The 56,410-nt window shown below is 69.8% G+C and carries 50 protein-coding genes, 1 tRNA gene and 1 pseudogene; 15 read left to right on the top strand and 37 right to left on the bottom strand.

Going from position 1 to position 56,410, the window contains the following annotated elements; translation table 11 throughout:
• Positions 1-80: 80 nt before the first annotated feature.
• The 4 genes from KBC94_RS17805 to KBC94_RS17790 form a co-directional block, all read right to left on the bottom strand.
• The gene (locus KBC94_RS17805) at positions 81-488 is read right to left on the bottom strand and encodes a GFA family protein (RefSeq protein WP_294373026.1); all 408 of its coding nucleotides are present in this window, start codon (positions 486-488) and stop codon (positions 81-83) included.
• Between the two features lie 146 nt (positions 489-634).
• Positions 635-1,438, bottom strand: coding sequence for an SDR family oxidoreductase (locus KBC94_RS17800; RefSeq protein WP_294373024.1), 804 nt, complete (start codon positions 1,436-1,438; stop codon positions 635-637).
• A 30-nt stretch (positions 1,439-1,468) separates the two neighbouring features.
• Positions 1,469-2,326, bottom strand: a complete 858-nt coding sequence (locus tag KBC94_RS17795) for an AraC family transcriptional regulator (RefSeq protein WP_294373021.1) — start codon at positions 2,324-2,326, stop codon at positions 1,469-1,471.
• 40 nt (positions 2,327-2,366) lie between these two features.
• Positions 2,367-3,569 (bottom strand): acyl-CoA dehydrogenase family protein, encoded by a 1,203-nt coding sequence (locus tag KBC94_RS17790; RefSeq protein WP_294373018.1) that lies wholly within the window; start codon positions 3,567-3,569, stop codon positions 2,367-2,369.
• Between the two features lie 292 nt (positions 3,570-3,861).
• Here KBC94_RS17790 and KBC94_RS17785 point away from each other — a divergent pair, with 292 nt between their 5' ends.
• Positions 3,862-4,587 carry a GntR family transcriptional regulator gene (locus KBC94_RS17785; protein ID WP_294373016.1) on the top strand — a complete coding sequence of 242 codons (726 nt, stop codon included), beginning with the start codon at positions 3,862-3,864 and terminating at the stop codon, positions 4,585-4,587.
• An 18-nt stretch (positions 4,588-4,605) separates the two neighbouring features.
• Here the strand turns inward: KBC94_RS17785 and KBC94_RS17780 are convergent, their stop codons facing one another.
• From KBC94_RS17780 to KBC94_RS17720, 13 genes are all read right to left on the bottom strand, one after another.
• Complete coding sequence (locus tag KBC94_RS17780) at positions 4,606-5,673, bottom strand: branched-chain amino acid ABC transporter permease (protein WP_294373014.1); 1,068 nt, start codon at positions 5,671-5,673, stop codon at positions 4,606-4,608.
• A gap of 13 nt (positions 5,674-5,686) precedes the next feature.
• A complete protein-coding gene (locus KBC94_RS17775; RefSeq protein WP_294373256.1) occupies positions 5,687-6,700 on the bottom strand; it encodes a branched-chain amino acid ABC transporter permease in 1,014 nt (337 codons plus the stop codon).
• 61 nt (positions 6,701-6,761) lie between these two features.
• Positions 6,762-7,505 (bottom strand): ABC transporter ATP-binding protein, encoded by a 744-nt coding sequence (locus tag KBC94_RS17770; protein ID WP_294373254.1) that lies wholly within the window; start codon positions 7,503-7,505, stop codon positions 6,762-6,764.
• Position 7,506: 1 nt separating this feature from the next.
• On the bottom strand, positions 7,507-8,331 hold the full coding sequence (locus KBC94_RS17765) for an ABC transporter ATP-binding protein (RefSeq protein ID WP_294373012.1): 825 nt from the start codon (positions 8,329-8,331) through the stop codon (positions 7,507-7,509).
• A gap of 4 nt (positions 8,332-8,335) precedes the next feature.
• Complete coding sequence (locus KBC94_RS17760; RefSeq protein ID WP_017761940.1) at positions 8,336-9,529, bottom strand: substrate-binding domain-containing protein; 1,194 nt, start codon at positions 9,527-9,529, stop codon at positions 8,336-8,338.
• Positions 9,530-9,585: 56 nt separating this feature from the next.
• Positions 9,586-11,148 carry a long-chain-fatty-acid--CoA ligase gene (locus KBC94_RS17755; protein WP_294373009.1) on the bottom strand — a complete coding sequence of 521 codons (1,563 nt, stop codon included), beginning with the start codon at positions 11,146-11,148 and terminating at the stop codon, positions 9,586-9,588.
• A gap of 45 nt (positions 11,149-11,193) precedes the next feature.
• Complete coding sequence (locus KBC94_RS17750; RefSeq protein WP_294373008.1) at positions 11,194-13,311, bottom strand: 3-hydroxyacyl-CoA dehydrogenase NAD-binding domain-containing protein; 2,118 nt, start codon at positions 13,309-13,311, stop codon at positions 11,194-11,196.
• Between the two features lie 130 nt (positions 13,312-13,441).
• Positions 13,442-14,239 (bottom strand): enoyl-CoA hydratase/isomerase family protein, encoded by a 798-nt coding sequence (locus tag KBC94_RS17745; protein ID WP_294373007.1) that lies wholly within the window; start codon positions 14,237-14,239, stop codon positions 13,442-13,444.
• 50 nt (positions 14,240-14,289) lie between these two features.
• On the bottom strand, positions 14,290-16,284 hold the full coding sequence (locus tag KBC94_RS17740) for an acetyl-CoA carboxylase biotin carboxylase subunit (protein ID WP_294373006.1): 1,995 nt from the start codon (positions 16,282-16,284) through the stop codon (positions 14,290-14,292).
• 28 nt (positions 16,285-16,312) lie between these two features.
• Positions 16,313-17,935, bottom strand: a complete 1,623-nt coding sequence (locus KBC94_RS17735) for a carboxyl transferase domain-containing protein (protein WP_294373004.1) — start codon at positions 17,933-17,935, stop codon at positions 16,313-16,315.
• Positions 17,936-18,742: 807 nt separating this feature from the next.
• Positions 18,743-19,612, bottom strand: a complete 870-nt coding sequence (locus KBC94_RS17730) for a phosphatidylglycerol lysyltransferase domain-containing protein (protein ID WP_294373002.1) — start codon at positions 19,610-19,612, stop codon at positions 18,743-18,745.
• On the bottom strand, positions 19,609-20,439 hold the full coding sequence (locus KBC94_RS17725; RefSeq protein WP_294372999.1) for a TIGR03084 family metal-binding protein: 831 nt from the start codon (positions 20,437-20,439) through the stop codon (positions 19,609-19,611). The genes KBC94_RS17730 and KBC94_RS17725 overlap by 4 nt, the downstream gene beginning before the upstream one ends.
• A 30-nt stretch (positions 20,440-20,469) precedes the next feature.
• The gene (locus KBC94_RS17720) at positions 20,470-21,645 is read right to left on the bottom strand and encodes an acyl-CoA dehydrogenase family protein (protein ID WP_294372997.1); all 1,176 of its coding nucleotides are present in this window, start codon (positions 21,643-21,645) and stop codon (positions 20,470-20,472) included.
• Positions 21,646-21,818: 173 nt separating this feature from the next.
• Between KBC94_RS17720 and KBC94_RS17715 the strand changes: the two genes are divergently transcribed.
• Positions 21,819-23,642, top strand: coding sequence for an acyclic terpene utilization AtuA family protein (locus KBC94_RS17715; protein ID WP_294372996.1), 1,824 nt, complete (start codon positions 21,819-21,821; stop codon positions 23,640-23,642).
• Here the strand turns inward: KBC94_RS17715 and KBC94_RS17710 are convergent.
• The 3 genes from KBC94_RS17710 to KBC94_RS17700 are packed head-to-tail and all read right to left on the bottom strand — an operon-like array spanning position 23,620 to position 26,156.
• Positions 23,620-23,958 carry a YnfA family protein gene (locus KBC94_RS17710; protein ID WP_294372994.1) on the bottom strand — a complete coding sequence of 113 codons (339 nt, stop codon included), beginning with the start codon at positions 23,956-23,958 and terminating at the stop codon, positions 23,620-23,622. The two genes, KBC94_RS17715 and KBC94_RS17710, sit on opposite strands and share 23 nt — an antisense overlap.
• A gap of 38 nt (positions 23,959-23,996) precedes the next feature.
• On the bottom strand, positions 23,997-25,187 hold the full coding sequence (locus KBC94_RS17705) for an FAD-dependent monooxygenase (RefSeq protein WP_294372992.1): 1,191 nt from the start codon (positions 25,185-25,187) through the stop codon (positions 23,997-23,999).
• A gap of 3 nt (positions 25,188-25,190) precedes the next feature.
• The gene (locus tag KBC94_RS17700; protein WP_294372990.1) at positions 25,191-26,156 is read right to left on the bottom strand and encodes a tripartite tricarboxylate transporter substrate binding protein; all 966 of its coding nucleotides are present in this window, start codon (positions 26,154-26,156) and stop codon (positions 25,191-25,193) included.
• A gap of 133 nt (positions 26,157-26,289) precedes the next feature.
• Between KBC94_RS17700 and KBC94_RS17695 the strand changes: the two genes are divergently transcribed.
• On the top strand, positions 26,290-27,237 hold the full coding sequence (locus tag KBC94_RS17695; protein WP_294372989.1) for a LysR family transcriptional regulator: 948 nt from the start codon (positions 26,290-26,292) through the stop codon (positions 27,235-27,237).
• Positions 27,238-27,291: 54 nt separating this feature from the next.
• Here the strand turns inward: KBC94_RS17695 and KBC94_RS17690 are convergent, their stop codons facing one another.
• Both KBC94_RS17690 and KBC94_RS17685 read right to left on the bottom strand, forming a co-directional pair.
• Complete coding sequence (locus KBC94_RS17690) at positions 27,292-28,299, bottom strand: metal-dependent hydrolase (RefSeq protein ID WP_294372987.1); 1,008 nt, start codon at positions 28,297-28,299, stop codon at positions 27,292-27,294.
• Positions 28,300-28,346: 47 nt separating this feature from the next.
• Positions 28,347-29,324, bottom strand: a complete 978-nt coding sequence (locus KBC94_RS17685) for a LysR substrate-binding domain-containing protein (RefSeq protein ID WP_294372984.1) — start codon at positions 29,322-29,324, stop codon at positions 28,347-28,349.
• A 92-nt stretch (positions 29,325-29,416) separates the two neighbouring features.
• Between KBC94_RS17685 and KBC94_RS17680 the strand changes: the two genes are divergently transcribed.
• Positions 29,417-30,415, top strand: coding sequence for a tripartite tricarboxylate transporter substrate-binding protein (locus tag KBC94_RS17680; RefSeq protein ID WP_294372982.1), 999 nt, complete (start codon positions 29,417-29,419; stop codon positions 30,413-30,415).
• Positions 30,412-31,551: a CoA transferase gene (locus KBC94_RS17675; RefSeq protein ID WP_294372980.1), complete on the top strand. Its 1,140-nt coding sequence runs from the start codon at positions 30,412-30,414 to the stop codon at positions 31,549-31,551. The genes KBC94_RS17680 and KBC94_RS17675 overlap by 4 nt, the downstream gene beginning before the upstream one ends.
• 39 nt (positions 31,552-31,590) lie before the next feature.
• Here the strand turns inward: KBC94_RS17675 and KBC94_RS17670 are convergent, their stop codons facing one another.
• Genes KBC94_RS17670 through KBC94_RS17655 form a run of 4 tightly spaced genes read right to left on the bottom strand, consistent with a single transcriptional unit; the run spans position 31,591 to position 36,898 of the window.
• Entirely contained in the window at positions 31,591-33,366 is a 1,776-nt protein-coding gene (locus KBC94_RS17670) for a carboxylesterase family protein (RefSeq protein ID WP_294372978.1), read from the bottom strand.
• Entirely contained in the window at positions 33,363-34,352 is a 990-nt protein-coding gene (locus KBC94_RS17665) for a tripartite tricarboxylate transporter substrate binding protein (protein WP_294372976.1), read from the bottom strand. The genes KBC94_RS17670 and KBC94_RS17665 overlap by 4 nt, the downstream gene beginning before the upstream one ends.
• Before the next feature lie 36 nt (positions 34,353-34,388).
• Positions 34,389-35,657 (bottom strand): DUF1254 domain-containing protein, encoded by a 1,269-nt coding sequence (locus KBC94_RS17660; RefSeq protein ID WP_294372974.1) that lies wholly within the window; start codon positions 35,655-35,657, stop codon positions 34,389-34,391.
• Positions 35,654-36,898 carry a CoA transferase gene (locus KBC94_RS17655; protein WP_294372972.1) on the bottom strand — a complete coding sequence of 415 codons (1,245 nt, stop codon included), beginning with the start codon at positions 36,896-36,898 and terminating at the stop codon, positions 35,654-35,656. The genes KBC94_RS17660 and KBC94_RS17655 overlap by 4 nt, the downstream gene beginning before the upstream one ends.
• An 87-nt stretch (positions 36,899-36,985) precedes the next feature.
• Between KBC94_RS17655 and KBC94_RS17650 the strand changes: the two genes are divergently transcribed.
• Entirely contained in the window at positions 36,986-37,978 is a 993-nt protein-coding gene (locus KBC94_RS17650; RefSeq protein ID WP_294372970.1) for a LysR substrate-binding domain-containing protein, read from the top strand.
• Between the two features lie 484 nt (positions 37,979-38,462).
• Positions 38,463-38,539: transfer RNA gene (locus KBC94_RS17645), tRNA-Arg, on the top strand.
• Between the two features lie 50 nt (positions 38,540-38,589).
• On the opposite strand, the gene KBC94_RS17640 is transcribed toward KBC94_RS17645, so the two are convergent.
• The gene (locus tag KBC94_RS17640; RefSeq protein ID WP_294372968.1) at positions 38,590-38,724 is read right to left on the bottom strand and encodes a hypothetical protein; all 135 of its coding nucleotides are present in this window, start codon (positions 38,722-38,724) and stop codon (positions 38,590-38,592) included.
• Between the two features lie 431 nt (positions 38,725-39,155).
• Here KBC94_RS17640 and KBC94_RS17635 point away from each other — a divergent pair, with 431 nt between their 5' ends.
• Positions 39,156-39,377, top strand: a complete 222-nt coding sequence (locus tag KBC94_RS17635) for a hypothetical protein (protein WP_294372966.1) — start codon at positions 39,156-39,158, stop codon at positions 39,375-39,377.
• Here the strand turns inward: KBC94_RS17635 and KBC94_RS17630 are convergent.
• The 8 genes from KBC94_RS17630 to KBC94_RS17595 all read right to left on the bottom strand — a co-directional run bounded on the left by KBC94_RS17630 (position 39,361) and on the right by KBC94_RS17595 (position 46,145).
• On the bottom strand, positions 39,361-40,338 hold the full coding sequence (locus tag KBC94_RS17630) for a tripartite tricarboxylate transporter substrate binding protein (RefSeq protein WP_294372965.1): 978 nt from the start codon (positions 40,336-40,338) through the stop codon (positions 39,361-39,363). The two genes, KBC94_RS17635 and KBC94_RS17630, sit on opposite strands and share 17 nt — an antisense overlap.
• A 150-nt stretch (positions 40,339-40,488) precedes the next feature.
• A complete protein-coding gene (locus KBC94_RS17625; protein WP_294372963.1) occupies positions 40,489-40,920 on the bottom strand; it encodes a MarR family transcriptional regulator in 432 nt (143 codons plus the stop codon).
• A gap of 226 nt (positions 40,921-41,146) precedes the next feature.
• Positions 41,147-42,139, bottom strand: coding sequence for a zinc-dependent alcohol dehydrogenase family protein (locus KBC94_RS17620; RefSeq protein ID WP_294372961.1), 993 nt, complete (start codon positions 42,137-42,139; stop codon positions 41,147-41,149).
• Between the two features lie 44 nt (positions 42,140-42,183).
• A complete protein-coding gene (locus KBC94_RS17615) occupies positions 42,184-42,762 on the bottom strand; it encodes an amino acid synthesis family protein (RefSeq protein WP_294372959.1) in 579 nt (192 codons plus the stop codon).
• A gap of 17 nt (positions 42,763-42,779) precedes the next feature.
• On the bottom strand, positions 42,780-43,748 hold the full coding sequence (locus tag KBC94_RS17610) for a tripartite tricarboxylate transporter substrate binding protein (RefSeq protein ID WP_294372958.1): 969 nt from the start codon (positions 43,746-43,748) through the stop codon (positions 42,780-42,782).
• A gap of 135 nt (positions 43,749-43,883) precedes the next feature.
• Positions 43,884-44,747, bottom strand: coding sequence for a fumarylacetoacetate hydrolase family protein (locus tag KBC94_RS17605; RefSeq protein ID WP_294372956.1), 864 nt, complete (start codon positions 44,745-44,747; stop codon positions 43,884-43,886).
• 66 nt (positions 44,748-44,813) lie between these two features.
• Positions 44,814-45,383 (bottom strand): VOC family protein, encoded by a 570-nt coding sequence (locus KBC94_RS17600; protein WP_294372954.1) that lies wholly within the window; start codon positions 45,381-45,383, stop codon positions 44,814-44,816.
• A gap of 51 nt (positions 45,384-45,434) precedes the next feature.
• Entirely contained in the window at positions 45,435-46,145 is a 711-nt protein-coding gene (locus KBC94_RS17595) for an FCD domain-containing protein (RefSeq protein ID WP_294372952.1), read from the bottom strand.
• A gap of 37 nt (positions 46,146-46,182) precedes the next feature.
• Here KBC94_RS17595 and KBC94_RS17590 point away from each other — a divergent pair, with 37 nt between their 5' ends.
• Entirely contained in the window at positions 46,183-46,773 is a 591-nt protein-coding gene (locus tag KBC94_RS17590; RefSeq protein ID WP_294372950.1) for an NAD(P)H-dependent oxidoreductase, read from the top strand.
• 4 nt (positions 46,774-46,777) lie between these two features.
• Here KBC94_RS17590 and KBC94_RS17585 read toward each other — a convergent pair whose 3' ends face one another.
• Positions 46,778-47,695 (bottom strand): LysR family transcriptional regulator, encoded by a 918-nt coding sequence (locus KBC94_RS17585; RefSeq protein ID WP_294372948.1) that lies wholly within the window; start codon positions 47,693-47,695, stop codon positions 46,778-46,780.
• Positions 47,696-47,826: 131 nt separating this feature from the next.
• Between KBC94_RS17585 and hpaH the strand changes: the two genes are divergently transcribed.
• The 6 genes from hpaH to KBC94_RS17555 are packed head-to-tail and all read left to right on the top strand — an operon-like array spanning position 47,827 to position 54,202.
• Positions 47,827-48,633, top strand: a complete 807-nt coding sequence (hpaH, locus tag KBC94_RS17580; protein WP_294372946.1) for a 2-oxo-hept-4-ene-1,7-dioate hydratase — start codon at positions 47,827-47,829, stop codon at positions 48,631-48,633.
• Positions 48,633-49,436 (top strand): 4-hydroxy-2-oxoheptanedioate aldolase, encoded by an 804-nt coding sequence (gene hpaI, locus KBC94_RS17575; RefSeq protein ID WP_294372944.1) that lies wholly within the window; start codon positions 48,633-48,635, stop codon positions 49,434-49,436. The genes hpaH and hpaI overlap by 1 nt, the downstream gene beginning before the upstream one ends.
• A gap of 2 nt (positions 49,437-49,438) precedes the next feature.
• Positions 49,439-50,878 carry an FAD-binding oxidoreductase gene (locus KBC94_RS17570; RefSeq protein ID WP_294372941.1) on the top strand — a complete coding sequence of 480 codons (1,440 nt, stop codon included), beginning with the start codon at positions 49,439-49,441 and terminating at the stop codon, positions 50,876-50,878.
• Positions 50,875-52,350 (top strand): aldehyde dehydrogenase family protein, encoded by a 1,476-nt coding sequence (locus KBC94_RS17565; protein ID WP_294372938.1) that lies wholly within the window; start codon positions 50,875-50,877, stop codon positions 52,348-52,350. The genes KBC94_RS17570 and KBC94_RS17565 overlap by 4 nt, the downstream gene beginning before the upstream one ends.
• Before the next feature lie 21 nt (positions 52,351-52,371).
• Positions 52,372-53,238: an extradiol ring-cleavage dioxygenase gene (locus KBC94_RS17560; RefSeq protein WP_294372937.1), complete on the top strand. Its 867-nt coding sequence runs from the start codon at positions 52,372-52,374 to the stop codon at positions 53,236-53,238.
• Positions 53,239-53,257: 19 nt separating this feature from the next.
• Positions 53,258-54,202, top strand: coding sequence for a fumarylacetoacetate hydrolase family protein (locus tag KBC94_RS17555; RefSeq protein WP_294372936.1), 945 nt, complete (start codon positions 53,258-53,260; stop codon positions 54,200-54,202).
• Between the two features lie 16 nt (positions 54,203-54,218).
• Here KBC94_RS17555 and KBC94_RS17550 read toward each other — a convergent pair.
• Positions 54,219-56,410: pseudogene (locus tag KBC94_RS17550) on the bottom strand (hypothetical protein); the annotation flags it as partial.

The following is a 56,410-nucleotide window of genomic DNA, read 5'->3' as shown; positions in this document are numbered from 1 at the left end:
CGCCTGAGCGTTTTTTGGCCGAGCCCGAGCGGCGGCGTTTTGGCGTGACGAGCGAGCCTGGACCCAAGACGCTCAGGCGCTCAGGGCTGCCCTTCGAAGGAGGCCACGCCGTCCGGCAGGCCGACCCAGTCCAGCCGCCGCTGCGTCCAGATCTCGCGCTGCGGGACACCCAGCGCGTGGCGCTGCTTGATCGTGCCGACGCGCAATGAATAGACCTGGGGATCCTCGGTGGCACAGGCATACAGCGAGCTGCCACAGACCTCGCAGAAAGCGAGCAGGCGCCGGTTGCCGCTGGCCGCGGTCTTGACGTAGGTGCGGGGCGTCCCGCGCAGCAGCCGGAAGCCGGCCGCGGGCGCCGGCATGTTGGCGCGGAAGGCAGATCCGGATTGCATCTGGCAATCCGCGCAGTGGCAGACCGTGATCGTGCCGGGCTCCACCTCGGCCTCGTAGGCGATGGCCCCGCAATAGCACTCACCTTGAATCTTCATCGACGACTCCTTGGCATGGGGCGCGCTCGCCCCGACCCCGTCGACTTTAGCCAACGCGGCGCCGCCATGCGGGCACTGCTGGCGGGTGCCCTGCCGCGGCGCCCCGCCTGCGAACCGCCGGGCACCGGGCCCAAGGCCGCCCAAGCTCAGAGCGCCGCCCCCGCCGCCTCGAGTGCCGGCTTGACGCTCTCCAGCGCCCCACCGCCATCGCAGGGAATCACGGCGCCCGAGATGTAGCCCGCATAGGGCGAGCCCAGGAACAAGGCCAGGTTGGCGATGTCGTCCAGCCCGCCGAAGCGTTGCAGCGGCACCTGCCGGCGCGCGAACTCGCGGTCCTCCGGCGTCGGCGCCATCAGCTTGCGGAAGCCTTCGGTGCCATCGATGGGCCCGGGCGAGATGCCGTTGAGCCGGATGCCCTCCCCGCCCCATTCGAGCGCCAGCGCCCGCGTGAGCTGGTCCACACCTGCCTTGGCGGCGCTCGCATGGGCCTGGTAGCGCATGGGCACGAAGGATTGCGGCGCGGTGATGTTGATGACCGAGGCACCCGGCCGGCGCAGATGCGCGTGCGCCTGCCGCAGCACATGGAAGGTGCCGAGCAGGTCGATGTCCACCACGACCTTGAAGCCGTTGGCCGACATGTCCTTGGCCGCGCACAGGAAGTTGCCGGCCGCGCCGGAGACCAGCACATCGATGGGACCGAAGGCCTCGGCCGACCGCGCGAAGGCCGCACCCACGGCATCGAAGTCGCGCACGTCGGCGCTGACACCCTGGACCTCGCCGCCGTGCTGGCGCAGCGCGACGACCGCCGCATCGACGTTCTCCGGCTTGCGGCTCGCCACGGTGAGGCGGGCGCCCTGGCGCGCGAAGGCATCGGCGATGCCCAGGTTGATGCCGCTGGTGCCGCCGAACACCACGACATGGCGGCCGGTGAAGTCGAGATCGATCTGCATGGAAGGAAGGCTGCAAGCGAAGAAGCGGCGTCAATGGAAGGCGAAACGCGGCAGGGCGGCGGCACCGCTGCCATAGAGCGCCAGCCGTCTACAGCCGGCAAAGATCGACTTGGGCGTGAGCCCGTAGATCTGCCGGATCGAGTGGCTGAAATGGGTCGAATCCGGATAGCCCACATCCAGCGCGATGGCGGCCAGGTTCGAGTTCCGGGTGACGAAATAGAGCAGGCTGCGTGCGCGCTCCCAGGTGCGAAAGCTGCGGAACGGCGCCTCCACCTCGGCGCGGAACAGATGCAGGAAGCGCGACACCGACAGATGGCAGCTGGCCGCGCAGTCCTCGGCCGGAAAATGGCGGTTGGGGTCGTCCTTGATGCGTGCAAGCACCTGGGCGATGCGGCGGTCCAGGGGCCGCGCAGGCAGGGCCGCACCGAAGAAGGCGCGGTCGAAGTCGGCGGTGCGGGCGTACTGCCGCGTACTGCCGAGCCTGAATCGCAGCAGTGCCTCACGCAGGGACTGCACGGCCTGGGGATCGTGAATGGCGCCGCGCCCTGCGCGCAGCGCACCGCACAGATCGGCCGCCCGCACCGTGTCGGCTTCGACGAGCACATTGCAGATCATCCGGTCGACCGAGACGATGCGGTGCGGCACGTAGGGCGGCACCACCGACAACGACGCCTCCTCCCAGCGACCGCCCTCCACGCAGATGCGATGCGGCCGCGCCAGCGACAGGTACAGCGAATACGCGCCGAAGGTACGCATCGAAGGCGCACCCAGCAGGCCCACATACAGCACGCGGTCGGTGTTGAGCCACATCAGCGGCTCGGACGGCTCGGCCGCCGTGGCTGCACCGAAGGCGCGGTCGCATGCGGGATCGATCGAACTGTCCTTCATGGTCTCCTCGGCGGTCTGTCGGCGAAAGCGTTTCGCATGCTCATCGGTACTTGGCCAGCTCGAGCTTGCCGATCTGGGCGCAATGCACCTCGTCGGGGCCATCGGCCAGGCGCAGCAGCCGCGCGGTGGCATAGGCGGACGCGATACCCAGGTCGTTGTTGGTACCGCCGCCACCATGGGCCTGGATCACCCAGTCGATCACCTGGCAGGCCATCTGCGGTGCCGCCACCTTGATCATGGCGATGTCCGCCTTGGCGCCCTTGTTGCCCAGCGTGTCCATGCGGTGCGCCGCATTGAGCGTGAGCAAGCGTGCCTGCTCGATCAGGATGCGGGCCTGGGCGATGCGCTCCAGCGTCACGCCCTGCTGCGCAATGGGCTTGCCGAAGGCCACGCGCGAGAGGCTGCGTCGGCACATGCGCTCCAGCATCCGCTCGGCCAGACCCACCAGCCGCATGCAGTGGTGGATGCGGCCCGGCCCCAACCGGCCCTGCGCGATCTCGAAGCCACGGCCCTCGCCCAGCAGCATGTTGGCCGCCGGCACCCGCACGTTCTCGAAGATCACCTCCGACGCACGGTCGGGCACGCCGTAGAAGCCGAACACCGCGATGGGCCGCACCACCTTCACGCCGGGCGTGTCCATGGGCACGAGGATCATGGACTGCTGCCGGTGGCGGTCGGCGTTGTCCGGATCGGACTTGCCCATGAAGATGCAGATGCGGCAGCGCGGATCGGTGGCGTTGGTCGTGTACCACTTGTGGCCGTTGATGACGTAGTGGTCGCCGTCGCGCACGATGCTCGACGCGATGTTCGTGGCATCGCTGGAGGCGACGGCCGGCTCCGTCATGGCGAAGCAGGAGCGGATCTCCCCCGCCAGCAGCGGCGTGAGCCAGCGCGCCTGCTGCTCGGGCGTGCCGTAACGGGCCAGCACCTCCATGTTGCCGGTGTCGGGTGCCGAGCAGTTGAACACCTCGGGCGCCAGGTGCGAGCGGCCCATGATCTCGCACAGCGGCGCGTAGTCGAAGTTGCTCAGGCCGGCACCATGCCCGGAGTCCGGCAGGAACAGGTTCCACAGCCCCGCCGCGCGCGCCTTCGGCTTGAGTTCGTCCAGGATCGGCGCGACCTTCCATGGGCCCAGCGCCTCGGCCTCCTTGTAGTAGCGGTCCTCGTTGGGATGGATGTGCTCGTCCATGAAGGCAAGCAGGCGCTGCTGCAGATCCTGGACTTTGGGAGAGAACGCGAACACGAAAGGCCTTTCGAGAGATGGGGCAGGCAGCGGGCAACCGTGGCCCGCATGGTGATTCGGCCAGATAGTAGGATGATTTCGTCAGACGATCTTAGGTACTTGCCCCGACCGCCGTCGCGCGGGCGACGCGCATCGAAGTGCGCCGCCACGCCGATCAGCGCGGGTCCGCAGCGTAGGACGAGGGGGCCTTGCCGTCTTGCGTCCACCTGCTGGAGGCATCTCGCCGCGTGCCGGTGCGGAGCCCCGATCGGGCCTCATCGCCCGACAATGGCACAGGCCAACATCCGCATCCATGAACGACAACAAGCCCGCCGCCACACGCCGCCCCGCCGTGCGCAAGACACCCGCCGCCGTGTCGCCCGCCCATCCGCGCAGCACGCCCGACCGCGTGGCCGACGCCATCGGCAAGGGCATCCTCAATCGCCGCTTCGTGGTGGGCCAGCGTCTGGTCGAGACCGACCTGATGCGTGACCTGGGCGTGGGCCGCAGCACGGTGCGCGAAGCGCTGCGCATCCTGGCCGCCAGCGGTGTGGTCGAACTCACACCGCACCGGGGCGCCGTCATCCGCTCGCTCACCCGCGAAGACGCGACCAGCCTGTTGGGCGTGCTGGAGGTGCTTTCGGGCCTGGCCGCGCGCCTGGCCGCCCAACGCATCCACCTGGGCGACAACGCCAGGCGCTTCGAGGCGGCCGCGCACAAGCTCGTGCGCGCCGAGACGCCCGAGGCGCTGGACCACGTGCTCGACGCACGCGCCCACTACTACAAGGTCATGTTCGACATCGCGGCCAGCCCGGAGCTCGACCGCGTGCTGCCGCAGGCCCGGGCCCATCTCTTCCGCGCCCAGTTCCACCACCTGCTCACGCCCGCCGATGTACGCGCCATGGTGGCCGAATACCGCGGCATCACGGAGGCGATCCTGATGGGCGACGCCGACAAGGCAGAAAAGCGCATGCGGCGCCATCTGCAGAAGTCCGGCGAGCGCACCCTTCCTCGCATGCGCGGACTCGCCCTGGACTGAGCGCGGTCGGGCAGGCTCTCAGCGCCGGACCAAAGCCGTGCGCAGCCGGCCCACGACGCCACTCGGGAAGAAGTACACCGACAGCACGAACACCAGCCCGAACCAGAGCATCCAGCGGTCGGGGTGAAACAGCTTGGCCAGCAGCGGCGCCGCGCCCAGGGCGCTGCTGAGCCCCGCCATCAGGCTCTGCAGATAGTTCTCGGCCACGATGTACAGCGCCACGCCGATGACCGCACCATAGATGGTGCCCAGCCCACCGATCACTGCCATCAGCAGGATGTTGAGCATCACGTTGAAGCCCACCGTGGTCTGCGGCCCCACGTAGCGCAGCCACAGTGCCATCAGGATGCCGGCACAGGTGGCCAGTGCCGCGGCCAGGCAGTTGACGGCGATGCGGTAGTGGAGCGTGCGATAGCCGATGGCCTCGGCGCGGAATTCGTTCTCGCGGATGGCTTCCAGCACCCGGCCGAAGCGCGAGTTGACAACGCGCAGCATCAGCAGGAAGAGCAGCAGCGACACGCCAAAGACCAGGTAGTAGGTCAGCAGGCGGCCGTTGATGGCCGTGCCCAGCACCTCGTCCTCGACCAGGCGGAAGGCCGGCGTCAGGGCCTGCGGCAAGCGGAAGGTGCGGCCATCGTCGCCGCCGGTGATCCCGCTCAGGCGCATCACCAGGGCCCCGAAGGCAGCCCCGAAGGCCAGCGTCATCATGGTGTAGAAGATGGCCTTCACCCGCAGCGAGATCAGCGCGATCAGGAAGGACAGCAGCACCGACAGCCCGATCGCCGCCAGCGCCCCGACGCCCATGGCCGTCCAGGTGGGCCCCAGCGTGTGCATCGCGATGGCCACGCCGTAGGCGCCGATGCCATAGAACATGGCATGCGCGAAGGACACCACGCCGCAGTAGCCGAGCAGCAGGTCGAAGGACGCCACCAGCACGATGAACACGCAGATGGTGGCCGCCACGTTCAACGGCCGGGCTCCGGAGAAAAGAAAGGGCGCCGTGGCCAGATAGAACAGCACCAGGAGCAGCAGCACGGTGAGCGCCCGGCTGCGCGGCAGGTCGCCGGAAAGGATTCGCATGAGCATGGCGGACGTCCTCCTACGGCTTGTGCACCGGGTACAGCCCCTGCGGCCGCCACAGCAGCACGGCCATCATCACCAGGATGTTGGAGACCAGCGCCAGGTCGGGGAGCAGGAAGCTCACGTAATTGGTGGTCAGCGCCACCAGCATGGCACCGGCGAAGCAGCCGGCCACCGAGCCCAGCCCACCGATGATGACGATGATGAGCATCTGCACCAGCACCTCGGCGCCGATGGCCACGGTGAACTGCTCGCGGTAGAAGCCCCACATCACGCCGCCCAGGCCCGCCAGCGCCGAGCCGGCCACGAACACGCCCACGAACACCGTGCGCACGCGGTAGCCGAGGGCCTCGACCATGGAACGGTTCTCCACGCCCGCACGGATCAGCAGGCCGATGCGCGTGCGCCCGAGCACCAGCGTCAGCCCGATGAAGACGGCCAGCCCCACGCCCACGGCCACCAGCCGGTAGCGCTCGATGGCCACGTCGCCCAGCAGGATCGAGCCACGCAGCGCCTCGGGCAGCGGCAGCAGCATCTGGTTGGCACCGAACACCACCAGCACGAGCTGCTCCATGACGATCATGGCGCCGATGGTGATGAGGATCTGCTTGAGATGGTCGCCATAGACCGGCTTCACGAACAGTCGCTCGTACACCCAGCCCAGCAGTGCCGTTACGGCCATGGCCACGGCGATCACGGCCAGGATGGCCGCCATGCCGGCCCATATCGACGCGGACTGCAGCAGGGCCTGCAAGGGCCCCACCATCAGCGTCGCCGTGTAGGCGCCGACGGCCACGAAGGCCGCATGGCCCAGGTTCATCACGTCCATGAGGCCGAAGACCAGCGTGAGGCCACTGGCCATGATGAACAGCATCATGCCCATGGCCAGGGCCGCCACGGTCAGCGTGACCCAGGTGGGAAGGCTGCCCGTGACCGGCAGCGCGACGGCGATGAAGGCCAGGATGGTCAGGACGGGCACCAGATCGCGGCGCCGGCCCGGCAGGGCCTCCAGCGCTGCAGGTGCGGCGGGCATGACCGCCGCCTGCGGCGGCGCGGCCAGGGTGGAGTCGGTGGCGGACATTCGTCGGTCTCCCTCAATGGACGGCGCCGGCATGCAGGCCGAGCAGCCGGGCCTGCAGCGCCTCGTCCGCGTCCAGCGCGGCCATGGTGCCGGTGTGCACGATGCGGCCGTCGTCCATCACCGCGACATGGTCGCCCAGCGCGCGCACGAAGTGGAAGTTCTGCTCCACCAGCAGGATGGTGGTGCCCCGGGCCTTCAGCGCCTCGAAGGCATCGGCCAGGTTGTCGACGATGGCCGGTGCCAGGCCCTTGGTGGGCTCGTCGATCAGCAGCAGCTTGCGCGGCTCGACGATGGCACGGGCGATGGCCACCATCTGCTTCTGCCCACCCGACAGCGTGCCGCCCGGCCGCAGCCAGAAGCGCTTGAGCGCCGGGAACAGATCGAAGATCCACGCCAGCCGCGCCTCGTCGAAGCGCCCGCCGATGGCCGCCAGGCGCAGGTTCTCCTGCACCGTGAGCCCTGCGAACACGCCCATGTCCTCGGGAACGAAGGCGATGCCGCGGCGTGCGATGTCCGGCGTGCGCGCGGCAGTGATGTCCTCGCCATCGAAGCGCAGCGTGCCGCGGCTGGCGTGCCACAGTCCCATGATCGTGCGCAGCGTGGTGCTCTTGCCGGCGCCGTTGCGCCCCAGCAGCACCGTCAGGCCGGCGCGCGGAACCTGCAGGTCCACGCCCTGCAGGATGTGGTACTCGCCGATGTGGGTGTGCACGCCGGTGAGCGACAGCAGCGCGTTGTCGCCCGTCTTTGGCTCCAGCATCTCATGCATGGGCCGCCTCCCTGCGCGCCGCGCGCTGGCGGCGCACGCCGAGGTAGGCCTCCTGCACGACGGCCGAGGCCATCACCTCGGCCGGCAAGCCGTCGGCCACCAGGCGGCCGTTGTGCAGCACGACGATGCGGTCGGCCAGCGAACGGATCACGTCCATCTTGTGCTCCACCAGGAGGATGGTGCGATCGCCGCGCGCCTTCAGGCGGGCGATCAGGTCGAGGATCACCGGCACCTCGTCCACGCTCATGCCGGCCGTGGGCTCGTCGAGCATGACGACCTGCGGCGCCAGCGCCATCAGGATGGCGACCTCCAGCTTGCGCTTGTCGCCGTGCGACAGCCGCGCCGCCTGCTCGTCCAGGCGCGCGGCCAGGCCGACCTGCTGCACATGCTCGCGCGCCTGCTCCACCAGATCGCCCCGGCTGCGCCACACGGCCAGCATGTTGAAGCCGGCGCGGTGGCGGCTCTGCACCGCCAGCCGCACGTTCTCCAGCACGCTCAGCCGCGGAAACAGGTGGGTGAGCTGGAAGGCGCGGCCGATGCCGCGGGCCGTGCGCCGCGCGGCGTCGAGCCGGGTCACGTCTTCGCCATGCAGCAGCACCCGGCCGGCCGTGGCCGGCAGCTGGCCGGACAGCAGGTTGAAGTAGGTCGTCTTGCCGGCCCCGTTGGGCCCGACGATGGCCGTCAGCGTTCCCGCATGGAAGGCCGCGCTCACGTCGTCCACGGCGGCATGGCCGCCGAAGCGGATACCCAGTCCCCGGCTCTCCAGGACCGGTGCACGCGCTTCAGGCGGGCGGACTTGCGCTGTCGCGTCGTGCATGCGCTCAGCGCTTGACGGTGATCGGCAGCGGCATCTCGGACGCCGGGATCTCGCGCACCAGCTCGAACAGGTCCCACTCGTTCGCCGGCGCCTTCTTCATTCGGAACTGGTACTGCGACTGCAGCGCCTGATGGTCTTCCTTGCGGAAGGTCATCTTGCCCTTGGGCGTGTCGAACTCCATGCCTTCCATGGCGGCGATGAGCTTGGGCGTGTCGACCGAGTTGGCCTTCTTCACCCCGGCCACGATGGCCGCCGCCGTGACGAAGCCGCCCGCGGTGAACAGGTCCGGCGGCGTCTGGTAACGCTTGCGGTGCTCGGCCACCAGCCAGTCGTTCATCGGGTTCTTGGGGAAGTCGTAGTAGTAGAAGGTGCCGCCGGTGATGTCCAGGCCGCGCCAGGGCTTGGCGTTCTCGAGGTTGGCCCCGCCGATGGAAAGGAACTCGATGCCGTAGCGGCCCGGGTTGAGCTCCGAGATCTTGCGGATGGGATTGGGTGCGCCCCAGATCACCACCAGGTACTTCTTGCCCTGCACGTCCTTCATGCGGTCGAAGATGCGTTGCATGGGCGCGGTGAAGTCGGTGGTGGACAGCGGGATGTACTCCTCGTGCACCACGGTCGCCTTCTTTTTGGTGGCGGCCAGCGCTTCCTTGGCCGCCTTCACGCCGTCCTTGCCGTAGACATAGTCGGGCGCCAGGAAGGCGACATTGTCGCCGTCCTTGAGCGCCGCGGCACTGGCCAGGGCGTCCTGGAACGAGTTGCGGCTGGCGCGGAAGAGGTACTTGTTCCAGGCCGAGCCCGTGAGCGAATCGGCAATGGCCGGCTCGACCATCAGCAGCTTGCCGTACTCCTCCGCCACCGGCGCCATCGAGAGCGCGCCGCCGGACCAGGAGGTGCCGATGGCGATGTCGGCCTTGTCGTCCGCCAGCGCCTCGGTGAGCATGGCCTTGGACAGCTCGGGCTTCATCTGGTCGTCCTTGACGATCAGCTCGATCTTGCGGCCGAGCAGCGTCATCGAGCCCTGGGTGAGGTATTCGAGGCCCAGGCGCAGCCCGCGCTCGGTGTCGCGGGCATAGGCCTCGGACGGCCCGGTCTTGCTGGCAATGAGCGCGATCTTGATCGGCTTGTCCTGTGCGAAGGCCTGTGGCGCGAGCCAGCAGGCCGCGGCCGCGGTGGCGGCCATGGCGAGTTTCTTCAGCATGCTTGTCTCCGTTGTGGATGGGAACAGGCGCCTCTTCGTGCGCCCGGGATGCGCGCCTAGCCCACGGCGCGCGTCTGGCCTTTCCAGTAGGGCTCGCGCAGCACGCGCTTGAGCACCTTGCCACTGGGGTTGCGTGGCAGCACCTCGACGATGTCGATGGTCTTCGGGCACTTGTAGTGCGCAAGGTTCTCGCGCATGAAGTCGATGATGGCGCGCGCGTCGGCAGTGGCACCGGGGCGCAGCACCACGCAGGCCTTGACCGATTCGCCCCAGGTCGGGTCGGGCACGCCGATGACGGCGCCGTCAGCCACGGCCGGATGACGCATCAGGACGTTCTCCACCTCGGCCGGATAGATGTTCTCGCCGCCCGAAACGATCATGTCCTTGATGCGGTCGTTGATGTAGAGATAGCCGTTCTTCATGTAGCCCGCGTCGCCCGACCGGAACCAGCCGCCATTGGCATTGCGGCCTTCCGGGTAGGCGGCGGCCGTGGCCTCGGGGTTGCGCCAGTACTCCTTGAGGTTGCGGTCGGACTCGATCCAGATCTCGCCCACCTGGCCGTCGGGCAGGTCCTTGAGGTCGATGGGATCGACGATGCGCAGGCGCCCGCCGCCAATGGGCCGACCCGCAGAACGCAGCAGTTCGGCATCGCCAGCACGGTGGTCCTCGGGAAAGAGGAAGGTGGCCGGCCCGGAGACCTCCGTCAGGCCATAGACCTGCAGGAAGTCGCAGCCGAACAGCTCGAAGGCCTGGTGCAGCACCGACTCGCTCACCGGCGAGCCCCCGTAGGCGACGATTTGCAGCCGGCTGAAGTCGAAGGACTTGGCCTCGGGCACCTGCAGCATGAACAGGATCATGGCCGGCACCACGAAGGTGTGGGTGATGCCGTGCTCGCCGATGGCACGCAGGTAGCCGCGCGGATCGAACTCCGGGTACGACGAAGTCTGGCCGCCCGTGTAGAGCGTCAGCAGCAGCATCGTCATGCCCGCCACATGGAAGACCGGCAACGGGTTGCCCAGCACATGCCGGTGGTCGAACTTCCATTCGCGCGACACCACCCGCGAGGTGGACAGCAGCCCCGCATGCGTCAGCACGATGCCTTTGGGCAGCCCCGTGGTGCCGGAGGAATAGAGCTGCAGCGCCGCGTCATGCGTGTCCGCGGCCACCGGCTCGAAGCGGTCGGACTGGCCGGCGCACCACTGGGCGAGCGAGGGCAAGGCCGTGCCCTCGGTGGTGCACACGCGGATGCGCACACCCGGCAGCTCGGCCTTTTCCAGCAGGGGCAGGAACTCGGTATCGGCCATCAGGAAGGGCGCTTCGCCGTTGTTGACGATGTACTCGACCTCCTTGGCCGCCAGACGCCAGTTGACCGGCATGCACACGGCCCCCAGCTTGCAGGCGGCCAGCGTCACCAGGATGCATTCGACATGCTGTTTGGTGAGCACCGCCACGCGCGAGCCGCGTGCCACGCCGGCACCGGCGAGGGCGTGGGCCAGCCGGTTGGTGAAGGCCTCGATGTCGCGGTAGCTGAGCCGCCGCTCGCCCTGCCGGTAGGCGGTGGCGTCCGGCCGCTCGGCGAGCTGGCGTCGCAGTCCGTCGATGAGGGTGAGGTCTTCCATGGCGTGTCTCCGATGTGGGTGATGCGTGAGGTGGGCAGGTGGCGCTCAGCCCGGTAGCCCGTCGGACAGGCGCCGCCCGCTGCGGACGACTTCCGACAGCAACGGCGCCACGCGCCAGTAGCCGAAGCGGTCGCCGCGGGTGCGGCCGTAGAAGGTCAGTCGGTCGGCCACGGTGGCCAGGCCGAGCGTGTCGGCCCACCACAGAGGCCCACCGAGGTGGTCGGGGAAGCCGTAACCCGCCGTCCAGACGATGTCGATGTCGCCTGGCCGGTAGGCGATGCCCTCCTCCAGGATCCGCACGCCTTCGTTGATCAGCGGGTACAGCAGCCGCTCCACGATCTCCTGCGCGCCGATGTCCGTGCGGCGCGCGATGCCGTGGGCTGCAGCCAAATCGGCCGCGATGCGTGCGACCTCGGGGTCGTCCACCGGCGTGCGGCCTTCGTAGCGGTAGTACCCCGCGCCGGTCTTCTGGCCGAAGCGGCCCAGCTCGTAGAGCCGGCGCACCATGGCGCGGTAGCTGTCGTCCGGCGGAAGCCCGCCGGCCTTGCCGTACTCGATGACGGTGCGGGCCCCCACGTCGATGCCGGCCATGTCGAGCATGCGGCACGGGCCCATCGCCATGCCGAGCGCTTCCACTGCGCCGTCGACCTGCGAAGGGCTTGCGCCTTCCATCAACAGAAACTCGGCCTCGCGCATGTAGACCTCGGCCATGCGATTGCCGATGAAGCCGTAGCACACGCCCGAGACCACCGCCACCTTGCGGATGCTGCGTGCGAGCTGCATCGCCGTCGCCAGCACGTCGGGCGCGGTCCGCGCGCCGCGCACCACCTCCAGCAGGCGCATCACGTTGGCGGGGCTGAAGAAGTGCAGGCCCACCACATCGGCCGGCCGGCCGGTGGCCTCGGCGAGCGCGTCCACGTCCAGCGTGGAGGTGTTGGTGGCGATGATGGCGCCGGGCCGGCACACGGCACCCAGCCGCGCGCAGACCTGCTGCTTGAGGGCCATGTCCTCGAACACGGCCTCGATGACCAGATCGCAGTCGGCGAGCGCGGTGTCGTCGAGCTTGCCGTGCAGCAGCGCCATGCGCTGTTCCACCTGCGCAGACGTCATGCGGCCCTTGGCGGCGCTGGCCTCGTAGTTGCGGCGGATGATGCCCAGGCCGCGCGCAAGCGCCTCGGCCGAGGCCTCGACCAGCGTGACGGGCAGGCCGACGTTGGCGAAGTTCATCGCGATGCCGCCGCCCATGGTGCCCGCGCCCAGGATGCCGACTCGCCGCACCGACCGCAGCGCGGTGTCGCGCGGCAGGCCCGGAATGCGCGCGGCCTGGCGCTCGGCGAAGAACAGGTGCCGCAGGGCCTCCGATTCGGGCGACACACGCAACTGCTCGAACAGCCGTGCCTCGGTGGCCTCGCCCTCGGCAAAGGGCTGCGTGGCCGCCGCCTGCACCGCCAGCACGATGCTGCGCGCGGAAGGATGGAAGGGCTTGCGCTGCGCGGCGGCCTGCAGCGCCTGCGCGAAGAAGTCGGCCGGCAGGCCTTCGTCCGGCACAGGCTGCGCGCTCAGGCGCCGCACCGCGTCGCCACGCGCCTGCAGCTCGATCAGATAGGCCAGCCCCACGGCCAGCGGATCGCCCGCACGCACGTCGTCGACGATGCCCGCGTCGCGTGCGGCCTCGGCATCCAGGCTGCGGCCGGTCGAGATCATGTCCAGCGCCAGCCGGACGCCCACCGCGCGCGGCAGGCGCTGCGTGCCCAGCGAGCCCGGCAGCAGGCCCAGCTTGACTTCCGGTAGCCCGAACTGCGTGCCGGGCACCGCGACGCGGGCGTGGCAGGCCAGGGCCAGCTCCAGCCCACCCCCCAGCACGGTGCCGTGCAGCGCGGCCACCACCGGGCGATCCTGCGCCTCGATGCGGGCCAGGGTGCGGTTGTAGGGAGCGGCCGAGAAGGCCGGATCGTCGAAGCTGCCGATGTCCCCGCCCGCCACGAAGGTGCGGCCCGTGCAGTGCACCAGCAGGCCGGCAAAACTGCGGTCGGCCTCGAAGGCCAGCACGGCCTCGGCCAGGCCCGCCACCACCGCCGTGGAGAGGGCATTGACGGGCGGGTTGGCGATGGTCAGCACGGCCATGTCGCCATGGCGTGCAAGTGAAACGACGGGCTCGGTCATGGGTGTCTTCAGGGGCCTTCGCGCCCGTTGCGGGCAGCGAAGAAAGGCTAGCAAAGGGGGTCTTCGGCCTCTTGCGTCTACACGCTGTCCGGGTCGGTATCGACCCGGGGCCGCGGCAGGGACCGCAGGCTCAACGGCCGGTCCACACCGGCCTTCGCTTTTCGTTGAAGGCGGCCAGGCCTTCCCGCGCGTCCTCGGTCATGGCGAGCAGCGCGATCTGGCTCTCGGTGTAGGCGATGCCTTCGTCGAAGGACATGGCGGCCATGGCCCGCATGGCGTACTTGCCGCGGCGCAGCGCCGTGGGCGACTTGTCGGCCACGCGGTCGACCAGCCACTGGGTCTTCGCGTCCAGTTCGGCCGCGGGCACCACATGGTTGAGCAGGCCGGCCGCGTGGGCCTCCGCCGCACCGAAGGGCTCGCCGCTCAGGCACCACTCGCGCAGCACGCGCCGCGGCACCAGGTCCTGCAGCAGGCTCAGCACCTGCATGGGAAACAGGCCGATCTTGACCTCGGGCAGGCCGAACTGCACCTGCTCCGCGGCGATGGCCATGTCGGTCATGCACAGCAGCCCGATGCCGCCGGCCATGCAGGTGCCGTTGATGCGCGCGATGCTCGGCAGCGTGGCGTTCTGCACCTCGCGCAGCAGGTCGGCATAGTCGATGTTGGGCCGCGAGAGGTCGAAGGCGAAGCCGGCGCCCGGTTGCAGGTCGCCACCCGCACAGAAGGCCTTGTCGCCGGCCCCGGTGAGCACGATCACGCGCACCTCGGGGTCCGCATGGGCGCGCCGCCAGCCCTCGCGGATGCCCGCGACGACCTCCTTGTTGATGGCGTTGCGCTTGTCGGGCCGGTTGAGGATGACCCACAGGGCATGGCCCCGCTTCTCGCACAGCACGGCGGGCGCCGCGGCGGGCGCTGCGTTCTCTGTCATGGACGTCTCGCTGTAAGGAATGAAAGGGCGGCACGCGGCCGCCAGCCCGCTCAGGCGGGCACGGCCTCGGCCACCGCCTCGATCTCGGCGACGACGCGGCTCGCCGCCACCTGGTCGCCGGTCTTCACATGCAGGGCGACCAGCCGACCCGCCACAGGTGCGGCATGCACGTGCTCCATCTTCATGGCCTCCAGCGTGAGCACCGGCTGGCCGGGCTGCACCATGTCGCCGATGGCGGCCAGCACCGCCACGACACGGCCGTTCATGGACGCGCGCACCTTGCCGTCGCCGCCCGCCTCGCCCTGGCGCGCCGCCGCGGCGCGGGTGCGGTCCTCGATGCGGATCGGCAGGCCGGCGTAGTGCAGCAGCAGCGTCGCGCCATCGCGATGGAAGGCGACGCTCTCCTGCAGGCCATCGCAGGTGAAGCGGGCGCGGTGCTGCGCCAGCCCGTCGAGCGCGATGCCGTAGGTGGCCTCGCCGATGCCGACCGAGAAGTGGCGCCCCTCCGTCAGCACCACGCTGGCGGCCACGGTCTCACCCGCCATCTGCAGGCGCATGCCGATGGGCAGGCTGGGCGCCAGCCGACGCTGGCCGGGCGCCTGGGGTGCCGCGGTGGTCTCGTACAGCAGCACGGCGGCGATGGCCGCAGCCCGCGCGCGCAGGGCCGCATCGGGCGCCAGCAGCGCGGCCTGGTGCTCGGCGATGAAGGCGGTGGTCGCACCACCGGCCGCAAAGACGTCATGGCCCAGGCAGCGGTGCAGGAAGGCCTGGTTGGTGGTGACGCCCAGCGCCACCGCATCCTCCAGGCCGGCCATCAGCAGACGTCGTGCGTCCTCGCGGCTGTCGCCGTGGGCGATGAGCTTGGCGATCATCGAGTCGTAGTACGGCGGGATCTCGGCGCCGGACTGCAGCGCATGCTCCACACGCAACTGCGGCGGCATCTGCCACAGGGCCATGGTGCCGCTCTGGGGCATGAAGCCCTGATCGGCGTCCTCGGCGCACAGGCGCACCTCGATGGCATGGCCGCTGAACCGCACATCCTCCTGCGCGATGCCCAGGGGCTCGCCCGCGGCCACGCGCAACTGCAGGGCCACCAGGTCCAGGCCGGTGATGGCCTCGGTGACGGGATGCTCCACTTGCAGCCGCGTGTTCATCTCCATGAAGTAGTAGCGGCCCTCGGCGTCCAGCAGGAACTCGAGCGTGCCCGCGCCTTCGTAGCGGATGGCCTTGACGGCTGCCACAGCCGTGGCGCCCATGCGCGCACGCAGGTCGGCGTCGACCGCGGGCGATGGCGCCTCCTCGATCAGCTTCTGATGCCGGCGCTGCACCGAGCAGTCGCGCTCGCCCAGGTGGATGGCGTGGCCGTGGCGGTCGGCGAAGACCTGGATCTCGATGTGCCGCGGCCGCACGATGGCGCGCTCCAGGATCACCTCGGGGTCGCCGAAGGCGCTCTGCGCCTCGGAGCGGGCGCTGCGCAGCAGTTCCGGAAACTCGGCCGCGCTGTTCACCAGCCGCATGCCCCGGCCGCCGCCGCCCGCCGTGGCCTTGATCATGACCGGGAAGCCGATGCGCCCGGCCTCGTCGGCCAGGCGCGCCTCGCTCTGGTCCTCGCCCTGGTAGCCGGGAATGCACGGAACGCCCGCGGCCTGCATCAGCACCTTGGCGCCGGCCTTGTTGCCCATGGCGCGGATCGCCTCGGCCGAGGGGCCGATGAAGACCAGCCCGGCGTCATGGCAGGCCTGGGCGAAGTCCTCGTTCTCGGCCAGGAAGCCGTAGCCCGGGTGCACCGCATCGGCCCCGCTGCGCCGCGCCGCCTCGATGAGCGCGGGAATGCGCAGGTAGCTCTGCGCGGGCAGCGGATCGCCGATGCACACGGCCTGGTCGGCTTCGCGCACATGGCGCGCGCCGGCGTCGGCGGTGGAATGGACGGCCACCGTGCGGTAGCCCAGCGCCCGGGCGGTGCGGATGATGCGCAGCGCGATCTCCCCGCGGTTGGCAATGAGGATCTTGCGGAAGGGCGTGCGCGACGAGGTTTCGGCGGTCATGGCGTGGGTTCTGGAGCCTGGGGGTGGATCAAGGTCTTGCAACCGAGAACTGCATGGCCTGCGGCTGCCGCTGTTCGGCATCGCGGCAGATGGCCAGCACATTGGCCAGCACGGCGCGGGTGTCGCGCGGGTCGATCACGCCGTCGTCCAGCAGGTGCGCGCTGGTGGTGAACACGCTCATCTGGCTGTCGAAGCGCTCGACGATGCGGCGCTCCAGCTCGGCCAGCTTGGCGTGGTCCACCTCGCCGCCCTTGCGCTTCATGGCGGCCTCGGTCACGTTGACCATGGTCTGCGCGGCCTGCTCGCCGCCCATCACCGCCGTCTTGGCATTGGGCCAGCTGAAGCAGAAGCGCGGGTGGAAACCGCGGCCGCACATGCCGTAGTTGCCGGCCCCGAAGGAGGCACCGCAGTAGATCGTGATCTGCGGCACCGTCGCATTGGTCACGGCCTGGATCATCTTGGAGCCGTGCTTGATGATGCCGGCCTCCTCGTAGGCGCGCCCCACCATGAAGCCGGTCGTGTTGTTGAGGTAGAGGATGGGCGTGCGCGACTGGCAGCAGGCCTGGATGAAGTGCGTGGCCTTGGCCGCGCCGGCCGGGTCGATGGGCCCGTTGTTGGTGACGATGCCCAGCGGCATGCCTTCGATCTTGATGTGGCCGACGACGGTGGCGCCGCCGTAGTTCTGGCCGAATTCGAGGAAGTCGGAGTCGTCGGCGATGCGCGCGATGACCTGCTTCATGTCCACGGGCCGCTTGTGGTCCATGGGCATGATGCCCAGCAGTTCCTCCGCGTCATGGCGTGGCGGCTTGAAGGGGCGCAGGGGCTCGACCGGCATGCTGCGCTGCCAGTCGATGTTGGCCAGGATCTCGCGGGCCAGGCGGATGGCGTCGCGGTCGTCCTCGGCCAGGTAGTCGCCGAGGCCCGAGATGCTGGTGTGCATGAGCGCGCCGCCCAGTTCCTCCTCGGTCGCGATCTCGCCGGTGGCCGCCTTGAGCAGCGGCGGCCCGGCCAGGAAAGCCCGGGAGCGGCCTCGCACCATGATGATGTAGTCGGACAGGCCCGTCTGGTAGGCCCCGCCCGCGGTGGACGAGCCATGCGTGACGGTGACCACCGGCAGGCCGGCCGCGGAGATGCGCGCGATGTTGCGGAACAGGCTGCCGCCGGTGACGAATTCCTCGACCTTGTAGGTCATGAGGTTGGCGCCGGCCGACTCCACGAGCTGCACGTAGGGCAGCTTGTTCTCCAGCGCCAGCTCCTGCATGCGCAATTGTTTGGGGATGCCCATGGGCTGCAGGGCGCCGGCGTCGATGCCGGAGTCGGAGGCATTGACCATGACGCGCACGCCGCTGACCCAGCCGATGCCGCCGATGACGCCGCCGCCGGGGACGCTGCGGTCAAGATCGGGGTGGTCGAGGCCCAGGCCGGCCAGGGCGCCGATCTCGAGGAAGGGCGTGCCGGGGTCGAGCAGCAGGGCCAGGCGCTCGCGCGGGAGCAGTTGGCCGCGCTTCTCGAAGCGCTCGCGGGATTTGGCGGAGGTGGCGATGCTGCGTTGCTGGTAGGTGCGCACGCGCTCGATGAGGGCGAGCATGCCGGCGCGGTTGGCTTCGAAGGCATCGCTGCCGGGGGAGATGGTCGACTCGATGATGGCCATGAGGTGCTTCTGATGCGGGCGTCTGCGGTGCTGCGAACGCCTGCCGTGTGGGATGGGGGTCAGCTTAGGCAGTGAGGCTTGCCGGGTCTTGCGCGAAGTGGCTGTGTGCGGAGGGCGGCGTCGTGCCGGATCACCACATTTGGAGGCCCAGGTGCGCAGGCGTGATTCATGGCACGAGCGTCGTGCTCGATGGTCCGAGTTGCACGTCGCTTGGGGCGGCTGCGGCCCTTGTGCACGATGGTCCGGGGCGCGCGCGCCGGGGCCGGGGCCTGGGGGCCGCGGGCTCATACTTTTTCAGAGATCGCCCGCGGCCCCCAGGCCCCGGCCCCGACGCGCGGGAGACGGCGTGTCGGCACTGGCGAGATCAGTGCAGTGGCGAACGGAACGACTGCGGTGCACTGCCCCACCCCTGCCTTCCGCCAGCGGGAGAAGGAGTCAAGGCCGGCCGTTTACCCGCAACGCAGGCCCTGGTGCCGGTGAGGGCGTGGCGGCGCGCCTGTGGGGCGCCGAGGAGCGCAGGGCAGACGGGCTGCGGGCCTGCCGAAGGACAGGCCCGCTTCGTGAACTGACTCGCGGCAGTTGTTTGAGCGCAGCGCGAAGCGCGTAGCGAGTTCTGCCGCGGCCCGTCTGCCCGAGCACCGGAGGGGAGTCGGCGCGCAGCGCCGACCGCCCCACTTGAAGCGCCGACACGCCCTCACCGGCGCCAGGGCCGAACCACCGCCCACAACCGGACCATCGCCGGGACCAGTCCACCGCTAGAAGCGAACCATCGGAACAAACGAACGGCCGGCCGACATCAAACGCCAATCACCCAACCCGCGACACCCGCCACTTCGCCAGCAAGGCCTGCGGCGCGTACGACCGCTTGCTCCGCCGGAACCCGGGATTGCCCATGTCCTGCTCGAAGTTCAACCAAAGCACCGGACGCGCGAACGACCGGCAGAAGTGCTGGAACATGAACGGGTAGATGCCCACATGGCTGTCCAGCCCCTTGGCGAACCGGATGGCGAACACGCCCGGCTCCAGCGCCTGCGCGAGCACGAAGGCCACCGGCTGCGATTGGACGAAGTACACGAAGCCTTCGAGGCCGAAGCGTCCGGCATGCGCGATGGCCTCCAGGCACGCGTGCTCGTCGGCCTCGCCGGCGCCCTTGCCCTTCTGGACCATCCAGCCCGCAAGCACCTCGCGCGCTGCCGCTTCGACCGCTGGACCGAAGGGCACGGCCTCGGGCACATGATGGGCCAGGAACTGCCGCACCAGGTTGCGCTTCTTGGCCAGGGCCCGCCCCGCATAGTCGCGGAAGGACTCGGCCGCGTAGAGGTAGTCCGCATCGTCTTCGTTGGCGCTCCACACGAAGCGTCCGGCCGGCAAGACCTGGGTCTGATGCTCGGCCACCGGATAGAGACAGCCATGCCTCTCGATCAACGCATCCAGCACCGCCAGCGGCGCCGTACCGATGTCGAAGAGCGGCATGAAGTGCCCGGCACCGTCGTAGGTACGACCCACCACGCCCGGCCACTCGCCGGGCACGAAGCGGTACGCATGGGCCTCGCGGAACAGGTACAGGTTGGAGAAGGCATGGTCCGACAGCGCCTGCGCGCCCTGCCCCGTACGCAAGGCCGCCAGCGCCGCGTCGATGTGCGGCTGCAGGTCCAGCGTGATCGGCAGGCCGTTCAAGCGACGGGGTCGAGGTAGTCCACGCGGCGCACGCCGGGCGGCGGCGCGCTGGCCGGCTCGCCGGCAAAGCACTGGGCGATCTGCAGCCATTCGCGCGCGGCGCCGTCGCTGTAGCGCAGCGCCGTGTCGGCGACATTGCGGCGCTGCGTCACCAGCAGGCAAAAGTCCTCGGCCGTGCCGCGCACCCACTCGGACGAGGCCGGATCGCCCCAGGTCCAGGCACCCTCGCTTTCTGCGCCGCCGGGTGGCGTCTGCAGTTCCACGTACGGCACCACCGCCGGCACGGGCAGGCCGCGGTTGACGAAGCTCCAGCCGAAGGTGGTCACGCCGATGTGCGCGATGTGGCGAAGCCGCGTACCGGCCGGGCGGCGACGCCGCACCACGTCCCACACGTCCTGGCCATGGGCCCAGGTCTCCATCAGCCGCGCAGTGGCGAAGGAGCGCGCGCTCATGCTGGGGCCGTACCAGGGCAGCCGGGCCTTCGGGTCCAGCGCAGCCAGGGCGTCGGTCAGTTGCGCGGACACCGGCTCCCAGTGCGCCAGCAAGGCCGCGCCATCGAGATGGCCGTACTTCTCGCGGGCGATGGCACTGATCTCACGGCCAGCCGCCAACTGAGCCGTCAGCGCAGCGGTATCCCGTGCGAAGGCCTCGGCGTCGGTCGCTGCCAGGAGCGCCGTCTCGTCGAAGTACAGCAGGTGCGCGATCTCGTCCCACGGCGTCCAGCCGTAGAAGTCGCTGCGCAGGCGCCACTGTTCGGGGCTCAGGCCGCGCACCAGCCCGGCCAGTTCGGCGTACTCGGCGCGCAGGTCGTCGATGGTGTCGTTCATCGTGGTCGTCGTCTTGTCGGTTCGTCGCGTTCAGATGCCCAGTTGCCGCGCAGCCAGGTCCTTCATCACTTCCTCGGCACCGCCGCCGATCATCATGACCTTGACCTCGCGGTAGATGCGCTCGCTCTTCGTGCCGCGCATGAAGCCCATGCCGCCCAGCAGCTGGACCGCCTGGTCGGCGCAGAACTGCATCGTCTGCGTGGCCTGCACCTTGGCCAGGCAGACGCGGGCCACCAGCTGGGCCGGCTGCGCCAACTGGTGTTCGATGCGGTAGGTCAGGTCGTAGAGCAGCGCACGCGTGGCATCGATGCGCATGGCCATGTCCATCAGCTTGTGACGCACCACCTGCCGTTGCGACAGCACGCTGCCGCCCACGCTGCGCTGGCGCGTCCAGTCCAGCGCCTCCTGCATGCAGACCTCGGCGTAGCCACAGGCCAGCACCGCCATGAACAGGCGCTCGCTGTTGAAGTTGTTCATCACCAGCTTGAAGCCCTGGTTCTCTTCGCCCACCCGATGCGCCACCGGCACCCGGCACTGGTCGAAGCGCAGGTGCGCGGTGTCGGAGCTCCACCAGCCCATCTTCTTGAGCGGCGTGCGCGTCAGGCCGGGCGTGTCGCCATCGATCACCAGCAGCGAGATGCCGCCCGCGCCCTTGGCCGTCGGGTCGGTGCGCACCGCCGTGGTGATGAAGTCCGCCCTCACGCCGGAGGTGATGAAGGTCTTCTCGCCGTTGACGATGTAGTGGTCGCCGTCGCGCACGGCCGTCGTGCGCAGGCTGGCCACGTCCGAGCCGCCGGAGGGCTCGGTGATGGCCAGGGCCGCGATCTTCTGGCCCGCCAGCACAGGTGGAATCACCCGCTGGCGCAGCGCTTCGCTGCCGGCCTTGAGCACGGGGGGCAGCGCAATGCTGTGCGAGTTGAGCGAGGCCTGCACCCCGCCCCCGCCGCAGCGCGCGAATTCCTCGGCCACGATCAGCTGGTAGAACAGGTCAGCGGGGGTGCCGCCATAGGCCTCGGGGTAGCCCAGGCCCTGCACGCCAAGCTCGGCCATGCGGGCATAGAGCGCACGCGGAAAGGTCTCCGCCTCGTCCCACTCGTGCACATGGGGCGTGACCTCGCGGGCGATGAAGTCGCGCAAGCTCGCGCGGAACTGCTCATGCTCCGGCGTGAAATGGAAGGGAAGCGGCGGCGCTTCGAGCAGGTCCATGCAGGTCTCCCGATGTCGCTGCAAGGCTAGCGTCAGAAACGCGACCGGTCTTGTGCGAACTGGCTGCGCCAATGCCGCCACACGAGCGGATGGAGCGCCCGGCCGAGACAGCGAGTTGGCGCAAGCCCGGCACCGGCCACCTCGCTACGCTGACCGCTTCAGAGGAAACGCGCATGACAGACACGCCGAACAACGCCTCCCGCACGGTCCGCATCGGCGGCGCCTCGGGCTTCTGGGGCGACAGCATGGTGGCCGCGCCGCAGCTCGTGAAGGGCGGCCGGCTCGACTACCTGGTCTTCGACTACCTGGCCGAGACCACCATGGCCATCCTGGCCGCGGCCCGGGCCAAGAACCCCGAGCTGGGCTACGCCACCGACTTCGTCGACATCGCCATGAAGCCCGTGCTGGCCGAGGTCAAGCGCCAGGGCATCAAGGTGGTCAGCAATGCGGGCGGCATCAACCCGCACGGCTGCGCCGCGGCGCTGAAGGCCGTGGCCGAGGCCCAGGGCATCTCGCTGCGCATTGCAGTGGTCGAGGGCGATGACGTGAGCGGCCTGATGCCCGGCCTGCGTGCCGAGGGCGTGCGCGACATGTTCACCGGCGAGGCCCTGCCTGAGAAGGTGCTGAGCGCCAATGCGTACCTCGGCGCCACGCCCATCGCCGCGGCGCTGGCCGCCGGTGCCGAGGTGGTCATCACCGGCCGCTGCGTGGACAGCGCCGTCACCCTGGGCCCGCTGATGCATGAGTTCGGCTGGACGGCCACTCAGCACGACCTGCTCGCGTCGGGCAGCCTGGCCGGCCACATCATCGAATGCGGCTGCCAGGCCACCGGCGGCCTGCACACCGACTGGGAGGACATCCCGGACTGGGCGCACATCGGCTACCCCATCGTGGAATGCCACGCCGACGGCAGCTTCGTCGTCACCAAGCCGGAGGGCACCGGCGGCAAGGTGATCCGCGCAGGCGTGGTGGAGCAGTTGCTCTACGAGATCGGTGACCCGGGCGCCTACCTGCTGCCCGAGGTGAGCTGCGACTTCCGCGAAGTGCGTGTCACCCAGCAGGGCGAGAACCGCGTGCACGTAAGCCCGGCCAAGGGACGCGCGCCGACGCCCCATTACAAGGTGTCGGCCACGCAGCTGGACGGCTTCCGCTGCGCGGGCAGCATGGTGATCATCGGCCTCGACGCCGAGAAGAAGGCGCGGCGCACGGCCGAGGCCATCCTCGAGCGCACCGGCGAGATCCTGCAGGTCCAGGGCCTGCCGCCCTTCACGTCCACCTACATCGAAGTCATCGGCGCTGAGACGCTCTACGGCCCGCACGCCCGCACCCGCCAGGCGCGCGAGGTGATGATGCGCGTGGTGGCCAACCATCCTCAGAAGGCGGCCCTGGCCATGTTCGCGCGCGAGATCGCGCCTTCCGGCACGTCATGGTCGCCGGGCACCACCAGCCCCGGCGGCGGGCGGCCGGCGGTGTCGCCGCTGGTCAAGCCCTTCGCCTTCCTGCTGGACAAGGGCGCGGTGAAGCCGGGTTTCGTGCTCGACTGCGTGCGACATGCAGTGGCCATTCCTGCCGGCGCGCAGGCCTCGCCCGTGCCTGCCCTGCCCGCCCCAGCCGACTGGAAAACCGAGGAGCCCGCCACCGAGACGGTGCGCCTGATCGACCTGGCCTGGGCGCGCAGCGGCGACAAGGGCAACCTGTCCAACATCGGCGTGGTGGCGCGCCGGCCGCAGTGGCTGCCGCTGCTGTGGCAGGCGCTGCAGCCGGCGGTGGTGGAGGCCTGGTTCAGGCACCTGCCCGCCGGGCACGTCACGCGCTACCACCTGCCCGGCACGGATGCGATGAACCTGCTGATCCACGATGCCCTCGACGGCGGCGGCCCTTCGTCCATGCGCATGGACCCGCTGGGCAAGGGCATGGCGCAGATGCTGCTGGACATGCCGATCGCGGTGCCGCCCAGCGTGGCGGCCGAAGCCCTCAGGCGCGCGGGCCGAACATGATCACCGCCATGCCGGCCAGGCACAGCGCGACGCCGGACAGGTCATAGGCGGTGGGCGCGACGCCATCCACCCGCCAGAGCCACAGGATCGCCACGCCCACATACACGCCGCCATAGGCCGCATACACGCGGCCACTGCCGGTGGGATGCAGGGTCAACAACCAGGCGAAGAGCGCAAGGCTGGCCGCAGCCGGCAGCAGCAGCCAGGCCGAGCGGCCCTGACGCAGCCACAGCCAGGGCAGATAGCAGCCCACGATCTCGGCCAGGGCCGTGAGCACGAAGAGTCCGAAGGTCTTGAGCAGGTACACGGCGGCCATTCTGCATGGCCGTGCTTCGCCAACTCCACCGCCCGCGGCTACAGCACAACCTCGTCCACCCGGTACTCGAACAGCCAGTGGTAGCGCTCGTGCACGCGCTCCGGTCGCCACTCGCGGTCCACGTAGGCGGCCGCGCCAGAGGCACTGGCCAGTTCGGGGTTGTGGAAGCGGCGTCCGTTCTCGGTCGACTTCTCCACGATGCGGGTCGTCCGGTCCAGGCGTGCGGCTTCGTAGCGACCCAGCGCTTCAGGCGCGTCGTCGATTTCGGCCAGTGCACGACCCAGCACGAAGCCGTCCTCGATGGCCATGGCGGCGCCCTGCGCCAGAAAGGGCAGCGTGGGATGCGCCGCATCACCCAGCAGCGTCACCCTGTCCTGCGTCCAGCGCGCAAGGGCGGGCCGCGCCATCAGCGCCCAGCGGTACGGCACGTCGATGTGGCGGATCAGCGCATGCACATCGTCATGCCAGCCCTCGAAGTCGGCATGGCATTCGGCATGCGTGCCGCGCTGCGTCCACGATTCGGCCACCCAGCGGTCGGTCTCGACGATGCCAACGAAGTTCATCAGCTGGCCGCCGCGCAGGGGGTAGTGGATGACATGGCGCCCGGGCCCGACCCAGTTCGTACCGACCGGGCGCACCAGTTCGACCGGCAGGCGGCCGATCGGGATCACGCCGCGCCAGGCCATGCAGCCCGAATAGACGGCGGGCCCGTCGCCGAAGAGCTGGCGGCGCACGGCCGAGTGCACGCCATCGGCGCCGATCAACACACGCCCGCGGTGCTCCGAGCCATCGGCCAGCGTGAGCGTCACGCCGTCGGCAGTCTGGACAAAGCGCTCGCAACGCGCGCCCAGGCAGAGCGCGTCGGGCGCGAGGGCGCGGATCGCCTCCACCAGCACCCGATGTAGGTCGGGCCGGTAGAGCGTGTAGTAGGGATGGCCGTATTCCGCCACCGACGCGTCGCCCAGGTCGAAGAGCTTCCAGGTCTGGCCGGTGCTCCAAAGTCGGATCTCCTTGCCCACCGGCTCGGCCGCCACGCGGGCCAGCGGCTCGGCCAGGCCCAGCAGATGCAGCGCGCGGGTGGCGTTGGCGCTCAGCTGCAGGCCCGCGCCCACCTCGCCAAGCTGCGCGGCCTGCTCGAAGACGCGCACGGCATGGCCGCGACGCAGAAGCGCCAGCGCAGCGGTCAGGCCGCCGAGGCCGGCGCCTGCGATGAGGATCGGGTCAGGCATCGCTCACTCTCCCGTGACACCGGCCTGCTGGATGATGCGCGCCCACTTCGCGGCATCGGTGGCGATGACCTGGCCGAAGGCCTCGGGCCCATCCACGCCGGGCTCCACGCCCTGATCGCTCAATACCTGCCGGATCTCGGCCGTGCGCGATACCTGCGCCATGGCCTTGCGCAGCGTCTCCAGCACGGCAGGCGGCGTTTCCTTGGGCGCCACCAGGCCGAACCAGGAGTAGGCCTCATACGGCTTGCCGAGGGCGGACTGCAGCGTCGGCGTCTGCGGCAGCGGCGCGTAAGGCTGGGTGCCGCCCACACCAAGGGCGCGCAGCTTTCCCGTCTTGACGAAGGGCTGCAATGCAGCCGCGGTGTCGAACACCAGGTCCACCTGTCCACCGATGGCATCGGTGATCGCCGGGCTGCCACCGCGGTAAGGCACGTGGGTCAGCTTGATGCCGGCGACGTCGGCATACAGCTCGGTCGAGAGGTGACCGATGGACCCCGTGCCGGCCGTGCCCACGGTCAGGCGTCCGTCACGTGCCTTGCGGGGCAGGTCGGCCAGCGAGGCGATGCCGCTGGCCGGCGAAGCCGCCAGCATCATCGGGCCGCGCAGGGCCATGCCGATGGGCACGAAGGACTGGGCGTCGTAGCGCAGGTTCTTGTAGAGGCCCGGCGCCACGGCAAGCGTGCTGGTGCCGCCCCACAGCAGCGTGTAGCCGTCGGCAGGCGCGCGAGCGACGAAGGCGCTGCCGACGGTGCCGGCGGCCCCCGCACGGTTGTCGATGATCACCGGCTGGCCCAGTGTCTCGCCCAGCGCCTTGCCGTACACCCGGGCACTGGCGTCGGTGGGACCGCCCGCCGGGAAAGGCACGACGATGGTGATGGCGCGGGAGGGATAGGGAGCCTGGGCCAGCGCCGACACAACGGGCAAGGCCATCAGCGAGGCCGCGAGGGCGCGGCGCACAAGGGAAGTCATGGGTCTGTCTCCTGAAGGGGCGACCGGCACATCCCGCCGGTCCGATGCCCGATTGGAAGCGGCATGGCCAGCAAAGTAAAAGTCAGAAATAAAATCAATTGATGACTGATCTTTATCAAAGAAAAGTCGGGCCATGAACCTTTCGGCTCGGCAGTTGCGGGCCTTTGTGGCCGCCGCGCGGGTGCAGAGCTTCACCCGCGCGGCCGAGCAGTTGCACGTCACCCAGCCGGGGCTGAGCGCGATGCTCCGAGAGCTGGAGGCCCAGCTGGACTGCCGCCTCTTCGAGCGCACCACGCGCAGCGTGGCCCTCACGGCGCAGGGCATGGCCTTCCTGCCCACGGCCACGCGCGTGCTGAGGGAGCTGGACGATGCCGCTGCATCCCTGGGCCGCATCACAGCCACGCAGAAGCGTCGGCTGTCGGTGGGTGCCACGCCGGTCATTGCCTCGTCGGTGCTGCCGCAGGCCTGCGCGGTCTTCGCGCAGGCCCATCCGAACGTCGAGGTGGAGGTACAGGACCTGGACCGCGCGTTGATCTACGAACGGGTGCAGAGCGGGGTGCTCGATGCCGGCTTTGGCGCCTTCCTCACCACCTCGCGGGCGGTGCGCCGACGCAAGCTGCTCGATGCGCAGCTGCTGCTGATCCTGCCGGCGGACGAGTCACCGACGGAAGCTGCCCCATTGCGCTGGAAGGAAGCTCCTCGTCACGGGCTGCTGGGCTTGCCGCCCACCAACCCCATCCAGCAGCAGGTGGAGGCCTCTCTGCGCGACAGCGGCGAACCCGGCCAATTCGTGCAGAGCTTCAATCACCTGCACACGCTGCTGGCGATGGTCGAGGCCGGCCGCGGGGCGGCCGTGCTGCCCTCCTTCGTGGCTGGCGCCGCGGCGCGCTATCGCGTCGCGCTGCATGCACTGCGGCAGCCGGTGGTGCCCGTCGACTTCTTCGAGATCACCAAGGCAGGCCGGGAAGAAAGCGACGTGCTCACGGCATTCGCCGAATGCATCACGGCGGTGCTGTCACCCTGGACCTCCGCTGTCGGCGCACCACAGACGCGCGGCCGGTCCACCCGATCCCGCGCTTGAGCTGAACGGGGGCGACGCCCGTTTCAAACGGGGCAGACGCGCCGCCCGCATGGGTCAGCCTGGCGACGCCCAGATGCGCGCCCAGGTGCGCCCGAGCATCCCGCGCGCGTCACGGATGCCGTTCTGCAGCACCACCGGCACTGGCTGCCAGGCGCCCGCCTCCCGGCGCGCCACGCGGTAATTGAAGCTGTAGTCGGGTTCCGCGCCCATGCGCAGGTCCGACACGATCAGGTCGTCTCCGTCCCGTGCCGCCTTCATGAAGCCATGGGTGAACCAGCGCAGCCGCGCCACGGCGCGCTCCTGCGACAAGGCCTCCAGCGCCTGCACCTCGCTGGCGTGGGGCGTGAAGTGCATGGCCCCGCTGTCGGCCACCAGCGAACGCTCGCCCTCCAGGAAGCCATCGGGCGTCATGACCACCACGCGCCACAGCAGCGTGTTGAGCGGCGACGCCACGACCAGCCGTGGCGCGTTCCGCAAACCCTGGGCCGCCAGCGCGCGTGCCGCGATGCGGTCCACCCACTGCTGCGCGACGAGGCTCCAGCCCAGGTACAGGCTGCTGAGCACCAGCGCGCCAGACAGCCATCGCCGGCCGCGTGGACGCGGCCCCGCCACCGCGGCCACGATCACGGCAATGAGCAAGGGCAGGGTGTAGAGCGGATCGATGATGAACACGCTGCCGCCCATCACAGGCGGCGTCGGCGAAGGCCACCACAGCTGCGTGCCGTAGACGGTGAAGGCATCGAGCAGCGGATGCGTGATCAAGGCCAGCCAGATGCCGACGAGCCAGCCACGCGGCGCCTCGCGTACCCGTGCGCTCCAGCGCCGCGCCAGCAGCCAGATCAGCCAGCCGGCGACGAGCAGCACCGGCAGCGAGTGCGAAGGGCCGCGATGCCAGGTGACGTTGGTCACGGCATCGACGCCCATCCCGGACAGGACCAGGCCATCGAGGTCGGGCAAGGTGCCGAGCACGGCACCGGCGACGAGGGCCACGCGCCGGTCGCGGGCCGGCACGGCCACGGCGGCGACCGAGGCGCCGAGAACGATCTGGGTGAGGGAGTCCAAGCGATGTCGCCCCAGGGAAGGTCAAAAAACGGAGTGCGGATCGTCGCTTATGCGCCCGCCGCCGCCTGCCGGACATGGCCGACCAACGCGGCGCGCCATTGGACGACCTGTGGCAGTGACGCCAGCTCGGCGCGCGTGATGAAGAACATGGGGCCCGACGGCAGGGGCCGCTGCAGCAGCAGAGCCTTCACCACGCCGCGTGCCTGGTAGTGCTCGACGGCCGTCTGCGGCGCCACGGCCAGCAACCGGCCGGCGCCGGCCAGCGTCAGGCTGGTGTGGAAGGAGGTCGACTCCACCGCCGCCGCCGGCGGCTGCAGGCCACTCTCCAGGAACCAGCGCTCGACGTTGCGCCGCGTGTTGGTGGCCGGCGGCGGCAGGATCCAGCGCTCGGCCTGCAGCGTCGCCAGGGTGTGCCGCCGGCGGCCGACCAGCGGATGGCCGGGCGCGGCCGCGATGGCCATGCGCTCTTCCCACAGCCGCTCGATCTGCAGGTCGCCCGGGGCGTCCTCGCCGGCTTCGAGGCGGCCGATCACGCAGTCGACCTCACCGTCGCGCAGCAGGCGCATGAGCTGGTCCACGTTGGCCTCGCGCAGCACCAGCCGGGGCAGTTGCCCGGCTGCATCGACGTGGGCCGTGACCGCGGGCAGCACGGCCACGGCGACCAGCGGCAGGATGCCCATGCGCAGCACCGGCGTCGCCAGCGCCGCGTCCGCGCCTGCCGCGGCATCGAGCGCGCCGAGCGCCACACGCAGCCGGTCCAGCGCCACGCGGCCGGCGGGACTCAGCCGGGCGCCACGGGCGCTGCGCTCGATCAGGCCGACGCCCAGCGCGGCCTCGATCTCCTGCAGCATCTTGGTGGCGCCGGGCTGGCTCACCTGCAGGCGTTCGGCCGCTGCGCTCAGCGAGCCGGTCTCGGCCACCCAGTGCAGCAGCCGCAGGTGCCGCACGCGCAGGCGGTCCATGCGCCGGGCACGGCGCTCCTCATCGCGGGCGGTGGAAGCGGGCTCGGATCCTGTCTGGGCCATATCGATCGGTGATGGCTTCTTTCGAAACCAATAATTGTGTGGCATGGCCCGCGATTCCAGAATCGGCGTATCGAACGACGGAGACAACAGCAATGAACGAGACGAACCTGCGTCGACGCCGGCTGCTGCTCGGCGCCCTGGGCCTGGCCGCCGGTCGCGGTGCCCTGGCGGCCGCGCCCGAGGCGACGGCGCGCTACCCCGAACGGCCCGTGCGGCTCATCGTGCCCTACGCCGCGGGCGGTGGCCCCGACATCCAGGCCCGCCTGCTCGGCCCCGTGCTGGGCAAGCAACTCGGCCAGGCGATGGTGCTGGAGAACAAGGTGGGCGCTGGCGGCATCCTGGCGGCCGAGTACGTGAACCAGCAGCCGCCCGATGGCTACACCCTGCTGCTGGGCAGCTCCACCCACGTCACGCAGAAGCTGCTTCAGCCCTCGGTCAAGTTCGATCCCCAGGCCTTCAGCCACATCTGCCGCACCGGCACCAGCGCCTGCCTGCTGGTGGTGGGCGCCGATTCGCCGCTGCGCAGCGTGGACGACCTGCTGGAGGCCGCACGGCGCGATCCCGGCCGGCTGAACTACGCCTCGGGCGGCATCGGCAGCGCAGCCCATCTCTTCGCGGCGGCCTTCCTGTCGGCGGCCGACGTGCAGGCCACCCATGTGCCCTATCGCGGCTCGGTGGAGATCGGGCTGGCGCTGATCCGCGGCGATGCGCAGTTCGCCTTCCCCGTCATCTCCACCGCCCTGCCCCAGGTGCGTGACGGCAAGCTGCGCGCCCTGGCCGTCACGGCCGGCGAGCGCGACCCGGCCCTGCCACAGGTGCCCACGCTCAACGAGGCGCTGCGACGGCAGGACCTGGACCTGGTGTCGTGGTCGGGCATCTGGGGGCCGCCGGGCCTGCCCGATGCGCTGGTGCAGCGCCTGTTCGGCGCCGTGCGCGCGGCCATGCAGGACGCAGGCCTGCGCGCCGCCTACGCACGCGACGGCACGGTGCCCAGCGTGTCCGAGTCGCCCGCCGAATTCAGCCGCTTCGTCGAGCGCGAGACCGTGCGCTACCGCACGCTCATCGCCCGCAACCGCATCAGCCTTCCATGAGCACCGCCACCATGCCCTCCCCCGCATCGCTCGCGCCCGTGACCGACTTCGCCCCGCTTGCCGGGGTGCGCATCCTGGACTTCTCGCATGTCATCGCCGGCCCCTTTGCCACCTTCCTGCTGGCGCAGTTGGGCGCGCAGGTCACCAAGGTCGAGAGCCTGGACGGCGACGTGATGCGCCGGGCCGGCCAGGGCGGCGACAAGTTCCTGGCCCTCAACGCCGGCAAGCACCACCTTCGGCTGGACCTGCGCAGCGAGGAAGGCCGGCACCAGGCCGAGGCGCTGGCGCTGGCCAGCGACGTGGTGGTCGACAACCTGCGGCCCGGCGTGCTCGAAGGCTTCGGCCTGGGCTATGCGGCCCTGCAGGCGCAGCATCCGGGCCTGCTGTACTGCACCATCTCCGGCTATGGCCGGGGTGCGGAGGAATGGCGCGCCCGCCCGGCCTACGACCATGTCATCCAGGCAGCGAGCGGCATGGCCTGGATGGCCGGCGCCGAGGGCGATCCGCCCGTCAAGACCGGCTTTCCCGTCGTCGACTCGGCGACCGGCCTGCTGGCCGCACTGGCCATCCTGAGTGCGCTGCGGGAGCGCGAGCGCAACGGCCGCGGCGCGCTGGTCGACGTCTCCATGGCCGGCGCGGCGCTGCAGCTCATGTACCCGCTGGCCTGTGACGCGCTCACCACCGGCAGCGTGCCGCCGCGCGTGGGCAACCAGGGCTACTCGGGCAGCCCCGCGGCCGACTTCTTCCAGGCCGAGGACGGATGGCTCGCCATCGGCGCGAACACGCCGCGCCAGTTGCAGGCCGTGCTGCAGGTGCTGGGCCTGGGCCACCTGGCCAGCGATCCCGCCGTGTTCGCGCAGCCGCTGGATGCAGGCGGCCCCGTGAGCTTCGTGCGGGCGCTCGACCCTGCCGCGCTCAAAGCGGCGCTGGCCCGTGCGATCGCAGCGCGCGGTGCCGCCGAACTCGAAGCCGCGATCAGCCAGGCCGGCGCCCCCGCCGCGCGACTGCGCACCATCGCCGAATTCAGCCGCGAGGCGGCTGGCAACGGCTGCATCGGCACCGTGGCGCTGACCGAGGGAGAGACCACGGTGCGCTCGACGGGGCTGGGTTTCCAGCTCTACCGGCCGCGGGGCTGACGTGCACGCGCCGCGGCGCGTTGCGCCGACGGCAGACGCTCATCGCACGCCGATGGCCTTGTCCGTGGCCGTGGCGTCGAAGACCAGTCGCCCCGGCCACTGCGGCCAGGCTTTGCCCAGCGACGGATCGTTGGGGTTGCCGCTGCGCGCGAAGGCGCCCAGGCTCGCCATCATGGCCTGCGACAGCGCCAGCCGCCCTGGCGCGTTGGCGCGGCTGAACGAGATGTTGGCGAAGAGCGAAGGGCCGAAGTTGCCGAAGACGAAAGGCAGGTCGAAGGCATGGGCCGCACCGAAGATACGGTCGAAGGGCGCGGGCAACTCGTCCCATTCGAATTCGTAGGCCCAGAGCTCGCGCTGTCGGCTGTGCAGCGCATTCATCATGTCGTCGCGGATGGCCGTGAACCACAGCCGGTCGAGCTCGGCCGCGCGGGCGTCGAAGCCGGTGCGCGGCGCATCGGTGGGCAGGTACGCGGGTGGAATCCATTGCTCGATGCGGGTCTGCGGCGACCCGTCGGGGTCGTAGCGGTAGGCCAGCGCAAAGACGGCCGCATCGTCCAGCAGCCGGCCGCTGGTGCCGCCCAGGTCCGGCCGCAGCGCGAAGAGCTGGGGAAAGAGCTTGGTCTCGTCGCGCGCATGCCCTGCCAGCACCGGCACCTCCACATAGCGGCCGGCGCGCACCGCGGCGATCGGGTCCGGGGGCAGCACCCAGCCGTCGGGAATGGGATTGGAGGCAGCCATGCCGCGGGCGGCGAGTCGCGTGCGGACCAGATCGAGCAGCGTGTCGGCCGGCATGGCGCGCAGCCAGGCGGCCAGCTGGGCCGGAGCAGCATCGCGTGCGAGCTGACGGGCCTGCGCTTCGTTCGCCGCATGGCCGCCCGCCACCAGACCTTCGAGCATCAAGGCCTCTGCGCGCGCTGCCCAGACGGTCCGGGGCAGCACGCCGGCGATGGCACCGCGCGGCAGCGTCGCCGCCGTGGACAGCCCGCCACTCAGCGCGGCCACGCGGTGGAACAGCGGCCGCTCGCGCGCCACCAGCATCGGCGAGACCAGCAGCGCATCGACGTTGACCGCGCCCGCGGATTGGCCCATGAGCGTCACGCGGTCGGGATCGCCGCCAAAGACCGCGATGTTCCCGGCCACGAACTCCAGCGCACGGGTGATGTCCAGCAGGGCGAAGTTGCCCGAGTCCTCCTCGCGCTGGCCGGTCTTTAGCGACGCCGCATCGAGGAAGCCGAAGATGCCGAGCCGGTAGTTGACGCTGACGACCACGGCGTCCTGCGAGCGCGCCAGCGCCGCCCCGTCATAGACCGGGTCGGCGGTGTAGCCGCTGATGTTGCTGCCGCCGTGGACGAAGACGATCACCGGCCGCGGCGCTACCGGACGGGAGGCAGGCGTCCAGATGTTGAGGTAGAGGCAGTCCTCCGACCCCACGGTGCGGCCGAGGGCGGTGCCCACGGTCTCGTCGTAGCGGTTGTTCAGACCGGGACCGTACAGCCGTTGCGTCTGGACGCAGGCCGGGGCGAAGTGGGTGGCGTCGCGCACCGCGGTCCACGGCTGCGGCGCCTGCGGCGCGCGCCAGCGCAGCGGGCCGATGGGCGGCTGCGCATACGGCACGCCCGTCCAGCGCCACGTGCCGTTCTGCGTGGCGTCATCGCGCCCGGCGACCGGGCCGAAGGTGGTGTCGCGCCGTAGGGCGTTCGCGCCCGAGCCCGCGCCCGGGCCGGCACAGGCGGCCAGGCCGATGATGGTCGCCACGACGCTCGCCAGGCGCAGCACGCGGGCCAGCGGCCCGGCCCCAAGAATGACGCGGCTCATGATTCGGCCGTGATGTTGGCGGCCTTGATGATCTGCGCCCACTTGCGCGTCTCGGTTCCGATGAAGGCGCTGAAGGCCTCGGCCGTGCCGCCGCGCAGTTCCAGCCCGGCAGCCTCGGCTTTGCGCCGCACATCGGCGTCGGCGATGGCCGCATTGATCTCGGCATTGAGCCGCTCGACCACCGGCGCCGGCGTTCCGGCCGGCGCCAGCAGGCCGTACCAGCCATAGCCCACCACCTGCGCCAGGCCCTGCTCGCGCAGCGTGGGCGCGTCGGGGTAGAGCGGCGTGCGCGTCTCGTTGGCCACGCCCAGCACGCGCAGCTTGCCGGCCTGGATGTGCGGCACCGCGGTGGAGATGGCGGTGAGCGTGGCATCGATGCGCCCGGCCAGCAGCTCGGTGTAGGCCGGCGCATCGCCGCGGTACTGCACCACGATGCCCTTGGCGCCGGCCGCGCGCAGCAGCAGTTCGGCCGTGAGGTGCGGCGCCGAGCCCGCCCCCGGTGAGCCGAAGGTCGCGCCCTTGGGATTGGACTTGGCGTACTGCACAAACTCCGCCAGCGTCTTGTACGGCGCCTGCGCATTCACCACCAGGAAGAGCGGCGCGATGGCCGTGCTGCCGATGGCGGCGAAGCTTTTGTGCACGTCGTAGGGCAGGTCCTTGTAGAGCGCCTCGCCGATGGCGATGGGCGCGGCGGCATGCAGCAGCGTGTAGCCGTCGGGCGCGGCCTTGGCCACGTAGTCGTTGGCGATGCGCGTGCCGGCGCCCGCCTTGTTCTCGACCACCACGCTCTGTCCGAGGCGGCGGCCGAGAAAGTCGGCCAGCACCCGCGTGAGGATGTCGTTGGAACCGCCCGCGCCGTAGGGCGAGACGAGCCGGATGGCCCGCACGGGCCAGGCATCGGCCGCAGCGGCATCGAGCGACCACGGCAGCGCCAGGCCGGCAGCGGCGGTGGCCAGGAAGTGGCGGCGGGGAAGGTTCTTGCTCATGTCGTTGTCTCCGTTCTTGCTTTGTCGTCGGGTCGCTCAGAGCCGCCGGATCGGCGGGTAGTCGAAGCGCAGTGCCAGGTGCGCCTCCTGCGGCTGGTAGAGGCGCAGCACCACGTAGAAGGGCTCGCCGGCCGGCGCCGGCAGCCAATTGAACCCCGGGCCGGGGTCCTCGGCCTGAAGGCGGATCGCCAGGCTGCCGTCGGGGCCATGCACCAAGCCCGGCGTGCGGTCGCCGATGGAATAGCGGTCGATGGGGTTGGCCACGAAGAGGCAGTCGCTGCGGCGGTACATGGTGAGCGACCAGAACGCGCCGACCTGCGGCCCGCAGCCAGGGGCGAAGCGCAGCTCGTAGCGGTGGGCGCCATCGAGCACGGAGCCGTCGGCGTCCACCTCGGCGGTGGGGTACATCGCCTCGTCCATGCCCAGCGCGCCGATGAAGTTGCGCGCGATGCGGGCGCGGGTGAGCCAGTCGTCGCCCCAGTGCGTGCGCACCATCACCGGGATGGCCCAGCCGCCGCCCAGGTCGTGCGGCTGGCCGGCGGTGCGCAGGTGCTCGTACACCGCCGGCAGCGCGGCGGCCAGGGCCTCGCACGCGGGTGGCCAGGCCAATGTCTCGCCCTCCGGCGGCGGGTTGCCGGCCAGCGCGGCATCCACCACGCGCCGGTAAGTGGTGGCGTCGGGTACGCGGATGTCGCGGCCGTCGATGCCCGTGTCGACACGCATCGCGGCGTCGCTGCCGTCCAGCCGCTGCATGCGCAGCGCGGCCTGCAGGCGCTGCACCTGCTGCGCATCCGGTCCGTCGTCCTCCACCAGGATGCGGCCGATGAGCCAGACGTCGTGGCCCGGGGCGGCAATGACCTGCGTCACCTCCGGCGGCACCGTGCCCTGCCAGCCCGGGCCGTGCACCAGCGTACGCTGCGGCCGGTTGCCGGTGGTGCGGCGGCCCACGTAGGCGAAGGGATTGGTCCAGGCATCGAGCAGGCCCAGCGTCCAGTAGCGATCGCCCATGTCCGGCGATTCGATCAGCACCGGCCCCTCGGACAGGTCCAGCCAGGCATTGCTGTAGACGGTGTCGTTGTTGGGGCTGACCACCTCCTTGTCCTGCGGACCGAGCCGGCGGTGGGTGTGGGTGAACTGGTTGACCCAGCGCCAGTGCGAGTCGCGCTCGGGCGCCGCGAATCCATTCTGCGGATGACGCCGGGCGGTGGTGGCGGCACGCATGCGCATCATCTCGAACAGCGGCAGGGTCTGGATCACCGCCTGCTCGGCGGCATCCGGATGGACAAGGTGGGTGTCAGGGCTCATCGGGTCGTCTCCGTCTCGTTGTTCTTGCGGCACCCACCGACGACGCCGTCGCGGCGCAGGGCGTCGATCTGCTCGGGCGAGAAGCCGAGGTCGGCCAGCACGGCCTCGGTGTCGGCGCCCACGGCCGGCGCCGCGGGCGGGGCGGCGCGCGGGGCGTCGTCCAGCGTGTAGGGCAAGGCCAGCGTGGTGTAGCGGCTGCCATCGGCGGCCACCGCCTCGACCAGCATGCCGCTGGCCTGCACGTCGGCGCTCTGCAGCACCTGGCCGTAGCTGCGCACGGCGCCCACCACGATCTGGTTGCGGCTGAGCAGGGCCACGCATTCCTCGCTGCTGAAGGCGGACAGGCACTCGCGCAGCACGGTGCGCAGTTCGGCGCGATGGCGCACCCGCTGCGCATTGCTGCAGAAGCGCGGGTCGTCGACGAGCGCCTCGCGACCCACCACGCGGCAGAAGCGCGCCCAGTGCTCGTCGGCATAGGCCGAGAGCACGATGTGGCCGTCGCGCGTGGGCACCACCTCGGCGGCCGGCGCGTTGTGGGGCTGGCCGTCGCCGATGCGCGTGGGCTCGGGCGCGCCGCCCAGGTAGTCGCTCCAGGTGGTGGCCTGCAGGTGCAGCGCCACTTCCAGCAGCGAGGTGCGCACCGTGGCGCCCTGCCCGCTGCGCTCCCGCCCATAGAGCGCGGCCAGCACGGCCTGCGCGCCCAGATGCGCCGCCGCCGCATCGACGATGGGCACGCCCACCTTCTGCGGCAGCCGGTCGGGCTCGCCGGTGACGGACATCAGGCCGCTTTCGGCCTGGGCCGCGATGTCGTAGCCGGGCCGTCCGCGCGACGGCCCCTGCATGCCGAAGCCGGAGATCGACAGGTAGACCAGACGCGGATGGCGGGCACGCACCGCGTCGGGGCCGAAACCCAGCGCCTCCACGGCGCCTGGGCGCAGGTTCTGCACCAGCACGTCGCTGGCGCCGATCAGCCGCCAGGCCACGGCGCGGCCCTCCTCGCGCTTGAGGTCCAGCGCGATGGACTGCTTGCCGCGGCTATAGGCGCGCAGCATCGATTCGCCGTAGCGCCCGATGTGGCGCGCCTGGTCGCCGGCCAGCGGCTCGATCTTGATGACCTGGGCGCCCAGTTCCGCCAGCACCATGGCGGCACCGGGTCCGGCGATGTACTGGCCCATGTCGATCACACGCACGCCATCGAGCGGCGTGGCGGCGCGGACTGTCTCGGTCTCTTGGAAGCTCATGGACCGCGAAGTTACCGGCGGCGGCCATTCTTGAAAATTCAATAATCGTGAGGTCGTGATCACCAGGCGCTATCGCCGACCACCCCCATGGACAGCCGGACCGACCACCTCGTGCGCAAGCTGCGTCTGCGCCACCTCGAACTGCTGGTCGCGCTGAGCGAGACCGCCACCATGCGCGGGGCGGCCGCCCGCCTGCACCTGAGCCAGCCGGCGCTGAGCAAGATGCTGGGCGAGATCGAAGCCTGCTTCGACGCCCGCCTCTTCGAGCGAAGCCACCAGGGCATGCAGCCCAATGCGCTGGGCGCGAGCGCCGCCTACCGCGCGCGGGCGGTGCTCCATGAACTGGAACGCGCGACCGAGGAGGTGGCCGCACTGAAAAGCGGCGCTGTGGCTCTGCTGCGCGTCGGCGCGCCGTCGGTGACGGCTGCCGTGCCCGCCGCGGTGGCCGAGCTGCGCCGCCAGGTGCCCGGCACTGTCGTGCAGATTCGCGAAGGACGCGTGCACGAGCTGATCCAGCGGCTGCTGGCGGGTGAACTCGACTGTGTGTTCGGCGCAGTCACGCCCGAGCTGTTGGCCGCCGACATCATGCCGAGGCTGGAGCCCGTGCTCATGCTGGAGGACGAACTGCACGTGCTGACGGCGGGGGCCCTGCCTCGCCCCGATAAGGGACGCCTGCGCTGGACCGACCTGCGGGATGCGCCATGGATGGTGCCTCCGCGCGACACGCTGGTGCGTCAGGCCTTCATGACCGCCTTTCTCAATGAGGCCGCGGCGCCGCCGACACCCGTGATCGAGGTCATGTCCTCCGTGACCATCGGGGCGCTGCTGCGAGCCGATCCCACCCTGCTGTGCGCTGTTCGCCGCGAGCACGCCACCGACGAACTGGCGCGTGGCGGCGTGCACCGCGTGGAGGTCACGCCCCGCGTACCGCTGCCCTCCTTCGGGCTGTTCATGCGGCAAGAGGACCTGCAGCGCCCGCCTGTCGTCCTTGCTTTTGCGGAAGCACTGCGCCGCGTGGCAAGGCCGCCACGGCCGCAGCGGCTGGATGCGCGCAAAACCCTCGAAGTACGAAGAACTTAGAGATCGTGACAAATTGTGTCACTAAAATCCGCGTGGTTTGCTGGGGCGCTTGTCTTTGCGGCCAATCCCGCAGGGGGGCGGACGAGCCCGGCGGCGGCTGGCACAAAGATCGCTTCAGCCGCCTGCCTTGCGGCTTGGACGGTCAACCCGCCCGCTGCGCCCCATGCGGCGTCAGACCCCTGTCACATCGCGAGAGGACATTTGCGTCATGGACCACAAGCAGTACGCGGCTCGGCGTAGGGCAGACCGCATCGGCAAGACCATCCTGGCCGTGCTTGCCGTCTGTCTGGTGGTGCTGATCGCCCTGCGGATGGCATAAGCGACGCCATGCGGTCCTCCGGAGAGCGCGAGCAGCGCCGCGAGCGGTCATCGTGGAACGAGGCCCCTGCCACTAGAATGCGCGGCTTCGCGCTCACCTGCGAAACCGTGCCGCCTACGGCCACTCGTCCAGACCTTGTGCCGGCCTGTACGCAGCCCTTCTTCACTGCCCATAGCTCAACTGGATAGAGCAGCTGCCTTCTAAGCAGCAGGTCGGGGGTTCGAGTCCCTCTGGGCAGGCCATCCAAAGAAATTGAATCGGCCCGGTTTCCGTGGCGGCTGTTTGGCTTCTGTCACCCCGCCACGGTGGTGGCCTGACAGGCGAGTTGCCGGTAGTGGTTTGCTTCGGCCTCGGCCGGCGGGATGTCGAAGGCCACGTACAACCAGCCTTGCCAGGTCGGGACATAGGTGAAGTCGCTGACCCACAACTGGTTTGGCAGCTCGACACCGCGGCGGAGGCCAACGCAGTCGGCGCACCAGCAGTTGAGCGAGGATCAGCGCCAAAGCACCACCATCGCCACCACCGGCAGCGCCGTCATGACGAGCAGCGGCAACGTGAGACTGTGGCCGACCAACGCGCCCGCCAGTCCCGGACCGGCCACCATGCCCACGCCAGTTCCCGAACAGCAGCGGAGCGAGGCAGAAGTCCGCGCCAGCGGAGCCGGAGCCGGAGCCGGAGCCGGTGGCGAGGATCTCCCTGGCGTCAGGCCGCGGGAACGTTGCGGGCGCGCGGGAAGCAGGAGCTGGGTCGGACTGCAAACGCATGGTGCGGTGATGGAAATGAAGGATCGAACCGCGGACAACGACCCCGCAAGTCCTGGCGCGCTTCCAGGCAGCGGATGCGCAGAAGTGGGGGCGCATGATCAAGTCTGCACGCATCGAACCGGAGTGCCCCTTTGCGCCCGATGCCCGGCGCAAGCAGCGCATTGGCACGCATCTCGTTCAATCTCTGCGGCGTCCAAAGAAAATCCGACGTATCGGATTTCCGGCAAATGCGGTGCCGCAGGCCCTGCAAAAAAATGGCGCCCCGCCGGGCGCCAAACCACGGAAGAACCTCGTCCGTCCTAGTCGGCTGCCTTGAAGCCGGTCGCCTTGACCAGCGCGGCCCAACGGGCGGTGTCGCTGGCGATCTCGCTCTCGAATTCGGGGATCGAGACGTCGGGCACGTCGAAGTTCAGCATTTCCAGGCGAGCGCGGTAGGCCGGATCCTTGTGCGCCTTCATCACGGCGCTGCGGATCTGCTCCACGAGCTTCGGATCGGTGCTGCGCGGCACGAACACGCCGAACCAGATCGTTGTCGTCAGGTCGCCCTGGCCGACCTCCTGCAGCGTCGGCACGTCGGGCAGGTAGCGCGAGCGCTTCGGCCCGGTCACCGCAATGGCCCGCAGCTTGCCTTCCTTGATCTGCGGTGTCGCCGATGCCAGTTGGGTGAAACCGAACGGAACCTGGCCGCCCAGGATGTCGGTGATCTGCGGCGCCGAACCCTTGTATGGAATGTGGACCATCTTCGCCTTCAGCTTCTCGTTGAGTTGGTAGCCGAGGAAGTGCGACGGCGTGCCGGGGCTGAACGAGGCATAGGACGCCTTGTTGGCCGGGTCCTTGATCCACTGCGCCAGCTCCGCGAAGTTCTTCGCCTTGACCGAGGGATTCGTCACCAGCACCAGCGGAGCCTCGACGGCCTTCAGGACCGGGACGAAATCGGACGGCTTCCACCGCAGCTGCGCAAAGGCCGCCGGGTTGATGGTCATCATGGACTGCGTGCCGATCCACAGCGTGTTGCCGTCGGTGGCCTTCAGGGCCATCTCGGCACTGAGATTGCCGTTGGCGCCGGGCCGGTTGTCGACGATGAAGGTGCCACCGGTGGTCTTGTTGAGCTGATCGGCCAGGGCCCGGGCGAAGGGGTCGAGCGCGCCCCCCGCCGGCACGCCGACCATGATCGTCACCGGCCTGGTGGGCCATGTCTGCGCCATCGCAGCGCCGCCCGCCATGCACAGCCCTGCCAACAGGGCACCCAATGCCCGGCTCGTCGTCTGTCGTTTCATCGTCGTCTCCACACCCGTCTCACCGACAGGCAAAGTTTTCAACGCTCTCGATGCAGCCCTGGCCCAGGCACACCGTGTGCGCCGGGCGAATCTAGGTCACGACAAGATGATTGCAAAAATGAACCATTCCTAGGGTTTGCGCGCCCTTGCCTACTTCCGATGGAACTTGCGGCGATCCGCCTTCGGCAGTTGCCCGGGCGGCACCAGCGCGCCGGCGGTGGACTCCAGCATGGACATCAGGCGCCCCAGCTCGGCGCGGTCCTGCGCCGAAAGGCCTGCCAGCAGCGCGCCTTCGATCTCCTGCACCACCGGATAAAGGTCCTCATAGATGTCCCGCGCCCGCTGCGTGAGGTGGATCTCGATGCAGCGCCGGTCGTTCGGACGCGGAATCCGTTCGGCCAGGCCGCGCGCCACCAACTGCGTGACGGTGCGCGACGTGCGCGCGGGCTCGACGCTGGCACGCCGCGCCAGCGTCGTGGACAGCAGTGGCCCCTCCTGGCTCAGGACCACGATCAGCCGCCACTCGCGCCGGGTGATGCCGTACTTGCCTTCGCACAGCCGCACCAGGGGCTGCCCGCTCACCGAGGCCAGTTTGGCCAGTCGAAACAGAAACAGGTCGGCCGTTCTCTCCAAACGTCGTCTCCACCATCCATGTGCGCCGCATTGCGGGTGATCCCTGCGACGGATTAGAACAAGCGGTGCGCCACCTCCAGGGGTGCCGGCGAACGCTTGATGGCAGCCAGGACACGAGCGCCAAGATCCCTTCATTCGCGCAGCCGCAGCCGTGCGGAGATGGCCACGCAGGTTCTCAGGGCACGAGCACGAGCTTGCCCTGCACCGACCCCGCGTCGAGCAGCGCGTGCACCTCGCACGCCTGTGCGAGCGGATAGCTCGTCGTCGGCGAAGCCTTGACGGCGCCGTCGCGCATCAGGCCGATGGCGGTCTCCATCAGTGCGCGTCGCTGCGTGCGGTCGGCGTCGAAGGTGTGGATGGAGAAGGTGCGCACCGCCAGGCTGCGGCTGAGCAGCGAGCGCAGGGTCTGGAACACATCCTCGGCCGGCGGGCCGCCCGCGATGTTGTACGAGATGGCCGTGCCCATGGGCGCCAGCGCGCGGATACAGGCGATGAGCAGCCGGTCGCCGACGTGGTCGAAGGCCAGGTCCACACCGCGCCCGCCGGTGGCGGCCATCACCCGCTCGGGCAGGCCCGCCGGATCGCCGTCCACCAGCGTGGTCACGCCGTGGGCCAGTGCATGGGCCTGCTTGGCGGGTGTGGAGGCGGTGCCGATCACCGTCATGCCATGGTGCGCCGCCAGTTGCGTCAACGCCGTGGCCACGCCGCCAGCGGCGCCGGGCACGAGGATCGAACGCACGGGCAGACCGCCCTGCGTGCCCAGCAGCATGGCCTGCGCGAGCTGCACATTGCCCAGGCTCACGGCCTCGCTGTCCGAGATCGCATCGGGCAGCACGAAGGGCGCATCGGCCGGCACGGCGATGTATTCGGCATAGCAGCCACCGCGCTGCGGCAGCTCGCGCGCGCTGACGAACACGCGCTGGCCGACCCGGTCGGCCGGCACGCCCTCGCCCACCGCCTCGATCACGCCGGCCATCTCGTTGCCGGGAATGGCCGGCATGGGCGGCATCCACTTGTAGATGCCCTTGCGGATGAGCACGTCCGGCCCGCCCGCGCCGATGGCGCGCGCGCGCACCAGCACCTGGCCCGGCCCGCAGGCGGGCACGGGCAGTTCCACCTGCTCCAGCACCTCGGGGCCGCCAGGCACCCGCAGCTGGATCGCTTTCATCGTCGTCGCCATCGTGGGTCTTGCTCCTGCTGCTGGCACCGCACTCAACGCTGGCCGTCGTGGACCGAGACCTGTTCCTTGGTCAGGCCGCCGAGCCGGGCATGCACCCGGCCGCCGGTGCCCATGACCAGGGCGAACAGGATCTCGTCCGGGCGCGGTGCGTCCTGGATGCCGACCTCCATGCTGTTGAAGTGGCTGCGCACGTAGGCGGCGTGGATGTAGTGCAGCGGCACCATCAGGCGGTAGCCGGTGGCGGCCACGGCCTTGGCCGCCGGCACGATGGCCTTGGGCTCGCCCAGCACCGCACGCATGGCCCAGCCGCCGGCCTCATGCCAGACGGCACCGTGCTCCATCTCGCCGTTCACGCCCACGATGGCGGCCTTGCTGTAGACCTCCACCTGGTCGCGGCCCAGCGTCTCCACCAGCTCCGTCGCGAGCAATGTGCCCAGCGAGCGCAGCTCGGCCATGAACGGCATCAGGTCGGGCTCGTAGCGGCCGGCATAGGGGTTGCGGATGACCGCGCATGCCGCCGCCAGCTTGAGCGGCCGGTCGACCGGCGGGCCGCCCTCGTGGTAGATGGTCTCGACGGTCAGGCTGCGCTTGCGGATCTGGATCAGGGACATGGGAGCACCTCGCTCGTTCATTGTTTGGGAATCTGGGCCTCGTTGACCACCACGGTCCACTTCTTGAGTTCGCTCTGGACCATGGCCGTCATCTCTTCGGGCGTGCTGCCGCGCGCCTCGCCACCGATGTCTTCGAGGCGCGTACGCACCTGCGGCTGCTGCAGCGCCTTTTGCACCGCGACGTTCAGTGGCTCGACGATGGCCCGGGGCGTACCTGCCGGCGCCATCAGGCCAGCCCAGGATGTGACCTCGTAGCCTGGCACGCCCTGCTCCGCCACCGTCGGCAGCTCGGGCATCTGGCCCCAGCGGCGCGCGCCGGTGGTGGCGATGGCGCGCATCTTGCCCGCCTTGATGTTGCCCATCGCGGCCGTGGGCGGCGCGATGATGAAGGGCACCTCGCCCGACAGCAGCGCCGTGACCGAAGCCGCATCGCCGCGGTAGGGCACGTGCAGCATGCGAGCGCCGGACATCTTCACCAGCAGTTCGCCGGCCAGGTGGTGCGTGGAGCCGATGCCGGCCGTGCCGTACGACACCTGGCTGCCCGGCGCACGCGCCGCCTTGAGCAGGTCGGCCAGCGAGGCATAGGGCGAATCGGCCTTCACCACGATCAGGAAGGGAAAGAAGGTGATCGTGGAGATGCACTCGAAGTCGGCCACCGTCTGGTAGCTGAGCTTGTTGTAGAGCGCCCCCGCCACCGCATGGCCGCCGGTGGCCAGCAGCAGCGTGTAGCCGTCGGGCTTGGCCCGGGCCACCGCCGCCGAGGCGAGGGTGCCACCTGCGCCTGTCTGCGCCTCGACCACGAAGGGCTGGCCCAGGGTCTTGCCCATTTCGGCGCCGACCACGCGGGCGATGGTGTCGGCATTGCCGCCGGCCGCAAAGCCCTGCAGCACGCGGATGGGCTTGTCGGGATAGCCCTGCGCCCGGGCTGTGAAGGGAAAGCTGCAGGCAAAGCCGAGGCCTGCAGCGAGAGCATCTCTACGCCGCATGATGGTTGTCTCCATTGAATTTCTTATGGCTCGCACCACCGGGCTGCCGGTGGGCGATGTGTCGCGCATCCCGGCCGGGATGCGCCGCACTCAGGGGCATCGACAGGCGCCGTCAGCGCCTGCCGATGCAGGGCTTCAGGCCTGCTGGACGATGGGGTTGCGCAGGATGCCGATGCCCTCGATCTCGACCTCGCAGACATCGCCCGGCTTCATGAACTGGGGCGGCTTCTTGCTCCAGCCCACGCCGGCCGGCGTTCCGGTGGCGATCACGTCGCCGGGGCTCAGGGTGAAGATGGTCGACGCGTAATTGATGAGCGTCGGGATGTCGAAGATCATGTGGCCGGTGTGGCTGGACTGCACCACCTGGCCGTTCAGGCGGGTCTCCAGCTTGAGCTGGCGACCGGGCGCGATCTCGTCGGCGGTGACCATCCAGGGGCCGAAGCCGCCGGTCGATTCGAAGTTCTTGCCCGAGGCGATCTGCTTCGCATGGAACTGCCACTCGCGCACGCTGCCGTCGTTGTAGCAAGAGTAGCCGGCGACGTGCTCGTAGGCCTTGTCCTTGGGGATGTCACGGCCGCCCTTGCCGATGATGACGGCCAGCTCGCCTTCCCAGTCCAGCGAATCCGACACCTTCGGATTGACGATGGGCGCGTTGTGCGCCGTCTGCGAGCGCCACACGCGCAGGAAGATCGGCGGCATCTCCGACAGCTCGCGCTGCATGCCGGCGGCCAGCACTTCCTGGTGGTGGTCCATGTAGTTGCGCACGGCGCAGACGATCTTCTCGGGCCGCGTGATCACCGGCAGGTAGGTGATGTCGGCCAGCTTGGCCACCACGGGCAGGCCTTCGACATGCTGGGCCGCCTGCAGGTAGTCGCCGGAGGCGATGTAGTCGGCCAGCGTCGGCTGCTGCGGGCGGGCCTGGCCGAGGTCGACGACGCCGTCGCCGACGACGGCGCCCCAGGTTTCACGGCCTTGGTGGAGGAAGGACAGCAGTTTCATGGGTGCTCCATTCGAGTGGGAAAGAGGTGAGTCGAGGGTGCGGTGCCAGAACCGGCACCGCGTGGATCACGCGCGGGCAGCCGATGCCGCAGCAGCGGGGGCCTTGGCCTGGAACCGGGCCTGCCACTGGTCCAGCGGCATGAAGGTGGGATCGGCGCGGCAGATGGCCTCGGTCTCGCGCATCAGCGTCTCGTCGTCCTTGTCGAGGTCGAGCGGATCGCCGTGCGGCTGGGCCACGTAGAAGGGCATGTCCACGTACACCTCGACGGTGTTGCCTTCGGGGTCGCGCATGTACATCGACAGCGCGTTGCCATGGTTGAGGCCGCGCACCTCGGTGGCGCCCCGCTCCCGGGCGCGCTGCGTGACTTCGCGCAGGTGCTGGATGCTCGGCACGACGAAGGAGATCTGCATCACCGTGCTGAACGTGGCGTCGGCGGGCCGCCCCGAAGCCAGCACCAGCTGGTGGTGCTGGTCCTCGCTGGCACTGGTGAACACCAGCTCGTTCTTGAAGGTGCTGCCCGCGCCGCGATCGGTGATCGTGAGGTCGAAGGTCTCGGTGTAGAAGGCCACCATCTTCTCCAGGTCGGTCACGAAGATGCCGAAGTGGGAAGGCGTGGGCCGCAGGACTTTGAGCATTTGGGGTCTTGTCTCCGTTGTTGTCTCGAATAGATCGCCGGCCAAGCCGCTTCAGGGCGGCGGCAGGTCTTTCAGGATGTTCTCGACGTTGCGCTGCGTGCTGAGCATGTGTTCCTCCAGCAAGGCGCAAGCGGTGTCGGCGTCGCGCCGCAGGGTGGCGTCCATGAGCCGGCGGTGCTCGTTGGTCTTGCGCTTGGCCACCTTGCGGAAGCGCCCGCTGAAGCGCCGGTAGCGCTCGGCCTGGTCGAACAGGCTTTCGCCCCAGCGCCGCTGCCGCTCCGAAGGACAGGCAGCCAGCAAAGAGAGGTGGAAGGCGCGGTGCAGGTCGGACCATTGGTCGTCCAGGATCACCGGGCCGTCGGGCAGGCGGGACTCGACCAGCTCCAGCCGGTGGAAGGCCGCCACCACCTCGCTCTCCCAGCGATCGTCGCCATGCTGGATGGCGTCGCGCAGCGCCGGCACATCGAGCATCAGGCGCATGCGGGTGATGTCGGCCATGTCTTCGACCGACAGCGGCGCGACGCGAAAGCCCCGGCGCTCGTCGGCGCGGATGAGGCCTTCCTGCGCCAGCCGGCTGAGGGCTTCACGCAGCGGACTGCTGGAGAAGCCGTAGGCGTTCTGCAGCTCGTCCACCTTCAGCTTGACGCCCCCGGCGTAGGTGCCGCTGAGCACGTCCTGCCGCAGCCGGGCGAAGGCCTGGTCCACCAACGTGGGTTCGCGCAAGACGGCATCCGTTTTTTGCATGGACGAGATTTTATGCATAAACTTTTCTTCCGTGCATAGTTCAATGGATTGATCGATGAATGTTTCTTCCGACATCAGGCCTGCAGCGGCGGTTCGCCTGCTGGCCATCTCCGGCAGTCTGCGCCGCGCCTCGCACAGCACCGCGGTGCTGCGCAACATGGCGACGCTGCTGCCCGCAGACGTCCAGCAGCGGCTCTTCACGCTGGAGGAGATACCGCCCTACGACGGCGACCTGGACGGCCCCCAGCCGCCCGCGGCCGTCGCGGAGCTGAAGGATGCCATTGCCCAGGCCGATGGACTGGTGATCTGCTCGCCGGAATACAACTACGGCATGCCCGGCGTGCTGAAGAACGCCATCGACTGGGCCTCGCGGCCCGCCTTCGCCTCGCCTCTCAAGGGCAAGCCCGCGCTGGTGATCACAGCATCGCCCGGCGCCCTGGGCGGGGTGCGGGCCCAGGCGCAGATCCGCGATGCGCTGGCCGCCACGCTGGCCCGGCCGCTGTCGCGGCCCCATGTGGCCATTCCGCTGATCGCCTCCCGCTTTCAGGATGGCCGGCTGAGCGACGCTACGACGCTGGAGATGCTCCAGGCGGGTCTGGCCGACCTGCTGGCGGAGATCCGCCTGCTGGCCGCCGCGCGCGGCTGAGGACTCAGTCGTCCTGCTTCTGCCAGCCGGGCAACCACTGCAGCAGGTGCTCGGCGAAAGCCTCGGCCGCGGGCGGCAGGGTGCGCACCGTCGAGCGGTAGAGGCAGACCGTGCGCACCGTCTCGGGCTCGACCACGCGGCGCATCACAAGGCCGAGGGGCCGCGCCACCACGCCCACGTAGGCCGGCGCGAGCGTGGCCGCCAGCCCCTGGGCGGCGATGCCCAGGGCGGTGGAGACGTTGTCCACCACGTCGACCGGCTCCACCCGTGCATCCGCTGGCGCATTCACATGCATCTGCGAAACGCTGCGCTCATGGTCGCGCCCCGCCGCCACCAGGGCATGGCCGTGCAGGTCGGTCCACCGCAGCTGCCTGCGGCGTGCCAGCGGATGGTCCGGGGCGCACCACAGCACCCACCGGCTGTCGAAGACGGCGGTACCTTGCACACCTTCGCCGGTGGGCCGATCCGGCCCGACCGCCAGATCGACGTCGCCGGCCGTCACCGCATCCACCAGCTGGTCGACCGGCAGATCCTTTACCCGCACGACAACACGAGGCCGCAGCGCCTGGAAGGCGCCGATGGCCGCAGGGATGGCGGTGCCGGCCAACACCTGGGGCGCACCGACCCGCACGATGCCGGCCGCCTGATTGCGCACGTCGGAGGCCGCGATCTCCGCGGCCTGCACATGACGCAGGACCGTCTCGGCGGGCCCCAGAAAGTGCTGGCCCGCGCTGGACAGCGCCACGCGCCGCGTGGTGCGCTCGAAGAGGCGGAAATCGACGATGGCCTCCAGCTCGGCGATCAGCTGGCTCACGGCCTGCGCCGTGAGCCCCATGCGCTGCGCCGCGGCAGTAAAGCTGCGCTGCTCCGCCACGGCGACGAAAGCCTCGAGCTGGCGAAGGGTGTAGCGCGTCAGGGCCATCGGTCGATTATCAAGCGCTGCTTGATCACTGTTCCAAATTCATTGCTTGTGGTGGACAGCCAGGCTGCCGAGACTTCGCCTTCATCAAAACGTCTTGCTGCGCATGGCAGGGCGATGCAGGAGACACATCCATGACAGACCCCCAGGAGCGCAACCGCGCGCTCGCCCAAGAGCTCATCGAGGCCGAGCGCAGCCGCCAGCCCGTCGAGCACTTCAGCAAGCGCCTGTCCGGCATGACCATCGCCGACAGCTACGCCATCCAGCGCGAATGGACGGCGCTCAAGCTGGCCGGCGGCGACACCATCGTCGGCCGCAAGATCGGCCTGACCTCGCGGGCCATGCAGATCGCCTCGCAGATCACCGAGCCCGACTACGGCGTCTTGCTCCAGAGCATGGTGATCGACAACGGCACCGAGGTGGAGGCCGCCCGCTTCCTGGTGCCGCGGCTCGAAGTCGAATTCGCCTTCATCCTCGCCAAGCCGCTGCGTGGGCCCAACGTCACGCTGTTCGACGTGCTCAACGCCACCGACTACGTGATCCCCGCGCTGGAGCTGATCGATGCCCGCATCGAGCAGTTCGACCGCGTGAGCAAGGCACCGCGCAAGGTGCTGGACACCATCGCCGACAACGCCGCCAGCGCCGGCATCGTGATGGGCGGCCGGCCCATGCGGCCGGACCAGGTGGACTGGCGCTGGGCCGGCGCGCTGCTCTTCAAGAACGGCGTGATCGAGGAATCGGGGCTGGGCGCCGCGGTGCTCAACCACCCGGGCAACGGCGTGGCCTGGCTGGCCAACAAGCTGGCTCCGCACGGCGAGGGGCTGGAAGCGGGCCAGATCGTGCTGGGCGGCTCCTTCACGCGACCGGTGCACTGCGCCGCCGGCGACACCTTCCACGCGGACTACGGTCCGCTCGGTTCCATCTCCCTGAAGTTCGTCTGATGACCTCTACCGTGAACACCTTCAAGGCCGCATTGGCCGCCCCCGGCGCGCAGATCGGCCTCTGGCTCGGCCTGGCCGAGCCCTACACCGCCGAGCTGTGCGCCACCGCCGGCTTCGACTGGCTGCTGGTCGACGGCGAGCACGGGCCCAACGACCTGCGCTCCATGCTGGGCACGCTGCAGGCCGTGGCGCCCTACCCCGCCCACCCCGTGGTGCGCATTCCGCACGGCGACACGGCCCTGGTCAAGCAGGTGCTGGAGATCGGTGCCACCACGCTGCTGGTGCCGATGGTGGAAGACGCCGAACAGGCCCGCGGCCTGGTACGGGCCATGCGCTATCCGCCCCAGGGCATCCGCGGCGTGGGAAGCGGCCTGGCGCGCTCCTCGCGCTGGGGCGCCGATGCGCACTACCTGCAGACCGCCAACGACCGCATGTGCCTGCTGGTGCAGGTGGAAACGGCGTCCGCCCTGTCCCGCATCGACGAGATCGCGGCCGTCGAGGGCGTCGATGGCGTGTTCATCGGCCCTGCGGACCTGTCGGCCTCGATGGGCCTGCTCGGCCAGCCCGGCCACCCGGACGTGCGCGCAGCCATCGAGCATGCATTCGCACGCATCCAGGCCGCCGGCAAGGCGCCCGGCATCCTCGCCACGGACGAGACGGTCGCACGCCACTGGATCGGCAAGGGCGCACGCTTCATCGCCGTGGGCGTGGAAGCGACGCTGCTGGCCCAGGCCAGCCGCGCCCTCGCCCGCCGCTTCAAGGAAGCCCCGGCGCCCGCCGCCGGCAACGCCTCGGGCTACTGAGCATGCAGGCCGCACTGGACGAACTGCGCCAAGCCTTCGCCGGCCGCCTGCTGGTGGACGAGGCGGACAAGGCGCCCTTCCTGACCGACTGGCGCCGCAAGTGGACCGGCCAGGCCCTGGCCGTGGCCCAGCCCGACATGGCCGCCGACGTGGCGGCCGTCGTGCGCTGGTGCGCCCGGCACCGCGTCGCCGTGGTGCCGCAGGGCGGCAACACGGGCCTGTCGGGCGGCGCCACGCCCGACACATCCGGCCGCACACTGGTGCTGTCGCTCACGCGCCTGAACAAGGTGCGCGCCATCGACACCATCAACAACACGCTGACGGTGGAAGCCGGCGTCACGCTGCAGCAGGTGCAGGACGCCGCACGCGAAGCCGGCCGGCTGTTCCCGCTGAGTCTGGCCGCCGAAGGCACCTGCACCATCGGCGGCAACCTGGCCAGCAATGCCGGCGGCGTGCAGGTGCTGCGCTACGGCAATGCGCGCGAGCTGTGCCTGGGCCTCGAAGCCGTGACGGCACAGGGCGAGCTGTGGGACGGCCTGCGCGGCCTGCGCAAGGACAACACCGGCTACGACCTGCGCGACCTGTTCATCGGCAGCGAAGGCACGCTGGGCGTCATCACGGCCGCGGTGCTCAAGCTGCACCCGCTGCCCGCGGCGCAGGTGGCTGCCTTCGTCGCCGTGCCCGACCCGGCCGCCGCATTGCAACTGCTCCAGCTGGCCCAGTCGCGCCTGGGCGCCGGTCTCACCGCCTTCGAGCTGATGAGCGACACCTGCATCGCGCTGGTGGAAAAGCATGTGGACAGCGCGCGCCTGCCGCTGGCCGAGCGCTCGCCCTGGTACGTGCTGCTGGAAGTCAGCGACAACGTGGACGAGGCCCATGCCAGCGCCGCGATCGAGGGCCTGCTGGAGGCCGCGCTGGAGCAGGAACTGGCCACCGATGCCGCCCTCTCGGCCACGCTGGCGCAGTTCCAGTCCCTGTGGGCGCTGCGCGAGGACATCTCCGAATCGCAGGGTGCCGAGGGCCGCACCATCAAGCACGACATCGCGCTACCCATTTCCCGCATCGCCGACTTCATCGCCACCATGGGCGCGCAGATCGAACGGCGGTGGCCGGGCGAACGGCTGGTCGTCTTCGGCCACCTCGGCGACGGCAACCTGCACTACAACCTCTCGCCCGCCGCCGACCGGCTGGGCCCGGAGCACCGCGCCGCCTTCGAGGCACTCGAAAGGCCCATCAACCAGTGCGTGCACGACGCGGTGGCGGCCCATGGCGGCTCGATCTCGGCCGAGCACGGCCTCGGCGTGCTGCGCCGCGACGAATCCGCGCGCCACAAGTCGGCGGTCGAACTGCGCCTGATGCAGGCCGTCAAGGCCGCACTCGACCCGCACGGCCTCATGAATCCCGGCAAGTTGCTGCCACCCAACCAGGAGCATTCCGAATGACCACTTCCCTGCTGGACGTGGCGGGCGTCAAGGTCTCGCCCGACCACTACATCGACGGCCGTCGCGTGCCCTCGGCCACCACCTTCGAGCTCTTCAGCCCCATCGACCAGCAGCCGCTGGGCCGCATCGCCGAAGGCCTGGAGGACCACACCGAGGCCGCCATCGCGGCCGCGCAGCGCGCCTTCCCGGCCTGGAGTGCCCTGAGCGCGGCCGAGCGCCTGCCCTACCTGGAGCGTTTCGCCGAGGAGATCGGCAAGCGCGCCGACGACTTCTGCCGGCTGGAGAGCACCGACGCCGGCGTGCTGCTCTCGCGCATGCGCCACGGCGTGGTGCCGCGCGCCATGCTCAACATCCGCTGGTTCGCGCAGCATGCGCTGGAACTGCAGAACCGCCCCATCGACACCGAGCAGGCCCACCACATCGTGCGCCACGACCCGGCCGGCGTGGTGGTGATCATCACGCCGTGGAACGCGCCGCTGATGCTGTCCACCTGGAAGCTGGGCCCGGCCCTGGCCGCAGGCAACACCTGCGTGCTAAAGCCGCCGGAGTGGGCGCCGCTCACCTGCTCGCTGCTGGCCGACTGTGCAGACGCGGCGGGCCTGCCGCCGGGTGTCTTCAACGTGGTGCAGGGCACGGGCGCCAACACCGGTGCACGGCTGGTGGGCGATGCGCGCATCGCGCGCGTCTCCTTCACCGGCAGCGTGCCGACGGCCAGACTCATCGCACAAGCGGCCGGCGCCAACCTGGTGCCCTGCAGCCTGGAGCTGGGCGGCAAGAGCCCCTTCATCGTGCTGGAACATGCCGACCTGGATGGCGCCGCCGCCACCGGCGCGCTGATGTACCGCAACGCCGGCCAGGTCTGCCTGGCGGGCACGCGCTTCCTGGTGCACGAGAAGGTGGCCGAGCGCTTCGTCGCCACCATGCGCAGCCACGTCGAGAAGCTCACCGTGGGCGATCCGCGCGACGAGGCCACCGAAGTCGGCCCCATCATCCATCCGCGCCAGGTGGCCCGCGTCGAAGGCTTCGTGCAGCGCGCGGTGGCTGCCGGTGCCGAGCTGCTGTGGGGCGGCGAGCGCCACGGCTTCGGCGCCCAGTACTTCAAGCCGACCATGCTCACGAAGGTGGCGCAGGACAGCGAGATCGTGCAGAACGAGGTCTTCGGCCCCGTGCTCACGCTGCAGACCTTCGCCAGCGACGAAGAGGCCATTGCCCTGGCCAACGGCACCGACTACGGCCTGGGCGGCGTCTGCTACGGCGAGACCGAGCACGCCACCGAGATCGCCAAGCAGGTGCGCACCGGCTTCATCTGGGTCAACAGCTTCGGCATCCGTGACCTGGCCGCGCCTTTCGGCGGCATCAAGCGCTCCGGCGTGGGCCGCGAAGGCGGCGACTGGAGCTTCGAATTCTTCTGCGACGTCAAGGATGTCGTGGTCCCCAAAAAGCCGTTCAAGGCGAGCTTCAGCCACCGCTGAACGCCATCAGGAGACATTCCCATGGGACAGATTGTTGGATCGGCCATCGTGTCGCATCACCCCGGCCTCATGCAGTGCGAGGAATTCCGCCGCCTGCAGGGCGCCGGCGAGGACTCGGACCTGATCGCCGGCTATGCCCGGCTGCGCGAGCGCATCGCGGCAGCGAAGCCGGACGTGGTCATGATCTTCGACAGCCACTGGTTCACCACCGGCTACCACCTGGTGGACGGCGGCGCGCGCTACAGCGGCACCTACATCTCCGACGAGATGCCCTGGTACCTGCACGGCGTGCCCTTCGCCTACCGCGGCCATCCGCGGCTGGCCCGGGCGCTGGAGACCGCCTCGCGCGCACGCCAGGGCTACGTCCGCGTCATCGACCACCCCGATCTGGGCCGGCACTACGCCACCGTCAACCTGGTCAAGCACTTGCGGCTGGAGCTGGACGACACGCCGGTGGTGACCGTGAGCTCGTGCCAGAACTGCCGCTGGGAGCAGTTCGTCCAGTCCGGCGAGGACATCGGCGAGGGCATCCGCGCCAGCGGCCTGCGCGTGGTGTTGCTGGCCTCGGGCGCGCTTAGCCACAAGTTCAACGGCATCGACTGGATGCCGAACCATCCGCGCATCTTCCACGAGAGCAACGTCTCCTCGCCCGAGAACATCGAGAGCGACAAGGGCGCCATCGCACTGATGGCCGAAGGCCGGCACGACCTGATCCTGGAGCGCTGGGACGGTGAATACCGACGCAAGCCCTGGGAGGCCTTCGGCGCGCACTACCTGCAGATGCTGGGCGCCATGGGCGGCGCCGACTGCCGCGCCAAGGGCGAGGCCCTGTCCGCCTACGAGAACGCGCGCGGCACCGGAAACATCCACATCTGGTTCCCTGCCTGAGCCCCACACAAGAATCGCCATGAACTTCGAATTCCCCCTCCAGAGCCTGCCCGCCGTGATGCAGGGCCCCCGCGTCGAGCGACGCCGCGTCCTCATCGGCGGCAGCGCCTTCTGGGGCACGATGGTGGAAGAAGGCTCCGACGCCGGCCGCCTGCGCCTGGACGACGGCCGCCTGCTGGACGCCGACGCGCAGACCTACCTGCCGCCGGTCAACCCGAGCAAGATCATCGCGGTGCACATCTCCTACAGCTCGCGCAGCATGGAGACGCGCAACAAGCCCAAGCCCACCGAGACGCCCACCTACTTCACCAAGCCGCCGACCTCGCTCAACGGCCACAAGGGCCAGATCCTCAAGCCGGCGGACTGCAAGTACCTCAACTACGAGGGCGAGTACGCCGTCGTCATCGGCCGCACCTGCCGCAACGTGACGCCCGACGAAGCCTGGGACTGCATCGAAGGCTTCTGCCCGGCGCTGGACATGGGCCTGCAGGACTTCCGCGACACCGACCAGGGCAGCATGCTGCGCGTCAAGGGTGCGGACACGCTGCTGCCCATCGGGCCCGGCATCGTGCGCGGCGTCGACCTGTTCGCGCAGACGCTGCGCACCACGGTGGACGGCCTGGTGGTGCAGGAAGCGCAGATCGGCGAAGAGACCATCTGGGGCCCGCACTACGTGATCGCCGACATCGCGCGCCACATCACCCTGATGCCCGGCGACGTGATCCTGATGGGCACGCCCTGCCATTCGCGCAGCGTGAACCCGGGCAACGTCGTGGCCTGCGAGATCACCGGCATCGGCCGCGTGGAAGGCACGGTGGTGGCCATCGACGCGCCGCGCGCGGCGGCCCTGGGCGTGGGCCATGCGCCCACCGACAGCCCCGAAGTGCGCCGCGTGGCGCTCGGCTTCGACGAGCGCGTGCCGGAACACTTCAAGGCCAACCTGCGCGCGGCCAAGGGCGAATGATTGGCAAGGTCTGCGTTCAGTCCCATGGCGCGACCCTGGACGCGGACGACGCCGTCTCGATGCATGTCCGGCCGTTCCACTGGACCCAACCATGACATGCATCAAAAGCCTTGGATGAGTGCCTGGGAAGATCGTCGTGCACCCGGACACACGTGCTCCGACCAGTGCGGCACCCCCGAAAATTCTGCAAGGCTCCTATGCGTCGCTCCTTCGACTTCAACGTTTCCAGAGAAAGTCTTTTCATCCCGGCGCTGGCCCCGCTGTACCAAAACTTCGCGCAGCCTCTGGGATGGCTGTTGCTCCGGCTGGCCCTGGGCGGCTGGCTGCTCCACGAGGGCTGGCCGAAGATCCTCGATCCGATGACCGAGATCGCGCTGGGGTCGATGCCGCTCGCCGCCGCGCACGCGGTCTTGGCGACCGCACCCGTGACGTACTTCACCGTCCAGCCCACTGGCAGGCTGCCCGAGAGGCTGGAGTTGCCGCTGGACACCAGGGTGTAGGTGTTGTTCTGGGTGTCGTTGTTGGTGATCCACAGGTCCAGAGTGGTCCACGAACCCGCCGGCACGCTGGCATTGATCAACGTCGGCTGCGCACTCGGGCCCTGGCCCACGTCCGCATTGGCGCCGCTGTTGCTCACGCCCGTCTTGCTGTTGGTCAGGTCCACCGCCGCACCCACCACGGCCACCAGGGTGTCCTTGGCCGCGTCCTTCTTGGTGGCGTCGGTCACCGACGTGCCCAGCAGCGTCAACGTGTAGTTGGCCGCCGCATTGGGCGCCGTCGTGGCAGGAATGAACGCCTTCACCACGATCGTGGCAACGTCGCCGCCCTTGATCGTGTCGGTATCCGGGATGCCGTCGTTGTTGTGGTCCGACAGCTCCGTCGTGCCGTCCGCCTTGTAGAAGCGGAACGTCGTGCCCGTGGGGAAGGTGCTGGAGGCCACCGTCACGTTCACGATGTCGTCATCACCCAGGTTGTAGACCTTGTGCGTGAAGCTCGTGGACGAACCCGCCGTCGCCTTGGCATTGGACTGCGAGTCCGTGCTCGTGGCATTGGGCGTGCCCGCCGTCGCGTCCTTCGCGTCGCTGGAGGTCGCCGAGGAGGCCGCACCCACCGCAACACCATAGGAGCCCGCCACCAGGAAGACCGACTTGTTCGACGTCGAGGGGCTGCTGCCCAACACCGGAGAAGCCGCATTGGCGCCCGTGGCATCCAACGGATTGAACTTCACCGCGTTGCTGGTGGTGTCGCCGCCCTTGGTCGCGCTGCTGTTGACCAGCACCACGAAGCTCAGGCTGCCGCTGCCGCCCGCAGCCACCGCGCCGTCCACGAAGGTCAGCGTGCTGACGCTGCCGGTGGTGGCAACGTTGAAGTCCGCACCCGTGAACCCGGAGTTGCTGCTCTCGCTCAGCGCCGCAGAGGTGTTTGCATTGCCGCTCCACTTGGCCGAACCCGTCACGTACGTCAAGCCCGCCGTTTCGCCGGTGCCGATCACGTCCTGCAGGTTGAACCGGCCACTGGCCGCACCGTTGTTCGTGTACGAGATGGTGTACGTGATGTACGTGCACGAGGCCGTAGAGGCCAGGCCCGTCGACCACGTGGTCGCGCAGCTCGCGCCCGCCACGCTCTTGCTGCCCGAGCTCGGGTTGTTGCCGATCGCACTCGGCCATGTCCCCGTCAGCGCCCCGGGCGGGTAGATGCCCGCATTCGGCGCGCCGATGCTCTTGCTGACCGAGAAGGCCGCCGAGGTGGTCAGGTTCACGCTGTCCTGCACCTGCACGCTCTGGTTGGTCGCCGCATAGCCATAGGCCGTCACGCTCGAGGCCACCGGCGCCACCGTCACCTTGCCGATGTCGTACGCACCCGTGCCCGTGGCCGTCGCCGGCAGCGTGTAGGCCACCACGAAGTTGTACTTGTTGTTCGCACCGCTGACGTTGCCCGCCACCGACGTAGGCGTGGACACGGCGCATCCGATCAGCGGCTCCGCCTCATAGGCCCCATCGGCCTTGAGCGCGAACTGCGCGCCCTTGCCCGGCTGCGCCGTGCGCGCCACGTACTCCAGGCCCTCGGGCAGCGGCAGGTTTGCCGCCACGCCCTTGAGGGCCTGCTTGCTGACGTTCCTGTAGACCGCCCGGTACTCGAGCACGTCCCCAGGGCGCACCCCGTCGACCTCCTCCAGCTTCTCGCGGCCCCGCTCGTCCTTGACCACCT

The organism is Pseudacidovorax sp. (assembly GCF_017991995.1).
Taxonomy (GTDB): domain Bacteria; phylum Pseudomonadota; class Gammaproteobacteria; order Burkholderiales; family Burkholderiaceae_C; genus Xenophilus.
This window is presented reverse-complemented; position numbering and strand designations above follow the sequence as displayed.

Coding starts and splice junctions, on each gene's coding strand:
- KBC94_RS17630 (WP_294372965.1), bottom strand. CDS start 40,338: ATGAAACGACAGACGACGAGCCGGGCATTGGGTGCCCTGTTGGCAGGG.
- KBC94_RS17665 (WP_294372976.1), bottom strand. CDS start 34,352: ATGAGCAAGAACCTTCCCCGCCGCCACTTCCTGGCCACCGCCGCTGCC.
- KBC94_RS17725 (WP_294372999.1), bottom strand. CDS start 20,439: ATGAACGACACCATCGACGACCTGCGCGCCGAGTACGCCGAACTGGCC.
- KBC94_RS17705 (WP_294372992.1), bottom strand. CDS start 25,187: ATGCCTGACCCGATCCTCATCGCAGGCGCCGGCCTCGGCGGCCTGACC.
- hpaI (WP_294372944.1), top strand. CDS start 48,633: ATGACCTCTACCGTGAACACCTTCAAGGCCGCATTGGCCGCCCCCGGC.
- KBC94_RS17560 (WP_294372937.1), top strand. CDS start 52,372: ATGGGACAGATTGTTGGATCGGCCATCGTGTCGCATCACCCCGGCCTC.
- KBC94_RS17745 (WP_294373007.1), bottom strand. CDS start 14,239: ATGACAGAGAACGCAGCGCCCGCCGCGGCGCCCGCCGTGCTGTGCGAG.
- KBC94_RS17775 (WP_294373256.1), bottom strand. CDS start 6,700: ATGCCCGCCGCACCTGCAGCGCTGGAGGCCCTGCCGGGCCGGCGCCGC.
- KBC94_RS17795 (WP_294373021.1), bottom strand. CDS start 2,326: ATGAAGGACAGTTCGATCGATCCCGCATGCGACCGCGCCTTCGGTGCA.
- KBC94_RS17700 (WP_294372990.1), bottom strand. CDS start 26,156: ATGACTTCCCTTGTGCGCCGCGCCCTCGCGGCCTCGCTGATGGCCTTG.
- KBC94_RS17800 (WP_294373024.1), bottom strand. CDS start 1,438: ATGCAGATCGATCTCGACTTCACCGGCCGCCATGTCGTGGTGTTCGGC.
- KBC94_RS17635 (WP_294372966.1), top strand. CDS start 39,156: ATGATCAAGTCTGCACGCATCGAACCGGAGTGCCCCTTTGCGCCCGAT.
- KBC94_RS17555 (WP_294372936.1), top strand. CDS start 53,258: ATGAACTTCGAATTCCCCCTCCAGAGCCTGCCCGCCGTGATGCAGGGC.
- KBC94_RS17570 (WP_294372941.1), top strand. CDS start 49,439: ATGCAGGCCGCACTGGACGAACTGCGCCAAGCCTTCGCCGGCCGCCTG.
- KBC94_RS17750 (WP_294373008.1), bottom strand. CDS start 13,311: ATGACCGAGCCCGTCGTTTCACTTGCACGCCATGGCGACATGGCCGTG.
- KBC94_RS17650 (WP_294372970.1), top strand. CDS start 36,986: ATGGACAGCCGGACCGACCACCTCGTGCGCAAGCTGCGTCTGCGCCAC.
- KBC94_RS17670 (WP_294372978.1), bottom strand. CDS start 33,366: ATGAGCCGCGTCATTCTTGGGGCCGGGCCGCTGGCCCGCGTGCTGCGC.
- KBC94_RS17590 (WP_294372950.1), top strand. CDS start 46,183: ATGAATGTTTCTTCCGACATCAGGCCTGCAGCGGCGGTTCGCCTGCTG.
- KBC94_RS17615 (WP_294372959.1), bottom strand. CDS start 42,762: ATGTCCCTGATCCAGATCCGCAAGCGCAGCCTGACCGTCGAGACCATC.
- hpaH (WP_294372946.1), top strand. CDS start 47,827: ATGACAGACCCCCAGGAGCGCAACCGCGCGCTCGCCCAAGAGCTCATC.
- KBC94_RS17715 (WP_294372996.1), top strand. CDS start 21,819: ATGACAGACACGCCGAACAACGCCTCCCGCACGGTCCGCATCGGCGGC.
- KBC94_RS17805 (WP_294373026.1), bottom strand. CDS start 488: ATGAAGATTCAAGGTGAGTGCTATTGCGGGGCCATCGCCTACGAGGCC.
- KBC94_RS17600 (WP_294372954.1), bottom strand. CDS start 45,383: ATGCTCAAAGTCCTGCGGCCCACGCCTTCCCACTTCGGCATCTTCGTG.
- KBC94_RS17680 (WP_294372982.1), top strand. CDS start 29,417: ATGAACGAGACGAACCTGCGTCGACGCCGGCTGCTGCTCGGCGCCCTG.
- KBC94_RS17770 (WP_294373254.1), bottom strand. CDS start 7,505: ATGCTGGAGCCAAAGACGGGCGACAACGCGCTGCTGTCGCTCACCGGC.
- KBC94_RS17755 (WP_294373009.1), bottom strand. CDS start 11,148: ATGGAAGACCTCACCCTCATCGACGGACTGCGACGCCAGCTCGCCGAG.
- KBC94_RS17765 (WP_294373012.1), bottom strand. CDS start 8,331: ATGCACGACGCGACAGCGCAAGTCCGCCCGCCTGAAGCGCGTGCACCG.
- KBC94_RS17595 (WP_294372952.1), bottom strand. CDS start 46,145: ATGCATAAAATCTCGTCCATGCAAAAAACGGATGCCGTCTTGCGCGAA.
- KBC94_RS17655 (WP_294372972.1), bottom strand. CDS start 36,898: ATGAGCTTCCAAGAGACCGAGACAGTCCGCGCCGCCACGCCGCTCGAT.
- KBC94_RS17740 (WP_294373006.1), bottom strand. CDS start 16,284: ATGACCGCCGAAACCTCGTCGCGCACGCCCTTCCGCAAGATCCTCATT.
- KBC94_RS17710 (WP_294372994.1), bottom strand. CDS start 23,958: ATGGCCGCCGTGTACCTGCTCAAGACCTTCGGACTCTTCGTGCTCACG.
- KBC94_RS17685 (WP_294372984.1), bottom strand. CDS start 29,324: ATGGCCCAGACAGGATCCGAGCCCGCTTCCACCGCCCGCGATGAGGAG.
- KBC94_RS17760 (WP_017761940.1), bottom strand. CDS start 9,529: ATGCTGAAGAAACTCGCCATGGCCGCCACCGCGGCCGCGGCCTGCTGG.
- KBC94_RS17610 (WP_294372958.1), bottom strand. CDS start 43,748: ATGCGGCGTAGAGATGCTCTCGCTGCAGGCCTCGGCTTTGCCTGCAGC.
- KBC94_RS17585 (WP_294372948.1), bottom strand. CDS start 47,695: ATGGCCCTGACGCGCTACACCCTTCGCCAGCTCGAGGCTTTCGTCGCC.
- KBC94_RS17675 (WP_294372980.1), top strand. CDS start 30,412: ATGAGCACCGCCACCATGCCCTCCCCCGCATCGCTCGCGCCCGTGACC.
- KBC94_RS17695 (WP_294372989.1), top strand. CDS start 26,290: ATGAACCTTTCGGCTCGGCAGTTGCGGGCCTTTGTGGCCGCCGCGCGG.
- KBC94_RS17735 (WP_294373004.1), bottom strand. CDS start 17,935: ATGGCCATCATCGAGTCGACCATCTCCCCCGGCAGCGATGCCTTCGAA.
- KBC94_RS17605 (WP_294372956.1), bottom strand. CDS start 44,747: ATGAAACTGCTGTCCTTCCTCCACCAAGGCCGTGAAACCTGGGGCGCC.
- KBC94_RS17565 (WP_294372938.1), top strand. CDS start 50,875: ATGACCACTTCCCTGCTGGACGTGGCGGGCGTCAAGGTCTCGCCCGAC.
- KBC94_RS17720 (WP_294372997.1), bottom strand. CDS start 21,645: ATGGACCTGCTCGAAGCGCCGCCGCTTCCCTTCCATTTCACGCCGGAG.
- KBC94_RS17620 (WP_294372961.1), bottom strand. CDS start 42,139: ATGAAAGCGATCCAGCTGCGGGTGCCTGGCGGCCCCGAGGTGCTGGAG.
- KBC94_RS17785 (WP_294373016.1), top strand. CDS start 3,862: ATGAACGACAACAAGCCCGCCGCCACACGCCGCCCCGCCGTGCGCAAG.
- KBC94_RS17660 (WP_294372974.1), bottom strand. CDS start 35,657: ATGAGCCCTGACACCCACCTTGTCCATCCGGATGCCGCCGAGCAGGCG.
- KBC94_RS17780 (WP_294373014.1), bottom strand. CDS start 5,673: ATGCTCATGCGAATCCTTTCCGGCGACCTGCCGCGCAGCCGGGCGCTC.